The 57,313-nt window shown below is 59.2% G+C and carries 49 protein-coding genes, 1 tRNA gene and 1 riboswitch (2 of these 51 only partly in view); of the genes, 22 read left to right on the forward strand and 28 right to left on the reverse strand.

The genetic code is table 11. From position 1 onward, the window contains the following. A protein-coding gene (locus NW816_RS03225; RefSeq protein ID WP_414408223.1) for a folate/biopterin family MFS transporter crosses the window boundary here: on the reverse strand, positions 1–1,002 show its 5' portion. Its footprint begins 426 nt before the window's first position; only the first 1,002 of its 1,428 coding nucleotides appear in the window; it begins with the start codon at positions 1,000–1,002; its stop codon lies beyond the left edge, outside the window. Between the two features lie 458 nt (positions 1,003–1,460). Here NW816_RS03225 and NW816_RS03230 point away from each other — a divergent pair, with 458 nt between their 5' ends. Next, positions 1,461–2,372, forward strand: coding sequence for an alpha/beta fold hydrolase (locus NW816_RS03230; protein ID WP_414408224.1), 912 nt, complete (start codon positions 1,461–1,463; stop codon positions 2,370–2,372). Here the strand turns inward: NW816_RS03230 and NW816_RS03235 are convergent. Next, complete coding sequence (locus tag NW816_RS03235) at positions 2,369–2,824, reverse strand: HHL1-like protein (protein WP_414381947.1); 456 nt, start codon at positions 2,822–2,824, stop codon at positions 2,369–2,371. The genes NW816_RS03230 and NW816_RS03235 overlap by 4 nt on opposite strands. A gap of 144 nt (positions 2,825–2,968) precedes the next feature. Here NW816_RS03235 and NW816_RS03240 point away from each other — a divergent pair. Beyond that, positions 2,969–3,042, forward strand: a tRNA-Pro gene (locus tag NW816_RS03240). A gap of 42 nt (positions 3,043–3,084) precedes the next feature. On the opposite strand, the gene NW816_RS03245 is transcribed toward NW816_RS03240, so the two are convergent. From NW816_RS03245 to NW816_RS03265, 5 genes are all read right to left on the reverse strand, one after another. Continuing rightward, positions 3,085–5,676, reverse strand: a complete 2,592-nt coding sequence (locus NW816_RS03245) for a DUF3536 domain-containing protein (RefSeq protein ID WP_414408225.1) — start codon at positions 5,674–5,676, stop codon at positions 3,085–3,087. Positions 5,677–5,972: 296 nt separating this feature from the next. Further along, positions 5,973–7,019 (reverse strand): phospho-N-acetylmuramoyl-pentapeptide-transferase, encoded by a 1,047-nt coding sequence (gene mraY, locus NW816_RS03250; RefSeq protein ID WP_414408261.1) that lies wholly within the window; start codon positions 7,017–7,019, stop codon positions 5,973–5,975. 343 nt (positions 7,020–7,362) lie between these two features. After that, positions 7,363–9,738: a phosphoketolase gene (locus tag NW816_RS03255; protein ID WP_414408226.1), complete on the reverse strand. Its 2,376-nt coding sequence runs from the start codon at positions 9,736–9,738 to the stop codon at positions 7,363–7,365. A 111-nt stretch (positions 9,739–9,849) separates the two neighbouring features. Further along, the gene (locus NW816_RS03260) at positions 9,850–10,965 is read right to left on the reverse strand and encodes a pentapeptide repeat-containing protein (RefSeq protein ID WP_414408227.1); all 1,116 of its coding nucleotides are present in this window, start codon (positions 10,963–10,965) and stop codon (positions 9,850–9,852) included. A 22-nt stretch (positions 10,966–10,987) separates the two neighbouring features. Continuing rightward, on the reverse strand, positions 10,988–11,362 hold the full coding sequence (locus NW816_RS03265) for a DUF1257 domain-containing protein (RefSeq protein WP_414357757.1): 375 nt from the start codon (positions 11,360–11,362) through the stop codon (positions 10,988–10,990). Between the two features lie 1,309 nt (positions 11,363–12,671). Between NW816_RS03265 and NW816_RS03270 the strand changes: the two genes are divergently transcribed. Next, positions 12,672–13,628, forward strand: coding sequence for a sigma-70 family RNA polymerase sigma factor (locus tag NW816_RS03270; RefSeq protein WP_414375392.1), 957 nt, complete (start codon positions 12,672–12,674; stop codon positions 13,626–13,628). A 22-nt stretch (positions 13,629–13,650) separates the two neighbouring features. On the opposite strand, the gene gcvT is transcribed toward NW816_RS03270, so the two are convergent. Further along, positions 13,651–14,799 carry a glycine cleavage system aminomethyltransferase GcvT gene (gene gcvT, locus NW816_RS03275; RefSeq protein WP_414408262.1) on the reverse strand — a complete coding sequence of 383 codons (1,149 nt, stop codon included), beginning with the start codon at positions 14,797–14,799 and terminating at the stop codon, positions 13,651–13,653. A 259-nt stretch (positions 14,800–15,058) separates the two neighbouring features. After that, the gene (locus tag NW816_RS03280; protein ID WP_414356521.1) at positions 15,059–15,496 is read right to left on the reverse strand and encodes a hypothetical protein; all 438 of its coding nucleotides are present in this window, start codon (positions 15,494–15,496) and stop codon (positions 15,059–15,061) included. A gap of 210 nt (positions 15,497–15,706) precedes the next feature. Here NW816_RS03280 and NW816_RS03285 point away from each other — a divergent pair, with 210 nt between their 5' ends. After that, positions 15,707–16,234, forward strand: coding sequence for an adenine phosphoribosyltransferase (locus tag NW816_RS03285; RefSeq protein WP_011434353.1), 528 nt, complete (start codon positions 15,707–15,709; stop codon positions 16,232–16,234). Positions 16,235–16,239: 5 nt separating this feature from the next. Here the strand turns inward: NW816_RS03285 and NW816_RS03290 are convergent, their stop codons facing one another. From NW816_RS03290 to glyA, 3 genes are all read right to left on the reverse strand, one after another. Further along, positions 16,240–16,806, reverse strand: a complete 567-nt coding sequence (locus NW816_RS03290; RefSeq protein ID WP_148202776.1) for a hypothetical protein — start codon at positions 16,804–16,806, stop codon at positions 16,240–16,242. 98 nt (positions 16,807–16,904) lie between these two features. After that, positions 16,905–18,023, reverse strand: a complete 1,119-nt coding sequence (locus NW816_RS03295) for a glycosyltransferase family 4 protein (protein ID WP_414356525.1) — start codon at positions 18,021–18,023, stop codon at positions 16,905–16,907. Between the two features lie 48 nt (positions 18,024–18,071). After that, complete coding sequence (glyA, locus tag NW816_RS03300; protein WP_414408263.1) at positions 18,072–19,397, reverse strand: serine hydroxymethyltransferase; 1,326 nt, start codon at positions 19,395–19,397, stop codon at positions 18,072–18,074. 261 nt (positions 19,398–19,658) lie between these two features. On the opposite strand from glyA, the gene psaM reads away from it, so the two are divergent. The 3 genes from psaM to purL all read left to right on the forward strand — a co-directional run bounded on the left by psaM (position 19,659) and on the right by purL (position 24,829). Beyond that, the gene (gene psaM / locus NW816_RS03305) at positions 19,659–19,751 is read left to right on the forward strand and encodes a photosystem I reaction center subunit XII (RefSeq protein ID WP_011434349.1); all 93 of its coding nucleotides are present in this window, start codon (positions 19,659–19,661) and stop codon (positions 19,749–19,751) included. Between the two features lie 206 nt (positions 19,752–19,957). Then, positions 19,958–22,471 carry an ATP-dependent DNA helicase RecG gene (recG, locus tag NW816_RS03310; RefSeq protein ID WP_414408264.1) on the forward strand — a complete coding sequence of 838 codons (2,514 nt, stop codon included), beginning with the start codon at positions 19,958–19,960 and terminating at the stop codon, positions 22,469–22,471. A 21-nt stretch (positions 22,472–22,492) separates the two neighbouring features. Then, positions 22,493–24,829 carry a phosphoribosylformylglycinamidine synthase subunit PurL gene (gene purL, locus NW816_RS03315; RefSeq protein ID WP_414408228.1) on the forward strand — a complete coding sequence of 779 codons (2,337 nt, stop codon included), beginning with the start codon at positions 22,493–22,495 and terminating at the stop codon, positions 24,827–24,829. 135 nt (positions 24,830–24,964) lie between these two features. Here the strand turns inward: purL and trxB are convergent, their stop codons facing one another. Together trxB and NW816_RS03325 are read right to left on the reverse strand one after the other, a co-directional pair. Then, positions 24,965–26,380, reverse strand: coding sequence for a thioredoxin-disulfide reductase (gene trxB, locus NW816_RS03320; protein ID WP_414408229.1), 1,416 nt, complete (start codon positions 26,378–26,380; stop codon positions 24,965–24,967). Between the two features lie 120 nt (positions 26,381–26,500). Next, positions 26,501–26,680: a hypothetical protein gene (locus NW816_RS03325; protein WP_414356529.1), complete on the reverse strand. Its 180-nt coding sequence runs from the start codon at positions 26,678–26,680 to the stop codon at positions 26,501–26,503. A 186-nt stretch (positions 26,681–26,866) separates the two neighbouring features. Here NW816_RS03325 and glnA point away from each other — a divergent pair, with 186 nt between their 5' ends. Continuing rightward, a complete protein-coding gene (gene glnA / locus NW816_RS03330) occupies positions 26,867–28,291 on the forward strand; it encodes a type I glutamate--ammonia ligase (protein ID WP_414408230.1) in 1,425 nt (474 codons plus the stop codon). Between the two features lie 248 nt (positions 28,292–28,539). Here glnA and NW816_RS03335 read toward each other — a convergent pair whose 3' ends face one another. Then, positions 28,540–28,992, reverse strand: coding sequence for a DUF4278 domain-containing protein (locus NW816_RS03335; protein WP_414356533.1), 453 nt, complete (start codon positions 28,990–28,992; stop codon positions 28,540–28,542). 80 nt (positions 28,993–29,072) lie between these two features. Continuing rightward, a riboswitch (Glutamine riboswitch) is annotated at positions 29,073–29,168 on the reverse strand. 265 nt (positions 29,169–29,433) lie between these two features. Here NW816_RS03335 and NW816_RS03340 point away from each other — a divergent pair. The 4 genes from NW816_RS03340 (at position 29,434) to cysW (ending at position 34,254) form a co-directional block, all read left to right on the forward strand. After that, positions 29,434–31,335: a cation:proton antiporter gene (locus NW816_RS03340; RefSeq protein WP_414408231.1), complete on the forward strand. Its 1,902-nt coding sequence runs from the start codon at positions 29,434–29,436 to the stop codon at positions 31,333–31,335. A gap of 221 nt (positions 31,336–31,556) precedes the next feature. Beyond that, complete coding sequence (locus NW816_RS03345; protein WP_414408232.1) at positions 31,557–32,612, forward strand: sulfate/molybdate ABC transporter ATP-binding protein; 1,056 nt, start codon at positions 31,557–31,559, stop codon at positions 32,610–32,612. A 6-nt stretch (positions 32,613–32,618) separates the two neighbouring features. Then, positions 32,619–33,431 (forward strand): sulfate ABC transporter permease subunit CysT, encoded by an 813-nt coding sequence (gene cysT, locus NW816_RS03350; protein ID WP_414408233.1) that lies wholly within the window; start codon positions 32,619–32,621, stop codon positions 33,429–33,431. Then, entirely contained in the window at positions 33,421–34,254 is an 834-nt protein-coding gene (gene cysW / locus NW816_RS03355) for a sulfate ABC transporter permease subunit CysW (RefSeq protein ID WP_414350068.1), read from the forward strand. Before cysT ends, cysW begins: the two co-directional genes overlap by 11 nt. Positions 34,255–34,270: 16 nt before the next feature. On the opposite strand, the gene msrA is transcribed toward cysW, so the two are convergent. Both msrA and NW816_RS03365 read right to left on the reverse strand, forming a co-directional pair. After that, positions 34,271–34,939 (reverse strand): peptide-methionine (S)-S-oxide reductase MsrA, encoded by a 669-nt coding sequence (gene msrA, locus NW816_RS03360; protein ID WP_414343958.1) that lies wholly within the window; start codon positions 34,937–34,939, stop codon positions 34,271–34,273. A gap of 81 nt (positions 34,940–35,020) precedes the next feature. Further along, the gene (locus NW816_RS03365; RefSeq protein ID WP_414408234.1) at positions 35,021–35,953 is read right to left on the reverse strand and encodes an ABC transporter permease; all 933 of its coding nucleotides are present in this window, start codon (positions 35,951–35,953) and stop codon (positions 35,021–35,023) included. Between the two features lie 279 nt (positions 35,954–36,232). Between NW816_RS03365 and NW816_RS03370 the strand changes: the two genes are divergently transcribed. The 3 genes from NW816_RS03370 to NW816_RS03380 all read left to right on the forward strand — a co-directional run bounded on the left by NW816_RS03370 (position 36,233) and on the right by NW816_RS03380 (position 37,666). Continuing rightward, positions 36,233–36,787 (forward strand): sigma-70 family RNA polymerase sigma factor, encoded by a 555-nt coding sequence (locus NW816_RS03370; protein ID WP_414408235.1) that lies wholly within the window; start codon positions 36,233–36,235, stop codon positions 36,785–36,787. After that, complete coding sequence (locus tag NW816_RS03375; RefSeq protein WP_414343942.1) at positions 36,784–37,134, forward strand: hypothetical protein; 351 nt, start codon at positions 36,784–36,786, stop codon at positions 37,132–37,134. The genes NW816_RS03370 and NW816_RS03375 overlap by 4 nt, the downstream gene beginning before the upstream one ends. Before the next feature lie 109 nt (positions 37,135–37,243). Further along, positions 37,244–37,666: a Spy/CpxP family protein refolding chaperone gene (locus NW816_RS03380; RefSeq protein ID WP_414343944.1), complete on the forward strand. Its 423-nt coding sequence runs from the start codon at positions 37,244–37,246 to the stop codon at positions 37,664–37,666. Between the two features lie 157 nt (positions 37,667–37,823). Here NW816_RS03380 and xth read toward each other — a convergent pair whose 3' ends face one another. The 3 genes from xth to sfsA all read right to left on the reverse strand — a co-directional run bounded on the left by xth (position 37,824) and on the right by sfsA (position 40,698). Then, positions 37,824–38,609, reverse strand: coding sequence for an exodeoxyribonuclease III (gene xth / locus NW816_RS03385; RefSeq protein ID WP_414408236.1), 786 nt, complete (start codon positions 38,607–38,609; stop codon positions 37,824–37,826). Between the two features lie 12 nt (positions 38,610–38,621). Further along, positions 38,622–39,881 carry a GTP cyclohydrolase II gene (locus NW816_RS03390; RefSeq protein WP_414408237.1) on the reverse strand — a complete coding sequence of 420 codons (1,260 nt, stop codon included), beginning with the start codon at positions 39,879–39,881 and terminating at the stop codon, positions 38,622–38,624. 97 nt (positions 39,882–39,978) lie between these two features. Further along, positions 39,979–40,698, reverse strand: a complete 720-nt coding sequence (sfsA, locus tag NW816_RS03395; protein WP_414332164.1) for a DNA/RNA nuclease SfsA — start codon at positions 40,696–40,698, stop codon at positions 39,979–39,981. Between the two features lie 302 nt (positions 40,699–41,000). Here sfsA and NW816_RS03400 point away from each other — a divergent pair, with 302 nt between their 5' ends. Continuing rightward, the gene (locus NW816_RS03400) at positions 41,001–41,603 is read left to right on the forward strand and encodes an NYN domain-containing protein (protein ID WP_414351935.1); all 603 of its coding nucleotides are present in this window, start codon (positions 41,001–41,003) and stop codon (positions 41,601–41,603) included. A 59-nt stretch (positions 41,604–41,662) separates the two neighbouring features. Here the strand turns inward: NW816_RS03400 and cbiE are convergent, their stop codons facing one another. The 3 genes from cbiE to NW816_RS03415 form a co-directional block, all read right to left on the reverse strand. Next, entirely contained in the window at positions 41,663–42,922 is a 1,260-nt protein-coding gene (gene cbiE, locus NW816_RS03405; RefSeq protein ID WP_414408238.1) for a precorrin-6y C5,15-methyltransferase (decarboxylating) subunit CbiE, read from the reverse strand. Between the two features lie 10 nt (positions 42,923–42,932). Further along, positions 42,933–43,286 (reverse strand): hypothetical protein, encoded by a 354-nt coding sequence (locus tag NW816_RS03410; RefSeq protein ID WP_414408239.1) that lies wholly within the window; start codon positions 43,284–43,286, stop codon positions 42,933–42,935. A gap of 143 nt (positions 43,287–43,429) precedes the next feature. Next, positions 43,430–44,083: a cobalt-precorrin-8X methylmutase gene (locus tag NW816_RS03415; protein WP_414375151.1), complete on the reverse strand. Its 654-nt coding sequence runs from the start codon at positions 44,081–44,083 to the stop codon at positions 43,430–43,432. Between the two features lie 101 nt (positions 44,084–44,184). Between NW816_RS03415 and NW816_RS03420 the strand changes: the two genes are divergently transcribed. After that, positions 44,185–45,303, forward strand: coding sequence for an alpha/beta fold hydrolase (locus tag NW816_RS03420; protein ID WP_414408240.1), 1,119 nt, complete (start codon positions 44,185–44,187; stop codon positions 45,301–45,303). A 138-nt stretch (positions 45,304–45,441) separates the two neighbouring features. On the opposite strand, the gene NW816_RS03425 is transcribed toward NW816_RS03420, so the two are convergent. Together NW816_RS03425 and NW816_RS03430 are read right to left on the reverse strand one after the other, a co-directional pair. Beyond that, on the reverse strand, positions 45,442–46,089 hold the full coding sequence (locus NW816_RS03425; protein WP_011431889.1) for a flavin prenyltransferase UbiX: 648 nt from the start codon (positions 46,087–46,089) through the stop codon (positions 45,442–45,444). A gap of 166 nt (positions 46,090–46,255) precedes the next feature. Then, a complete protein-coding gene (locus NW816_RS03430) occupies positions 46,256–46,786 on the reverse strand; it encodes a hypothetical protein (protein WP_238376845.1) in 531 nt (176 codons plus the stop codon). 532 nt (positions 46,787–47,318) lie between these two features. Here NW816_RS03430 and NW816_RS03435 point away from each other — a divergent pair. The 3 genes from NW816_RS03435 to NW816_RS03445 all read left to right on the forward strand — a co-directional run bounded on the left by NW816_RS03435 (position 47,319) and on the right by NW816_RS03445 (position 51,239). Next, a complete protein-coding gene (locus NW816_RS03435; RefSeq protein ID WP_414356569.1) occupies positions 47,319–47,573 on the forward strand; it encodes a DUF751 family protein in 255 nt (84 codons plus the stop codon). 250 nt (positions 47,574–47,823) lie between these two features. Then, positions 47,824–49,359, forward strand: a complete 1,536-nt coding sequence (locus NW816_RS03440) for a site-2 protease family protein (protein WP_414408241.1) — start codon at positions 47,824–47,826, stop codon at positions 49,357–49,359. Between the two features lie 44 nt (positions 49,360–49,403). Next, positions 49,404–51,239 (forward strand): aspartate kinase, encoded by a 1,836-nt coding sequence (locus NW816_RS03445; protein WP_414408242.1) that lies wholly within the window; start codon positions 49,404–49,406, stop codon positions 51,237–51,239. A gap of 6 nt (positions 51,240–51,245) precedes the next feature. Here the strand turns inward: NW816_RS03445 and psbA are convergent, their stop codons facing one another. Next, a complete protein-coding gene (gene psbA / locus NW816_RS03450; RefSeq protein WP_414329388.1) occupies positions 51,246–52,301 on the reverse strand; it encodes a photosystem II q(b) protein in 1,056 nt (351 codons plus the stop codon). Positions 52,302–52,642: 341 nt separating this feature from the next. Next, the gene (carB, locus tag NW816_RS03455) at positions 52,643–55,858 is read right to left on the reverse strand and encodes a carbamoyl-phosphate synthase large subunit (protein WP_414408243.1); all 3,216 of its coding nucleotides are present in this window, start codon (positions 55,856–55,858) and stop codon (positions 52,643–52,645) included. A gap of 279 nt (positions 55,859–56,137) precedes the next feature. Here carB and NW816_RS03460 point away from each other — a divergent pair, with 279 nt between their 5' ends. Both NW816_RS03460 and NW816_RS03465 read left to right on the forward strand, forming a co-directional pair. Then, complete coding sequence (locus NW816_RS03460; RefSeq protein ID WP_071818136.1) at positions 56,138–56,371, forward strand: FitA-like ribbon-helix-helix domain-containing protein; 234 nt, start codon at positions 56,138–56,140, stop codon at positions 56,369–56,371. Then, the gene (locus tag NW816_RS03465) at positions 56,355–56,780 is read left to right on the forward strand and encodes a type II toxin-antitoxin system VapC family toxin (RefSeq protein ID WP_414348624.1); all 426 of its coding nucleotides are present in this window, start codon (positions 56,355–56,357) and stop codon (positions 56,778–56,780) included. Before NW816_RS03460 ends, NW816_RS03465 begins: the two co-directional genes overlap by 17 nt. Here the strand turns inward: NW816_RS03465 and NW816_RS03470 are convergent. Next, positions 56,775–57,313: the 3' portion of a Na(+)/H(+) antiporter subunit B gene (locus tag NW816_RS03470; protein WP_414408244.1), read on the reverse strand. 142 nt of this gene lie beyond the right edge of the window; 539 of the gene's 681 nt are visible here — the last part of the coding sequence; its start codon lies off the right edge, out of view; its stop codon occupies positions 56,775–56,777. The two genes, NW816_RS03465 and NW816_RS03470, sit on opposite strands and share 6 nt — an antisense overlap.

Genomic DNA, 57,313 nt, shown 5'->3' on the forward strand with positions numbered 1-57,313 from the left:
AAACCAATGATCGTCGATGCCCCAATCCCGGTTGAGGTGATAGACCAAGATAAGGCTGGTCAGGCCCAACGCCGCCGAGATCACCGTCATCCAGCCGAACAGGGGCCGCAGTGGGAGCCGCCGCAGGTACACTTGGAAGATCCCTACCCCCAGCAAACTGGCGATGCTGGTAACCAAGCGCACCTGACCCAAAAATTCCGGCCCAAAGCCGAGATCGTTGGTGACAAAGTAAAAAAGAGCCGCATCGGCGCTGGGAGTGGCCTGCCAAACGAACACAAACAGCACCGGCAGCAAAATGCTGGGTTGCCGCAGCGCCCGCCACACCTGCCCCACCTGTTGTTGCAAGGGATCCCAGCCCTGAGACAACACCACCGGTTGATCGGCAATAACCCAAGCTGCCAGAGCGATGAACAACGGCAACAAGGCTGTCAGGCCAAACACCACCTGCGGCGGATAATGGGCCAAGAGCGCTCCTCCCAAATAGGCGGTGAGCAGGGATCCCAAGGCCGTTGCCCCCCAAGTCAAAGATTGCAGCGTGCCCGTCCCCGCCCAGTCACTGCCGTGTACCCGCTCCACCACCAGCGAATCCACGATCACATCCCCCACCGCCACCGCCAGGGATCCCAAAACCATCCACAGGGTGGCCAGACCAGCTGTCGGTGCCCACAGGGCCATCCCCAGCCAAGCCCCACACCCCAGAAGCCCTGACAACAAGAGGTAGGGACGACGCCGATAGCCCGCCACCGGTACGGTATCCGACAGCAGGCCGTAGAGGGGCTTGAGGATCCAGGGGCTCATGGCAACGCCCATCAACGCCGCCACCTGAGACGGGCTGAGGCCCAAGCTATCCTTCAGGTAAAAGCTGGTGGCCAGCCGTGCCAGCCCCACCGCCCCCTGCACAAAGTACACCAAGAGGATTCCGAACAATTCCGGCGTCCAGTGGATATCCCGCAGCGGGGTCAGGGTGGATTGGTGCAGCCGTTGCAGCAGAGGATGAATCATGAGCGGTCGCAGTGTAGCGAGATGTTAGTTGGTGCGGTGTTGCCTTGGCAACAGCAAAACCATAAGAATCTTAACAGTCTCTTCACCTTAACCTGTCCAACTGGCTTCCGGCTCCGACCTCCTTGGACGGGTTGCGCTTCCCAGCGCTCTTTCTGCTCAACCCAGCCGAGCTACAAAATCTACAAAATAATGAGGTCGAAATGAATAATGAGGTCGAAATGAGGTCGAAAGCTGACCCCGGGTGCTATGCCATCCAGCCAAGGGCGGGGATCCCAAGAAGTCCAGCATGCTTTCGTCCCATGTTGACCGGCCCAACCCCACCTCGGCGGCACCTGAACCCGCAACTGCAGCAGCAGGCAGGGCAGTAGAGACGGGAGACAAAGGCATTCCGAAGCTATGATGAACAGGGATGGCTCTGAGTTTCTACCTACATCTTTAACTGGGTCTGTTTTCAGGCTGTGCTGACTGCTTCTTCTGCCGGTTCTGCGGTTGATGCCATTGCTCCTTTTGCTCCCCAAGTCTGGAGCTGGCGCGGACATGCCATTCGCTATGTGGTGCAGGGATCCGGATCCCCGCTGGTCTTGGTGCATGGATTTGGGGCTTCCATCGGCCATTGGCGGCACAACATCCCCGTGATAGCTGGGGCAGGATACCGGGTCTATGCCCTGGATTTGCTGGGGTTTGGCGGCTCGGCCAAGCCTGCTCTCCCCTACACCTTGGATCTCTGGGCGGAGTTGCTGGTGGATTTTTGGCAGCAGCACATTCAGCAGCCTGCTGTGTTTATCGGCAATTCCATTGGTGCCTTGCTCAGCTTGATCATGGCCGCCCGGCATCCCCAGTTAACGGCAGGAGCAGTGTTGCTCAACTGCGCCGGGGGGTTGAACCATCGCTCCCATGAGCTCAGCCCGATTTTCCGCCTTTTCATGAGTGTTTTCACCGCTCTGGCGGCTTCTCCGGTGACGGGGCCGTTTTTGTTCGATCGGGTGCGGCAGCGGCAGCGTATTCGCGCAACTCTGGAGCAGGTGTACCGCAACCCCGCCGCCATTACGGATGAGCTGGTGGAGATTCTCTATGCCCCTTCCTGTGATGTGGGCGCTCAGCAGGTGTTTGCCTCGATTCTCACCGCTCCCCCTGGCCCAACTCCTGAAGCCCTATTGCCTCAGGTGCGCTGCCCGCTGTTGGTGCTCTGGGGAGAGGGGGATCCCTGGACACCCATTCAACGGGGCCGCGGCTTTCAAAACCATGTGCAAGGGATCGACTACCAGTTTCTCCCCATCCCCGATACAGGCCATTGCCCCCACGACGAGCGCCCAGAGGTGGTCAACCCTCTGATTTTGGGCTGGCTGCCCAGGGCCTTTGCGGCGGTCTAAGCTTTTTTGGAGGTTCCTTTGCCGGAGAGGCCCAACCAACCTCGGATTTTGGCCATCCAGACTTGAAGGGGTGAAGGCTGGGGACGGATCGCCACCTGGATCGGCTCGTCTTGGAAGTCCTTGTCCTTGAGGCGAAACCCAAACTCCAGGTCATCTTTCACCTTGCCGAGACGGGGAAACAGCCTGACGGCTGCTTTTTTGAGTTCTTCCTCGTTTTGGAAAATGGCCTGGTGAATGGCGCTGGAACGCCCCACTGCTAGGGATCCCACCGGCAGCCAAGGGTTGGGCTGGCCAGGCGCGGGCTGGCGACGGCGGGCAAAGATGTTGAACTCCGGCATCCCCTTGGCTTTCAGCTCGTCGTACCGTTTGGCGGCTTCCTTGCGCTTGGCAGTGTTGGAGCTGGCCGGTTTTTTCTCAGGCTTGGATTTGCGGAAACCCTTAGACTGACTCATACTTGGGCTGACGAGAGGGGGGATTTTTTGCAGCTTAGCGCAGATCGGATCCCCTTCTCTGCCGGGGATCCCTTGTCATCATTGTTCGTAGCCGGCGTGCTATACTTGTTGAGCTTCGGCGGGCGGTTAGAGGGGCCCGTCAGTCGGGATGTAGCGCAGCTTGGTAGCGCACTTCGTTCGGGACGAAGGGGTCGCAGGTTCGAATCCTGTCATCCCGATGGCTTTAAAGTTCACTGAGCTCTCAACTTAATCTTGGGGGTTTAATTTTGGGGGTGTAGGTGACGCAGCCAGGCATTGACGTTGACCCGAATTCGCTGCCCAATCTGTAAGAGGCGGTGCAGGTTTTCGGCGGAAATGTCTCGGCAATCTTCTTGGGGCCAAGCCGGGCAACGCGGGCCAACTTGACGCTCCAGCGCCGTCAGGTAGAGCTCTTGTAGGCGATCCAGGTTGATGGGCAGGCGCAGGTCTGCGGCCAATTGCAGCCATTCTTCCAGGTTGTAGAGCTGTTCGCTGAAGGTCTCCGGCTCAAAAGCATGGGCAAGGTGCCACATCCCTCGCTGCAGGAGCCGATCCAGAACACGGGCTGCCTCTTCCCGCCGCAACTGGCATCCCAACTGCTCGGCCTCACGCACGATTGCCCGCAATTCCAGCAGATGATCCCGCTTGCCCTCTTCCATTTCCATCGCCCGCAAACTGGTCAACAGGCGTTGGTTGAGGGTGATCTGAGCGGCGGCCAACAACTCTTCCGGGATCGGCAGGCCGTCGGCCCGAAAGGCCATCAAGACCCCGTAATTGTCCAGGTAGGTTTGGCGGTAGAGCTGGGCCAGGCGGTCTAGGGTATCTTGGGTGAGCCAGCGCATCATCTGCTGCCGATCTTCGTCGTCGAGGGCGTTCAGGTCGAAGGTTTCCGGCCCAAACAGATCTTGCAGGATCAGGATCATCTGGATCCGACTGTGGGATCCGGCCAGCAGCCGCGCTTTTATCTGCTCGTAGATGCGCCGCCCGGCAAACGGCTTGACGCCACATTGAAAGTCCCAGCCGCCGAGATGGAGCATGGCGTAGATCAGGTCGTGCTCTTCGCGGGTGGTGGGAAAGGAGAGCTTCACCCGCCCGATGGCCAGCGTCGATCCTCCTATCGTCAGGCGATCTTGATCCACTTGATCCAGCACATATCCCTGGGAACGGGGGATCCCGTTAAACAGGGAAAACATGGCGTGCTGAGCCACCAGCCGTTGCGGGCTGATCAAGCTGGGGCGCACCAAGGCGCAATAGACCCCCTTGCCGTCTCTGTAGAGGTCGAGGTTGCTGGGGGCCTTGCTCAGGCGCTGCAAAAACTCCTCTTCTAGGTTGACATCCGCCACTGCTGCTGCCAACTGGATAGCCCGTGCCGCGTAACGCAGGATCTGCACCCCTTCAGGACGGGATAGCTCCTCGAAAAACCAGCCACAACTGGTGAACATCAACTGGCTGTAGCGCTGCATCTCCAACAGGCGCAGCACTTGCACCCGATCTTCGGCGGTGAGGCGGTGGCTCTGGTGCTCCTGCAAAAAGGCATCGCAGCGCTCCCGATCCAAAATCACCTCGATGTAACGATCCCGCGCCAGCCAGGGATCCCGCAGGTAGGCTCTGGCCTCCGTCTCGTAGATCTCGGCCAGCTGATCCCGCAGCCAGTTGAGGGCCTCCCGCAGCGGTTGCCGCCAGCGTTGGTGCCACCCTCCCACCGCTCCGCAGCCACAGTCTCGCGACCACCGTCCTACCCCGTGGGCGCAGCTCCAGGCGGTGACCGGTTTCAGTTGCACCTCCCAAGTGGGGGGATGTTGGCTGAGAAAATGGCTGTAGTTGCCCACCTGCCAGCCCCGGCGGGGAAATTCCTCGCAAAAGGCATAGGCCAGCGTGCGTTCTACACCCCGCTTGTGGTGGCCAAAAGTCTCGCCATCGGTGGCACAGTTGATCAGATAGGCTTCCCCCTCTTTGTCCGGGCGCAGAGCGGAACGGATCCGCTCCGCCAGAGAGTGAGTGCTGTAGACGATATCCCCAAAGCCCAAGTCACGGGAAATGGGGCCATCGAAAAAGAAAATATCCAAGTACCCCTCCCGATCGGGGGTAAAGCAGCGGTAGGGCCGACGGGGATCGATCTGGCCTTGGCTAACGTCGATCCACTCCGTTTGTCCCAAGGGGCGAATGCGCTGCGCTTGGCTGGGGGCCAAAATGACGAAGCGGATCCCACATTCGACCAAGGCCGTGACCGTTGCTGCATCGATAGCGGTTTCGGCCAGCCACATGCCCTGGGGATGGCGCCCGAAGCGGTGTTGGAAATCGGCAATTCCCCAGCGGATCTGGGTGTACTTGTCTCGCTCGGTGGCCAGGGGCAGGATGACGTGGTTGTAGACTTGGGCGATGGCATTGCCATGACCCTCCAGCCGCTCAGCGCTGAGACGGTCGCCGGCCAAAATGCGTTGGTAAACTTCAATGTCATGCTCCTCTAGCCAAGAGAGGAGAGTAGGGCCGAAGTTAAAGCTCAAGAATTCATAGTTGTTGACAATGCGCACCACCCGTCCCTGGTCGTCCAGAACGCGGGCAAAGGCGTTGGGGCGGTAACATTCCGCCCAAATGCGTTCGTTCCAGTCGTGAAAGGGGCTGGCGCTCGGCTGTCGCTGAATGCGGTTGAGGCAGGGATCCTCCCGAGGCGGCTGATAAAAATGGCCGTGCAACACCACGTACGGCCGCGCAGAGGAAAGCTCAGCAGCACCTGCCGGAGAAGGAGCCGCTTGCATCGGCGGGTCGGAGACCGAATCGCTGTGCCCTGACTGTGCCGCTGGCCTATCGGAATTTTTGGAGCCACTCGGCATCATGAGATTACACTCCTTATTAGAGGCCTCCAACTGGGTTACAGGGGAAGGCAATGTTAACTTAAGTTCATATCCATACGTTACAGCGATCCCCGATCTGCAACGGTGAATGTAAAAGATTCAGTTGGAAATTTGACAGGGAACAAACATCGGTCAGTAATCTTTGCGTTTTCCTCACAACAGAAGGGATCCCGGGACTTAGCGGGTGGGGGCCGATCTGCCGGTGGCCATTTCCCACGCCGAACAACCCGTTTGAGGTCAGGCCCCCATTGGAATCCCGGTGGATCCCCAGCTCGAACTCACATTCCGGTCCAGTGCCACCAGGCCCAGCCCAGCCCCACCAGCAGCGCCGTTACCCCGTAGAAGGATCCCACCACCTGCACCTCCGACCAGCCCCCCAGCTCCAGATGGTGGTGCAAGGGCGACATGCGCAACAGCCGTCTGCCTGTGCCGGTTTTGCGTTTGGTGTATTTGAAATAGCCCACCTGCAGCATCACCGACAGCGCCTCTGCCACCAGCACTCCCCCCATTAGGGCCAAGGCCCAGAGCTGATCCCCCAGCAGCGCCAACCCGGCCAGAGCGCCCCCCAACCCCAGGGATCCGGTATCGCCCATGAACAGCCGCGCCCGGTGGTGGTTGTGAACCAGGAACCCCAAGCAGGCACCGCTCAGGGTGAAAGCCAACACCGATAGCTCTGGATCCCTGTGAAGGAGCCCCAGCCCAATCAGCAGGATGGCCACCACCCCTGCCGCCAAGCCGTCCATACCATCGGTGAGGTTTACGGCATTATTGGTGCCCACCAACACAAACAGGGCCAAGGGCCAGAACAGCCAGCCCAGAGAGAGGGTGCCTATCCCCGGCAAGGTCAGACTGGTCGGGATCCCCTGCCAGGCCAGGTAGACACAAAACCCAAGGGCAACTCCCACCTGGAGCAACAGCTTGTGTTGGGGAGACAACCCCTTGTTGGATTGCTGTCGGATCACCAGCCAATCGTCCAGCCAGCCGACAAAGCTGTAGGCCAGCGTGAGCAGCGCGACGGCCAGCCAATGGGGATCCCAGCCGTTCGCGTAAGCGGGCCGTAGGCCTTTCCAGATCCCGGCCACCAGTAGCCCCACGGGCAAAAAGCTGATCCCGCCCATGGTGGGTGTGCCTGCTTTTTTCTGGTGGGATTGGGGCCCCTCCTGGCGGATCACTTGCCCCGCCTTCCAGCGCCGCAACCCAGGGATGAGCAGGGATCCCAGCAGGGCCGAACCCAACGCGCTCAATCCAAAAGGAACGACCACCTGGGGGCGGATCCCGATCACAAGGGTCGAGAGGGCCAAACCCAGCCCCAGCGAGAGCGCCATCCCTCCCCACTCCGTCTCTTCCACCTCCAGATCGGGAAGTGTATCCGCATCCACTCTTTCTGAACCCCTCACACTCTCAACCTCTAGACTTCAGAAAACTCCGGCAGGCAGAGCCCAAGAAAACTCTATCCTGCCAGAGCTCAGAGGCGAAAGCTATGGTGATTTCAGGTTAGGGTGAGATGCCTAGGCTACGGAGAAAAGCCCCATAGCTCTATGCATTATTGCTCCGCAACGCTGACGCGACGACGCGACTGCGGGACGACGCGATGACGGAACCAACGTTTTCGGTGGGGGTGCGGTGTCCCAGTTTGAATTGAAATGGCCATAGTTGGTGGGGATCCCTTCAGTAGGGCCACTTCCAGTTGCGCACCTCCGGCAGATCTTCTCCATGCTCGCGGATGTAGTGTTTGTGCTCCACCAGCTTGTCTTGGATGATCTGCTTGATGTGGGCCCGCTCGTACTTGAAGCGCTCCACCCGATCCAACACATCATCGGCCAAGCTGAAGCGATCCACCTCGTTGAGGACACACATGTCGAAGGGGGTGGTGGTGGTGCCCTCCTCCTTGTAGCCGCGCACGTGCAAGTTGTGGTGGTTGGGGCGACGGTAGGTGAGGCGGTGAATCAGCCAGGGATAGCCGTGGAAGGCAAACACGATGGGCTTGTCCGGCGTGAAGATGCTGGCGTAATCCACATCGCTGATGCCGTGGGGGTGTTCGCTGGGCGGCTGCAGCTTCATCAAGTTCACCACATTCACCACCCGGATCTTGATCTCCGGCAGGTGCTGCCGTAGGAAGTCCACCGCCGCCAGGGTTTCCATCGTCGGCACATCGCCGCAGCAGGCCATCACCACATCCGGCTCTGAACCCTGATCGTTGCTGGCCCATTCCCAGATGCCCAAGCCCTGGGTGCAGTGCTTGATGGCCGCATCCATATCCAGGTACTGCAGGGCCGGCTGTTTGCCTGCCACGATCACGTTCACGTAGTGGCGACTGCGCAGACAGTGGTCGGCCACCGAGAGCAAAGTATTGGTATCCGGGGGCAGGTAGACGCGGATGATTTCGGCCTTTTTGTTGACCACGTGATCCAAAAAGCCGGGATCCTGGTGGCTGAAGCCGTTGTGATCCTGCCGCCACACATGGGAAGTCAGCAGGTAGTTGAGGGAAGGAATGGGCCGCCGCCAAGGAATGTGCCGGGTGGTTTTCAACCATTTGGCGTGTTGGTTGAACATCGAGTCCACCAGGTGGATGAAGGCTTCGTAACAGGAAAAGAACCCGTGTCGCCCGGTCAACAGGTAGCCTTCTAGCCAGCCCTGACAGACGTGCTCGCTGAGGATCTCCATCACCCGTCCATCTGGGGAGAGGTGCTCGTCGCAATCGTAGATGGGAGCTACCCAGGTGCGGTCGCTGGCCTCAAACACAGCATCCAAGCGGTTGGAAGCGGTTTCATCGGGGCCAAAGAGGCGGAAGTTGTGGGGGTTGAGCTTCATCACATCCCGCAGAAATTGCCCCAGAACTCGGGTGGCTTCGGCTTCGGTGGTGCCGGGGCGGGGGACAGGCACGGCGTAGCGACGGAAATCCGGCATTTTCAGCTCCCGCGTCAGCAGGCCGCCGTTGGCGTGGGGCAAAGCCCCCATGCGTTTTTCCCCTTTGGGGGCCAGCTCTTGCAGCTCCGGCAGCAGACGGCCATTTTCATCGAAGAGTTCTTCCGGCTTGTAGCTGCGCATCCAGTCCTCCAGAGCCTTGAGGTGCTCCGGTTTTTTGGCCAGATCCGCCAGGGGCACTTGGTGGGAGCGCCAGAAATCTTCCACCTTTTTGCCGTCCACCTCTTTGGGGCCGGTCCAGCCTTTGGGGGTGCGCAGGATGATCATCGGCCATTGGGGACGAGTGGGATCCCCTTTGCTGCGGGCATGCTGCTGGATTTCTTGGATCTCGTGGATCACCGTGTCCAAAGTGGCGGCCATCAACTGGTGCATCTCTGCCGGCTCGCAGCCTTCTACGAAGTAGGGTTTGTAGCCGTAGCCCACAAACAGATTTTGCAGCTCGTCACGGCTGAGGCGGGCCAAAACGGTGGGATTGGCGATCTTGTAGCCGTTCAGGTGCAGAATCGGCAGCACTGCTCCGTCGTGGATGGGGTTGAGGAACTTGTTGGAATGCCAGGAAGCGGCCAAGGGGCCGGTTTCCGCTTCTCCATCCCCCACCACACAGGCCACCAGCAGATCGGGGTTATCAAAGGCAGCCCCAAAGGCGTGGGCCAGGGCATAGCCCAGTTCTCCCCCCTCGTGGATGGAGCCAGGGGTTTCCGGAGCCACGTGGCTGGGCACGCCGCCGGGGAAGGAGAATTGCTTGAAGAGCTTGCGCATGCCTTCGGCGTCTTGGCCGATGTTGGGATACACCTCGCTGTAGGTGCCTTCCAAGTAGGTGTTGGCCACCAGAGCAGGGCCACCGTGGCCGGGGCCGGTGATGTAGAGGATGTTGAGGTTTTCCCGTTTGATGATGCGGTTGAGATGCACGTAGATGAAGTTCAACCCGGGTGTGGTGCCCCAGTGCCCCAGCAGGCGTGGCTTCACATGTTCCAGTTTTAGGGGTTCTCGCAGCAGCGGGTTGTCCATCAAATAGATTTGCCCGACCGACAGATAGTTGGCGGCCCGCCAGTAGGCATCCATTTTGCGAAGCTCGTCGGCGGTGAGCGGTTTTGTCGAGAGCTGTTCTGCCAGAACCATAGCTGTACCCCATAGGTATCTCTACTCCTATGGTGATCCGGGTTTGCCCAATTGCCGGGGGATCTTGGGATTCCTTTGGATTTGGCTCATTGGGTGAGCGGTAGGCACCTGTTACCACCACCAGGGCTTGATCGGGGTGCCGTCGGGAAAGATCAGGCCGGCAATCCGGGATCCGCTGTGCTTTAACCCTTCGATCTGAGCTCCTTCCAGGTTGGCTTGGGTTAGGTTGGCCCCGCTGACATCGGCCCGCCGCAGGTTAGCCCCCTGAAACTGGGCCTGACGCAGCTCGGCGCCGCTGAGATTGGCCCCTTCCAGGTCGGCATTTTGCAAGTTGGCCCCCCGCAAGTCCGCCCGCTGTAGGTTGGCTCCCCCCAAGTCCGCTCCCTCCAGGTTGGATCCGCGCAGATCGGCCCGGTTCAGATCCGCTCCCCTCAGCCGGATCTGACAGAGCACCAGTTCTCGCAGATCGGCTTTGCTCAGGTCTTGGCCGGAGAAATCTTGCCCCTGTCCCCCCCAGTTTTGCAACTGCCAAATGTGGCGCACCCGTTCTTCCAGGTGGGTCTCTTCCGAAAGCTGGGATCCCCGCAGGCTGGTGCCGCTGACCTTGGCCCCTCTGAGGTCGGATCCCCGCAGGTCGGCTCCCTGTAAGTCGGCTCCGCTCAGCTTGGCCCCTTGCAAATCCGCTTGGCGCAAATCCGTTTGCCGCAGCCGGGCGCCGTTGAAGTTGCAAAAGCGCAAGTTGGCCCGCCTCAGGTTGGCCTCCCACAGGTTGATCCCCCCCAGCCGTGCTTCTTGAAGGTCGGCTCCCTCCAGGTCTGCATAGGCAAAATCCCGCTCCCCCCGCCGATAGGCCACGATCACCCCTTGCGCTCCCCCCACCGGGCGAAAAGGGCTGTAGGTGCGACAGGCCCGTTCTGCCTCCGGCTGGCCAAGCTGAGACAACAGCCGCCAAGCTGCCAAGCGGACTGCCCAAGAGCTATTGCCGGCGAGGGCTTCAATGAGTTCGGCCAGGCCCGCCGACCCGTACTGCAGCAACTGGGGCAGGGTGGCCAAGCGCACGGCTTCATCGCTGTGGGTGAGTCGTCTCCGCGCCCCCTCGATACCTCCCAACACCAAGGCGTGGGCAGGGGCGCTCCCGGTTGCCATTTGCCCCCCCAACACCAGATCCCAAGGTTGGGGCCGGGATCCCTGGCCAGTTCTGACAGCCGGCTGAGGCTTACCTACCATGGGCGGATGCCGATGGGCCTAGCTATACCCAACGCCCCACCACCACGCGGATGGTGCCATCCTCCAGCACTTCTTCGGCCTCGATGGCATAGCCCTGCTCACGGGCTGAGCGCAGCAAACTTTTGTGGGCATAGCGCTGCAAGATCGGCTCCAGAAAGGTCTTGGGATCGATGCCCGCCCCCCACAGATCGGCCACCAGCTCGTAGTGATCCCCGTTGCGGCGAAACCCGATGTCGAAGCCATTTTTCTGACGGATCACCAAGTCGGCACGGGTGCGGTTCCAGAGATAGCCCCGCAGGCTGGTATCCCGCTGCACGGCGTAGCCCAATTCCTTCAGGGTCTCTTCCAGGAGATCGGCGTCTTTGATTTGCACTTGCAGGGTGGTGAAGTGAGACATGGCAGATCCAATCCTTTGACGGATGGAGATTGGGATCCTCACTATAAAGCCCCCTTGCAGTTATGGAAGAAATTTGACATAACCCCCTGCCTAAAGGCGGGAGATTCTGGTTCCTGGTTCTGCGGCAGCACTTACCGCCTTGGGTTGCCCCTCCAAAGCAGCGGTGCTCATCTCCCCAGGCGTTCCCCCAAGCGCTCCGCGCCGCTGATGCGAATGCGGGGCGGTTCCCTCTCGCGCCAGCGGGACAGAGTCCTTATGCCCCTAGGCACCGTTGCAAACAACAACCACAAAACCTATCGAGGCTGTATCCGGTCGTGAGACTGTTGGGCTTTTAAAGCGGCTGACTACCCTGCTGTCGCAGGCAGCGTAGCACAAAGCCGCCCTAGTCGCGTCAGCGGGGCCGTAGGCCTTAGGGCGGGGCTTTAAACCCAGTTTTTTGGTCAACCATCCCGCAGCGGGTCGCGCGAGCGGAACGGAGTTCCCATTTTTTCCCTTAAGAGTGCAGCACACCTGGGCCTGGATGGCGGCTGGACTGCTCAGAGCAGGGTTGACCTGACCTGCCTTGTTATGTGGGTGCGCGCTGCGGCGTTGGCGATGGCGGTGCAGAGCACCGATGCCGGGGATCCGCGCCTAGCGTGTTCGGTGATACAGAAATCTTAGATCTGCATCTAGTGTCCAAAGTCGAGTATTGGCGATAACTTCCACTAGGTTTAGAGGCAGAAGCAAAAACCCGTCCCACAGGGATCCGTCCTCATCTGTTTCCGGCTGAGGTTGTCGGCGATGACGTGCCAAATTCACCTCAAGGCATTCCAAAAACCTGCTGATGAACCTTTCTATTCCCTGCCGAGCAAGCCCTTCCGATAGTTCTGCAAACAGAAATATCCATTTCTAGTTCTAACAAAATGAGTGAAAAAATTTGCTTTCTTAGCTTATGAGCAATCTGATTTGGCATCAAAAACTTGTTGATTGTTTAGAACAATCTTTCGTAACTTTCCTAAGCCTTAAATCCAGGCTTATGAAATGGTTAATTTCTCGGCCACCCTTTTAGTAGAGTTTTTAATCAACAAAATGGGCAGCTAGACGCTCCTAATAGAGTCTAGTGAGCCAGACTCAATAAATTTAGTGAGTCAAGCACTCGATTCTGGCTCAAGTTTTTAGAGTTAAAGCCTTTACGAAAGGGCTTTTGTGCTGGTATGAATAAGGTGCTGTTTGCAGAAAGGTCAGCTTCACACACAGGAAGACGGCTTGATGCAACAACAGGAGAAGTGGCGATTCTGACAGGACATGAATTTATGGTGTGGGGTTTGATATGTCGGAAAGTCTTGACTTGCAAGATGCGGTGGGGCGTTTCTTGAAGACGATTGGGCGCTACTCGTTGCTCACCGCTGAAGAAGAACTCCGTTTGGCTCACCAGGTGCAGCGGATGGTGGCGCTCCTAGAACAGCGGCAGCCCCACGAGTCGGTGGAAGATTGGAGCCGGCGGTTGGGGATCCCTTTAGCAGAGCTGCAGCAGATCCTGCGGCAGGGGGAAGCAGCCAAGAAACGAATGGTGGAGTGTAACCTCCGCTTGGTGGTGTCGATTGCCAAGCGCTATCGCAATCGAGGCTTGCCGTTTCTGGATCTGATTCAGGAAGGCACCATCGGCCTCACCCGCGCCGTGGAAAAGTTCGATCCCACCCGTGGCTACAAGTTCTCCACCTATGCCACTTGGTGGATCCGGCAAAGCGTGAACCGGGGCATCCAAAACAAGGGGCGGATGATCCGTCTGCCGGCCCACATGTACGAAAAGGTCTCCCAGGTGAAGCGGCGCTACCGCGAGTTATCTGCCGAAAGGGGATCCCGCCCCCAGGCAGAAGAAGTTTTTGATTCTCTGGATATCGGCGATAACTACCGTGAGCTGATCACCCGCCACATGGCAGAGATGCGGTCTTTGAATGTGGGGGTAGGGGATGAAGATGGCACCGAACTGCAGCACTTTATCCCAGATGAAGACAACGACCCTGTCGAACACCTAACCCAGGTTGCCCATCGAGAGGAAGTCCGCGCTCTGGTGGGCCAACTGAGCGAACGAGAGCGACAGGTCATTGTGGCTCGCTATGGGCTGGATGGATCCAGAGGTCTAACGCTGCGGGAAATTGGGGAGCACATCGGTCTTTCGCGGGAGCGAGTACGACAGATTGAACGGCGGGCCTTGCGGAAGTTGCGGCGGCTGCAGCAGGAATACTCCACTCCCAAGACCGGCAAACGGCTCAACCCCCTGGGTTAACCGGAGCCTGCGCCTGTTCCCGTCAGCGGTGCGGAGCACGATAGAAAGGTTTTTTCACTACTTCCGCAGGCCGGCGTTGCCCCCGAATCTCAATTTCCAGGCGGGATCCCACCTTGGCCCAAGCCGGGGGGACATAGCCTAAGCCAATGCCATAGCCCAAACTGGGAGAATGGGTGCCGCTGGTTACCCGTCCGATCGGCTCAGGGGAGTTGGGAGCGTAGATGGCATAGCCGCTGCGGGGGATGGCCCGTCCGCGATAGGGGTGCGGAACACTTTCCAACATGCGGAACCCCACCAGTTGGCGAGGGATCCCTTGCTCCCGTTGGCTTTCGATGGCGGGCTTGCCGATATAGTCTTCTGGGTTGTTCACCAACCAGCCCAAGCCGGCTTCCAAGGGAGTGGTGCTCTCGTCCATGTCCTGCCCGTAGAGATGGAGCGCGGCCTCCAGACGTAGGGTATCGCGGCAGCCCAGCCCACAGGGTTGCACGCCGGCCTGAATCAGTTGCTCCCAAAGGCGGATGCCATCTTCGGGGCTGAGCATAACTTCAAAGCCATCTTCTCCGGTGTAGCCGGTGCGGGCCACAAAGATAGTCTCTCCCGAGGTTCCCGCTGCTGTGGCAAACCGACCGTGCTGAAACCGGCGCAAAGCCTTCAGGGATCCCTCTAAAAAGGGCTGGAGAACCTCCTCGGCTGCCGGCCCCTGCACCGCCAACAGAACCTGAGCATCGGAGTGATCCTGCAGGTTAACTCCGGGGATCCCTTGGAAGTGGTGGTTGAGCCAATCCCAATCTTTCTGCCGGGTGGCTGCATTGACGATCACGCTCCAGTGCTCCAGCTCACCCTCCGGTGGATGCCGGTAGAAGATGACATCATCCAAAATGCCCCCCAGTGGATTGAGCAGGACGGTGTACCGACCAGATCCCACAGGAACGGCGCTCAGATCGCTGGGAACCAGACGGCTGAGGTGGGATCCCAGCTCCGGCCCCCAGAGGGTGAACTTGCCCATGTGGGAAATGTCGAATATCCCCACCCTCTCCCGCACTGCCCGATGTTCTGCTATCACTCCCCGATACTGCAGCGGCATTTCCCAGCCGGCAAAAGGGACAAATCGCGCCCCCAAAGCTTGATGAAGGGGGAACAAGGGGGTGCGCTGCAGCGGGGTTGAACTCATCAGGGATCCCTTTGGCGTCCAGCGTAACGACCAGAATAAACTCACCGTCGCGCATTTTGGGGATCCTGTCCATCGACGACGGTGGGAGCTGGTACCCTGGGTCTTCTCCACACCCTGAGCTGCGTTGGCAACCTGTAGGGATCCCTGCGGTTCTACCCAGATCCGTCGCAGTGCTTCGCGTGATGTCTTCACGGCATCGGGTCAAGACTCGGTGAAGGGGGAATCTCCTGCTACTTGCCTTGCGTTAGCGGGAGGAGCGTCAATCAATCACCACATTCTTCGGGCCGGCGTTGACCTCTGGGCGACCCTGGTTGAAGTTGGCCAGGAAGGTATCTGGATCTTTGAGGCTGAAGACCAGCTTTTTGCAGGGCAGTTGCAGCCCTACCGGCCCCAGCAAGGGAATAAAGAGAGGCTTCTCCTGCACCAGTGGAATGGCGATCACCCCTTGGGCACTGGTTACCGGGCCAACGATCCCCTGAAAATCGGTGCGCACGCCCAGTCCGTAGTACCAAGGCCAGGGGAAGCGCTCCCCTTGTCCCAACTCGCTCAGGGAGAACGTCTCGTTGAACAGGCTGCCCGCCCGCACAATGAGCTTGTCTTGCAGCAGATCGACATAGGCCGACTCGCTACTCACCCCAAACAGAGCCAGCGGCAAACTTGCCAGGGGATTGGAGTCGATGGCCATGTAGTAGCGCATGAGAGATCTCCGATTTTACAGATGGGCGACTAGGTGAGCCGCGGCCCCCAGCCTTGCCAATTATAGAAAATCTTCCCCGTTGCCAGACTGACCAAAAGGGATCCCATCTGCCCATTAGCTAACCGAGTATGATGGGTTGCTTGGAGCGTCCTTTGAGGACTCCGTCCCGCTAACGCGAACAGCAAGCCACTGGCCAGCGAGGAAAACAGGATGGATCTGCGAGCCCTCATTCGCTTGGTGCCCGATTTTCCCAGACCCGGCATCCTCTTTCGGGATATGACCCCCCTGCTGCAGGATCCGGCAGGCTTCCGGGCGGCTATTGAACAGTTGGCCGCCGGCACCACCGGCATGGGATCCCTAGATTATGTGGTCGGCATCGAGTCGCGGGGGTTCATTTTGGGGGCTGCTTTGGCACAACACCTGGGCTTGGGATTTGTCCCGGTTCGCAAGCCGGGCAAGCTGCCGCCGCCGGTGCTCAGCCAGACCTACAGCCTGGAATACGGCCAAGACCAGCTCCAACTCCACGCCCACGCCCTGCGCCCCGGAGAGCGGGTGTTGATCGTGGATGATGTCATTGCCACCGGGGGCACAGCCGCCGCCACCGCCCAATTGGTGGCCCAGAGCGGTGCTGAAGTGGGGGGATTTGCCTTCTTAATCGAGCTGGCCTTTTTGTCCGGCTGCAAGGCTCTTCCCCCTGGGATCCCTGCCCATGTGGTGATGGTAGAGGAAGGCAACTGAGTTCCTCAAGTAAGGTGCACCGACTGTTGGACGAGGATCCCTGGTGTTTTGGGCAAAGGTTGGCTCAAGCGGCTGATCTGAGCCTGCGCCTGCAGTTGTTCGTCAATCCAGTCCGCCAGTTCCCGCATGTAAAGCGCCACATGGATCGCCTGGTCGCGCTGTGCTGGCTCCACACCTTTTTCCGCCAGGCGGGCCAGAATTACGGGATCGCTCAGCTCCTCCAGGGCGGCAAAGTCTTCCGGTTGGTCGAACCCCAGCTCTGCCATTTTCTCGAACACATACCCCAGCCGCAGGCCGGTGGCCTCGCACTGCCCCTCCAGTTGCCAGGGATCCCTCAAGGCCAGGGCAACAGTTCGGTAGGCGGTTTGGGCGATGGAGCGCCAGGTGCCTCGGTGGATGCGCAGGCTGAGTTGCTGCCGATCCCAGCCCAGGGCTTCTCGCACCAACAGGCCGCAATTGCAGCGGGTGCTGTCCCGCCAGCAGTACTCCCAGTCCCAGAAGCCCCAGTGTTGGGATTGGATACGATCCGCGGTGCGGCGCAGGAGAGCTGCCAACTCAGGTGTGGGGCGCATGAGGCAACACAGAGCTAAACAAAAAACAACAAAACAAAAAACAACAAATATAGAGCGCCTCCAGTCTAGGCAGGCGAGCGATGGAGAACAAGCCCGGCTCAATCTTCTTGACATTCCTGGTCGTGATGGCGCGAAGCAACATATCCCTGTTCGGGCCTGTCCTCCGAGGGCAAAGCTCGTCGCCGTTGGCGATGCCGTTGCCAAGCCCCCCAGGCCACCCCCCCCAGCACCAGCGAGGCTCCCCCCAGGTAGGTGCCTCCTGCCGGCAAGCCCGCCAAAGCCAAAGCCAGGGATCCCCCCCAAAGGGTCATGGCATAGATCAGCAGCACCGAATGCCGCTGGGATAGGCCAGCTTTGAGCAGACGGTGGTGCAGGTGGCCTTTGTCGGGATGGAAAGGCGACTTCCCCCTGGCCAGCCGTTTGAGGATCACGGTGGACATATCCAGGATCGGCACCGCCAGGATAAAGAAAGGCAGGGCTACTGCCAGCGTGGTCACCCCCTTGGCCACCCCGATCACCCCAATCCCAGCCAGGGTAAAGCCCAAAAAATAGGCCCCTCCATCCCCCATGAAGATCTGCGCCGGGTTGAAGTTGTAGCGCAAAAACCCCAGGCAAGCCCCCGCCAAGGCCGCCGCCAGCATGGCCGCCGCCGGTCGATCCAGCAGCAGGGTTACGATCAGCATCACCACCGCCGCGATTCCCGACACCCCTGCCGCCAGCCCATCCAGCCCATCCATAAAGTTGATGGCGTTGGCCATCCCCACCAGCCAGAGCAAGGTAATCAGCAGGCTCAACCACACCGGAAAGGGCCAGATCCCTCTCCCGGGCAGGTTGACGAACTCAATGCGCACCCCCACCCCCCAGGCGGCAGCAGCCACGCCGAATTGCATCAACAAGCGGGAAAAGGGCGACAGGTGAAACAGGTCGTCCGCCAAGCCGATTGAGAAAAACAAAACCCCGCCAATTGTCACCCCCCAAATCTCGTACTCCTGCTCGGTGCGCAAGCCCCCAAAAGCTCCGGCTCCCCAGAGCAACAGCAGGGCCACCAAGTTCCCAAAAAAGATGGAAACCCCCCCCAGGCGTACCATCGGCTGCCGGTGGATCTTGCGCTCATCGGGAAAATCCAACTGGCCACTGCGGATCCCGACTGCCTTCACCATTGGGGTTGCCCACAGAACCACACAGGCAGCAGCAAGGAACGCGACCAAGTAGGGCATGGCAAGCCGCAGAGATGTATCGAGGACTCTGTCCCGCTACGCAGACGGTTAGCCCAGATGGGGGTAGAGGGGGAAACGGCGACAGAGCCGGGCCACCCGCTGGCGACACTCTTCCAACACAGCAGGCTCCTCAGGCTGAAACAGACAATCGGCGATGATCTCCCCAATTTCTTCAAATTCTACCGGCCCCAGGCCGCGGGTGGTCAAGGCCGGGGATCCCAGGCGCAGTCCGCTGGCCACGAAAGGCGGCTGTGGGTCGAAGGGAATGGTGTTTTTGTTGGCGGTGATATGGATCTCGTCCATTAGCCGATCCGCCCGTTTGCCTGTCATCACCGGATCCGCCGCCCCCACTTTTTCCAGCACCGCCGAAACCGAGCGCAGATCCAGCAGCATCAGGTGGTTGTCTGTGCCCCCGGAAACTAGCCGGATGCCCCGCCGCTGCAGGGATCCCGCCAGGGCTTGGGCATTGGCGATAACTTGGGCCGAGTACTGGGCAAAGCTGGGCTGCAGGGCTTCTCCAAAGGCCACCGCCTTGCCAGCAATAACATGCTCCAGCGGCCCCCCCTGGCTGCCGGGGAACACTGCCTTATCCAGCTTTTTGCCCAATTCTGGGTCGCGGGTGAGAATGAGTCCCCCGCGCGGCCCTCGCAGCGTCTTGTGGGTAGTGGTGGTCACCACATCGCAGAGGGGCACGGGGTTGGGGTGATGTCCAGTGGCCACCAAGCCGGCAATGTGGGCAATGTCGGCCAGAAGATAGGCCCCCACCTCGTCGGCAATGGCGCGGAAAGCGGCAAAGTCAATTGTCCGCGGATAAGCAGAGTAGCCGCAGATGATCAGCTTGGGCCGGTGCTGCAGGGCCAGATCCCGCACTTGGTCAAAATCAATCCGCTCCGTCTGCGGATGCACCCCGTAGTGCACCACGCGGAACCACTTGCCGGAGACGTTTACCGGGGAGCCGTGGGTAAGGTGGCCGCCGTGGGCAAGATCCATGCCCATAATTGTGTCTCCTGGCTGCAGCAGGGCCAGGAAAACAGCGAAATTGGCCTGCGCCCCCGAGTGGGGCTGCACATTGGCGTGGGCTGCCCCGAAGAGTTGCTTAGCCCGGTCAATGGCCAGTTGTTCAATCTCGTCAATAAACTCGCAGCCGCCGTAGTAGCGCTTGCCCGGCAGCCCTTCTGCATACTTGTTGGTGAGCACCGAGCCCTGGGCTACCAAGACGGCAGGAGAGGTGAAGTTCTCGCTGGCAATCATCTCCAGGTGATCCCGCTGCCGGTTGAGCTCTTCCTGGATCAGGCGGTAAACAACGGGATCCGTTTCCGCCAGGATGGCCAAGCTATCCCGTGAGGTGGTCAGACTTTGTGGAGCAGCTACCATGATGACGCCAAGACCGAACTTCGCAGGAGGAATGGGCAAGAACTGCTTCGCCGTCGCGACGGCGTTGCGGAGCAACATCGTAGCATGACCCGCGAACCAGCAGCGCAGGCCCCGGCTTTTATACTTGGGGTCAACCGAGATGGACAGGGGCTGCTTTGTAAAGAATGTTGAGCTTTTCTTCTCGGTGTCAAGGCTACCCCTCAAGCTACGGTAGAGTGAGGGGGCTGACTTTTGTGCAATTCCACTGTTAGGGAGTTGGTTATGACGGACGCACAAGTTTTCACCATCCTGGCGATTGCCTTGGTGCCGGCAGTGATGGCTCTGCTTTTGGGATCCGCCCTGGCCCGCAGCTAAAGCTCCTGCATCTCCCAAAAAGTGCCTCTGGATCCCTTCGGCCTGCCCCGTCACGACAGTGTTGCGGAGTAATAAGGCAGGCTTTTTTCTTTATCAAGGAATGGAAAGTGTGGCTTGCGCTGCTGCACTCCTTCGGTTGTCCTGCCGTTGTTGGCTAAAGTTGGATTGATAAGGAGCACTCCCGGCAGCCAAGCAACTTGAGCCAGGTGGATCTACAGCGGCTTCAGCGCGCCCTTTCCCTAGAAGCAGAGGTGGGGTTTACCGACCTGCGGGGGCGAGAGCAGACCTTCTCCCAATTTTTGGGGAGCGTGTTCGGACAGGATCCCCCCTCTGACTGGGTGCTGAATGGAGATGACCGGCGGCGATGGAAAGAACTGGGATCCCGCTATACCCTGTATTCCGAGCTGGAGCTGCCCGAACGCCAGCACCTGGTGGCCGAAACCCGCCGCTGGCTGGAGCGAGTCCGACGTCAGCAAGAGCTGTCCCGACCGAGTTCCCACCAACCTGGCTCGTTTGCAGCCTCGTTGCCACAGCGCTCTGGTTTCCCTGCCGTAGGCGTAGCAACAACCCCCCCAGAGGCAGGGCGGAGCACGATTTCCCCATCTCTCCCCGCCGGCCTCAGCCTGGAGCAGCCGCTGCAGTTTCTCAAAGGCATTGGTCCCAAGTCAGCGGAGAAACTGGCACAACTGGGCCTACACAGCGTGCGGGATGCCCTCTACTACTTCCCCCGCGACTACCTGGACTATTCCCGGCGGGTGCTCATCCGCCAAGCCAAGGTGGGGGAGACCGTTACCCTTGTAGGGACGGTGAAAAGTTGCAGTTGCTTTACCAGCCCTAAGAATCCCTCGCTGACCATCTTCAACCTAAAGATTGCCGACAAAAGTGGTGTAATTACCCTCAGCCGCTTCTACAGCGGGCGGCAGTTTGCCCAGCGCAGTTGGCAAGCTTCCCTGGAGCGGCAATACCCCAAGGGGGCCCTGGTGGCTGCCAGCGGCCTGGTCAAAAAGGGCCGGTTGGGCCTAACGCTGGATAACCCGCAACTGGAGGTGCTGGGGGGAGAGGGCGAGGAGCTGGACAGGCTGGGCAAGATCTTGCCAGTTTACCCTCTCTCAGAAGGGATCCCCGCCGATCTGGTGCGCAAGGCGGTGCAACTGGCTTTGCCGGCGGCGGCCTTGGTGGAGGATCCCTTGCCGGCGGATCTCAAGCGGCAGTTGCAGCTTTTGGACTTGCCTGTTGCCCTGCAGCAGATCCACTTTCCTGAGACCCGAGAGCTGCTGGCCCAGGCCCGGCGGCGGCTGGTGTTCGATGAGTTTTTCTACCTACAACTAAGCCTATTGCAGCGGCGACACCGCTATCGTGCCCAAGCTCAGGCCATACCTCGTTACCAGCCGGCTAGAGGGGAGCTGTTGGATCGCTTCTACCAAATCCTGCCCTTTCAGCTTACCGCTGCCCAGCAGCGGGCCATCGACGAGATCCTAGCGGATCTGCGGGATCCCTTGCCCATGAACCGCCTCTTGCAGGGAGATGTGGGATCCGGCAAAACCGTGGTGGCGGTGGCAGCTGTGCTGGCAGCCATTCAATCCGGTTGGCAGGCGGCCCTCATGGCTCCCACCGAGGTTTTGGCCGAGCAACACTACCGCAAGTTGGTGGAATGGCTCAGCCAGCTGCAGGTGCCCGTTGAACTGTTGACTGGATCCACGCCCCCTGCTAAGCGCCGGGAGATCCTGCGGCAGTTGCAGACCGGGGAATTGCCCTTGGTGGTGGGCACCCATGCTCTCATCCAGCCGGCAGTGCAGTTTCGCAACCTGGGCTTGGTGGTCATCGACGAGCAGCACCGCTTTGGCGTGGAGCAGCGGGCTGCCCTACAACAAAAAGGTGACCACCCCGATGTCCTGACCATGACGGCTACACCCATCCCCCGCACCCTCACCCTGGCCCTGCATGGGGATCTGGATGTTACCCAAATTGACGAGCTGCCGCCGGGGCGCAAGCCCGTGCACACCCTGGTGGCCCGGCCAGGGGATCGCCTGCAGGTGATGCGGCTTATCGAGCGGGAAATTGCCCAAGGGCGGCAGGCCTACGTGGTGCTGCCGTTGATTGAAGAGTCGGAGAAGCTGGATCTCAAATCTGCCATCGAGGAACACCAGCGTCTGCAGGAAAAGGTCTTCCCCCAATTTCGGGTGGGCCTGCTGCACGGGCGCTTGACCAGTAGCGAGAAGGAAGCTGTCATTGCGGCCTTTCGCCGGCGGGAGCTGGATATTCTGGTCTCTACCACGGTGGTGGAGGTGGGGGTAGATGTGCCCAATGCCTCGGTGATGCTGGTGGAGCATGCGGAGCGCTTTGGGCTCTCCCAACTGCACCAACTGCGGGGGCGGGTAGGGCGGGGATCTGACCAGGCCTACTGCATCCTGATGACAGGATCCAAAAGCGAGGAGGCCCTGCGGCGGCTCAAGGTGCTGGAGCAGTCCCACGACGGGTTTTTCATTGCCGAGATGGATCTGCGCTTCCGCGGCCCAGGGGAGGTGATGGGCACCCGCCAGTCGGGGCTACCCGATTTTGCCCTGGCCAGTCTCATGGAGGATCAAGAGGTGCTGCAGCTGGCCCGCCAGGCGGCAGAGCAGCTTATTGTCCAAGACCCTGACCTGAAGCGCTGGCCCCCCTTAAGCCGCATACTGGAAGAGCGTCAGGCCCGTCTCTTGGGCCCTGGGTTGTTGACCTAAGCTAGGGGCAATTGGAGCACTATGCCCTATACTCTCGAAGACTTAAAAGCCCACGGCCTTTCCCCGGCGGAATATCAACAGATCCAGCAGCAGCTGGGCCGGGATCCCAACCCCAACGAGCTGGCCATGTTTGGGGTGATGTGGTCAGAGCACTGCTGCTACAAAAACTCCCGCCCTCTGCTGAAAAACTTTCCCACCACGGGCGAGCGGGTAGTGGTGGGGCCGGGGGAAAATGCCGGCGTAGTGGATCTGGGGGAGGGGGATTGGCTGGCGTTTAAGATCGAGTCCCACAACCATCCTTCGGCAGTGGAGCCCTTCCAGGGGGCAGCTACCGGCGTGGGAGGGATCCTGCGGGATATCTTTACCCTGGGCGCCCGTCCCATTGCCCTGCTTAACTCGCTGCGCTTTGGGCCGCTAACAGATCCCCGCAACCGCCGCCTCATGGCCAGGGTGGTGGAGGGCATTGCCCACTACGGCAACTGTGTTGGGGTGCCCACCGTAGGCGGCGAGGTGGCCGTGGATCCCTGCTACACGGGCAATCCTCTGGTCAACGTCATGGCCCTGGGGCTGCTGGAGACGCCGGCAGTGGTGAAATCGGCAGCGCGGGGGGTGGAGAACCCGGTCTTGTACGTGGGCGCCACCACCGGGCGGGATGGGATCCGCGGCGCCAGCTTTGCCAGCGCCGAGCTCAAGGAGGATGCGCAGCAGGATCGGCCGGCAGTGCAGGTGGGGGATCCCTTCCTGGGCAAGTGCCTCATCGAGGCCTGTCTGGAGGCCTTTGCCACAGGAGCTGTGGTGGCTGCCCAGGATATGGGGGCAGCCGGGATCACCTGCTCCACCGCGGAGATGGCCGCCAAGGGAGGGGTGGGGATCCGCTTTGACCTCGACCGAGTGCCGGCGCGGGAAAGCGGCATGGCTGCCTGGGAATACCTGCTCTCGGAATCCCAGGAGCGGATGCTGCTGGTGGTGCAAAAAGGCCGCGAGGCGGAGGTGATGGAGATCTTCCACCGCTGGGGTTTGCAAGCTAGTGTGGCCGGGGAAGTCATTGCCGAGCCGCTGGTGGAGATCTGGCACCAGGGATCCTGCGTGGTGCAGGTGCCGGCGCGGGCTTTGGCCGAAGACACCCCCGTCTATGTCCGTCCGGTGTTGCCAGAGCCGCCAGCCTACGTGCAGGCAGCGTGGCAATGGGATCCCGCCACTCTACCCCCTTGTGATTGCCAGGGGATCCACCTCGCTCAGGCAACGCTGGCATGGAAAGAGGTGCTGCTGCAGCTTTTGGCCAGCCCCACTCTGGCCAGCAAAGCCTGGATCTATCGCCAATACGACCACCAGGTGCAAAACAACACCGTCCTTTGGCCGGGCCAGGGAGATGCGGCGGTTATCCGCATCCGTTCCCAAAAGTTTGGCGTGGGCGAGGTGCCGCCCCTGCGAGCTTCCCGCAAGGCCATCGCTGCCACCCTGGATGGCAATGGCCGCTGGGTGTATTTGGATCCCTACGAGGGGGCCAAGGCAGCCGTGGCGGAAGCTGCCCGCAACCTCACCTGTGTGGGGGCCGATCCCCTAGCTGTTACCGATAACCTTAACTTTGGCAATCCCGAAAACCCGGTGGTGTACTGGCAGCTGGCCCTGGCCTGTCGGGGGATTGGAGATGCCTGCCGTGCCCTCGGTACGCCGGTAACGGGGGGAAACGTTTCTCTCTACAACGAGACCCTCACCCCCCAGGGATCGCAGGCTATCTACCCTACCCCTGTCATTGGCATGGTGGGTCTTATTCCCGACTTGAAATGCATCTGTGGCCAGGGGTGGCAGCAAGAAGGGGATCTCATTTACCTCCTGGGATCCCAGGCCCTCACCAGCTTGGGGGGCAGCGAGTATTTGGCGGTCATCCACCAGCAAGTTACGGGCCGGCCCGCGCCAGTGGATCTGGAATTGGAAAAGCGGGTGCAAGCTGCCTGTTGCCATGGAATCCGCCAGGGCTGGGTGCGCTCTGCCCACGACTGCAGCGAGGGGGGATTGGCTGTGGCTTTGGCAGAAGCCTGCTTGAGCGGAGGCCGCGGCGCAACCCTCTCCCTGGCTCCTGGATCCTTGCGCTGGGATCAGGCCCTGTTTGGCGAGGGATCCAGCCGCATCCTGGTTTCTGTGGATCCGGCCCAGCGCTCTGCTTGGGAAGCCTACTTAGAAGCGCAGCTTGCCGGCCAGTGGCAGCTTTTGGGAGAGGTGGGATCCCCTGAGGATCCCTTGGTGTTGACCACTGCGGAAGGGGATCCCGTGTTGTCGGTGTCTTTGGCGGCAATGCAGGCCGCCTATCACGGCGCCTTTGCAGACCATCCAGACCCCAGTTATTTCCAATCCAAATGAAACTGCTTCGTTGGATTATCCCTAGCCCTCCTCTCGTTCTGGGAAAGGGATCGGCGGCGAGGGAATAGCTCAAACCAAGGCATAACCCACGACCACCCCTTAAAGCCAGGGGTTGAAGAGGACGGGGAAAATGTCCTAACACAAATTTGCCTGGATCACCTCTCGATATTGGGATTTGGGCTTAACGCCGACCAACTGGGCCACCAGGGCCTTGTCTTTGAAAAACTGCACCGTTGGGGTGCCCGTCACCCCCCCTGCCTCTGCAATCTCCGGATCTTTCTCGATGTCGATCTCCACCACGTGCAGCTTGTCCGAGAACTCGTCGATGATTTTGTTCAAGATCGGCTTGAGGGCATGACAGGGGCCACAGGTGGGGGCAGTGTACTTGACCATGAGCAGGCGGTCGCTTTCGTGATAAAGCCGCCGCAGAGCATAGCTCCCTTCATGGCAAGTTTTGCTGAAGTCTAAGTCATCCTGTCCATTCTCCTCAAAGCTGGCCTCCTCAACAGCAGGATCCCCAGCAGACTCTGCCTCAGAAGCAGCGGCAGGGCTGGGTTCAGGAGGACTCTGGGCAAGGACATGGTACTCTTGGGCCAAGCCGTGTTCGGAGAGCCAACGCTCCGCCAACATCGCTGCCATACAGCCGGTACCGGCGGCGGTGATGGCCTGACGAAACTCGTGATCCTGCACATCTCCAGCGGCAAAGACCCCTTCCACACTAGTGGCCACGGAGCCCGGTCGGGTGACGATGTAGCCGATTTCATCCAGTTCCAGTTGCCCTTTAAATAGGTCTGTGTTGGGCTTATGGCCAATGGCATAAAATAGGCCACCTACCGGCATCTCGCGGATTTCGCCGGTTTGGTTGTGGCGCACTTTCACCCCGGTCAGACGCAGACCATCCCCCACCACTTCCACCGCTTCGCTGTGCCAGTGCACGGTAATCTTGGGATTGTTGAGGACACGATCTTGCATGGCTTTGCTGGCCCGCATTTTGTCACTCCGCACCAGCATATGCACATGGGATCCAAACTTGGTCAGGTAGGTGGCTTCCTCACAAGCAGTATCGCCGCCGCCAATGACCACCAGTTCCACCCCTCTGAACATAGGCATAGCCCCATCGCAGATCGCACAGGCCGACATGCCCCGGTTCCAATAGGTCTCCTCTCCGGGCAGGTGTAGGCGCTTGGCTGTGGCCCCGGTGGCGATGATCAGGCTGTGGGTGCGCAATTCCCGCTCGTCAGAACGGACGACAAAAGGCCGCTGGCTTAAATCGACGAAGGTGACATCTTCAGTGTAGAGTTCCGCCCCCCACCGCTGCGCTTGGGCTCGCATGTTCTTCATCAGTTGGGGGCCGGTGATGCCTTCGGGAAAGCCCGGAAAGTTTTCCACCTCGGTGGTGGTCATCAGTTGCCCGCCAGGGATCCCGCCCGCCTGGAACCCCTCGAACACGACCGGCTTCAGGTTGGCACGCCCAGCGTAAATGGCTGCTGTAAACCCGGCAGGGCCGGAGCCGATGATCACCACATTCTCAATCCGATTTTGCTCTGCCATCCGATGTCTCTCCTTCTGCAACAGGACTAAAAGTCAAACTCATAACGACTACGCTTTAGCTTAACACCCTTTGGCAAACCGGGCGAGCTGGGGGCCTGCTGATCCTAATTTTCGCTCGCCTCAGGCAACCGGGGCAGGGTTTTGCCCGCCCCATCCGGTTATTTCTGCCCAGAGGTTGGCAGGGTGGCGGCCATTGCTCAAGTTCTGGATCCCCAACACCCCATCTGGATTGACCAAAACCAACAGGGAAAGGGGAGCGACTCCGATGAGCGAAAAAGCGGTGTCCGAGATAGCCAGCAAGTGGGTCAGAAGGCCAGGCTCGAAGCAATTTTGTATCAGAAACTACAAAATGCCCGTGTTGGCCTTTCTAGGATGAGTGAGCGTTTTTGGCCTGTCTGGGTCGAAGCGTGGGGATCACCTGCTGGGATCCCATTTATTCAGCCACAGTTCCCCCAGTCTTAACCGCAACCCAATCAGGAGAGAGTAATGGCATCCACGCCCCAAGAAGTGCTTCAGATGATCCAGGACAACAACGTCCAGATGGTGGATCTCAAGTTTGTGGATATCTTTGGCACCTGGCAGCATGTTTCCTTCCACACCTCGATGATTAAAGAAGAAACCTTCACCGAGGGGCTCCCCTTTGACGGATCCAGCATCCGGGGCTGGAAAGCGATCAACGAGTCTGACATGTACATGGTGCCGGATCCCAAGACGGCTTGGATTGATCCCTTTCTGGAGGTGCCCACCCTCAGCATAACTTGCAGCATTGTTGAGCCGCGCACCGGCCAGCCTTATAGCCGTTGTCCCCGCAGCCTTGCCGCCCGTGCCGTTGCCTATCTGCAATCGACGGGCATTGCCGATACCGCCTACTTCGGGCCGGAGGCAGAGTTTTTCATCTTTGAGGATGTTCGTTTCGACCAAACCCAAAACTCGGCCTACTACTTCGTGGATTCCATCGAAGGTCGCTGGAACTCGGGCCGCGAGGAGAAAGGCGGCAACCTGGGCTACAAGCCTCGCTACAAAGAGGGCTATTTCCCGGCCCCGCCCACCGATGCCCATCAAAACATCCGTACCGAGATGCTGCTGACCATGGGCAAGCTGGGGGTGCCTATCGAGAAGCATCACCACGAGGTGGCTACCGGCGGGCAAGGGGAGCTGGGCTATCGCTTCGCCGATCTGATCACGGCTGCCGACTACATGATGGTTTACAAATACGTGATCCGGAATGTGGCCCGCAAGCACGGCAAAACCGTCACCTTCATGCCCAAGCCCCTGTTTAACGACAACGGCACCGGCATGCACACCCACCAGTCCCTCTGGAAGGATGGCCAGCCTTTGTTCTATAGCGAAGGCACCTATGCCAACCTGAGCGAGACGGCTCTCTACTACATCGGTGGTCTGCTCAAGCATGCCCCGGCGATCCTGGCCTTCACCAACCCCACCACCAACTCCTACAAGCGCTTGGTGCCCGGTTTTGAGGCGCCGGTGAACCTGGCTTACTCCCAGGGCAACCGTTCCGCCGCCATTCGCATTCCCGTGACCGGCAACAATCCCAAAGCCAAGCGTCTGGAGTTCCGCTGCCCGGATGCCACCTGCAATCCCTACATCGCCTTCTCGGCCATGTTGATGGCAGGTCTGGACGGGATCAAGAATAAGATCCACCCCGGCGAGCCTCTGGACAAAGATATCTACGATCTGGAGCCGGAAGAGCTGGCCAAGATCCCTTCCACGCCTGGATCCCTGCTGGATGCCCTGGAAAACCTGCAGAAGGATCATGCCTTCTTGCTAGAGGGCGGTGTCTTTACTGAGGATCTGATCCAGACCTATATCGAGTACAAGATCGACAACGAGATCAACCCCATCAATCTGCGGCCTCACCCCTACGAGTTCGCCCTTTACTTCGACGCCTAAGCGGTGTGGCCGATTCTGCAGCGGGATCCCTGATGGGATCCCGTTTTTTTCCGAGGAAATAGCACCCCTCAATTGTGGATCCCTTGGGCAACTTAGCTACTTTTGGTCAACAGCACCTCGTGCCAGCGTTGAAGCGTCCTGTGCCGTCCATCGACCTGAGGAAGCTCAACCCAGAAACCAAAAGGGGATCCCCAGCCGGGATCCCTTCTCGCTGAGCTCAGGCCAGAGCATCAACAGTTACAGACAGATTAGCTCATGCTAACACGGCTACGGTCGTAGTTGAGCCGGAAGGTGGGATGCACTTTTCCTTGGATGCGGTTCCAGAAGTTGCGCACGTTGACATGCAGGCCAATCTGCTCTGTACCGCGGATCAGCATGGATTGCTGACGAATCCGAATCAAACGTTGATGGCTCATCATCAAGCGGCGAGACAGGTCGTCCAAGAGGTGAGAACGGCCAGCAGCAGCCACCGGGGCAGATGCCTCTGCCGTCTGAACGGGTTGAGCCGATCCTTCGACCGCCTTGGGATGATAAGCCACACCTCGATAGAGCAGGTCAAGGTTGGTGGGCAAAACCACCGGCTTGGTCAGATGGCGGAACCGCCAGTCCAGCCCCCGGTAACGACCCCCCACTTTGCCGGGAGAAACCGCCGCTGTTGCAGAAGAGGGGGTGTAATCGACGCCACGGTAAAAGAGTTCCATGATCTTCGCCTCCAAATGAGTTGAGTTTTCATCCGTTCGCCTTCTCCCAAGAGAAGCCCCACGGTTACCAGAAGAGTTGAGGCGCGTTCCTTCGGGATCTCTCCCTACTTCCGTCCTCTGGCTGCGATGTCGCTCTACCCATGATGAGCCGCCCAGCACGCGAGAGGATGAACGATTTCTATCTACATTCTGTATTATAAGCTACGGTTTTGGGGTGTTGTCAGCAACTTTTAACAAAAATTTCCACTGAGTTTCCGTCCAGCTTCCTCTGAATCCAGGCTGGATCTGAATCCGGGCTGGGCCAGCCGGGATCCTCGGGGGCAGCAGGGTGCAGAGCTTGAAGCCGAGTTCTTCGCTCTGTCCGAGATGCCAGAGGAAGCATTATCGTGGAAGAATCCTCAGGATTGGCTACAAAAGTTCACATTCCTCGGTGAGTGCCCTGTGCAGGAAGACTTTCGTCTGATTTTGGACATTGTGACGGTATTGGCGGCAGCGGCAGCGGGTGGATTTTTGGCCTCACTGCTGAGGCAGCCGGTGTTGCTGGGCTACTTATTAGCCGGGATCTTAGTGGGGCCCACCGGGCTGGGGTGGATCAAAGAGTTGGTTCAGGTGGAAACCCTGGCTCAATTTGGGGTGACCTTTTTGCTGTTCACCTTGGGGGTGGAGTTTTCCCTGAAAGAATTGCGCAAAGTGCGGGGGATCGCCATTGGCGGCGGCATTTTGCAAATCAGCCTGACGATTTTGATCACGGCGGTGCTGGCAGTGGTCAGCGGCTGGTTGACGCCGGTGCAAGGGATCTTTTTAGGGGCCGTACTCTCCTTGTCTTCCACGGCGGTGGTGCTCAAAAGCCTCACCGAGACCAACCAGATGGACACTCCCCAAGCCCAAGCCATGTTGGGGATCCTGATTGTGCAGGACTTGGCGGTGGGGCTGATGCTGGCGGTGTTGCCGGCTTTGGATTGTCCCTTGCCGGAGCTGGCGGGATCCCTGGCCAGGGCCTTGGCAGAAATCGGCTTGGTGGGGCTGGGGGCGGTGGTAGGCGGGATTTGGCTGGTTCCCGGTTTCCTGCGTCTGCTGGCTCAGCAGGAGAGCAAAGAGGTGTTTCTGCTGGGGGTGATCAGCCTCTGCGTGGGGATTGCCCTGTTGACGGAGCGGCTGGGCATTTCCAGCGAGATTGGGGCTTTCATTGCCGGTCTGATGATCTCGGAGGTGGAGTACGCCGACCAAACCCTGGACTATGTGGAGCCTTTGCGGGATGTGTTTGCCGCTCTCTTTTTTGCGGCCATCGGCATGCTCATCGATCCCAGCTTTATCCTCGGCCATCTGTTGCTGATCCTGGGGCTGGTGGGGCTGGTGATGGTGGGCAAGTTTTGCATCGTGGCTCCCTTGGCGCGGCTGTTTGGCTACGCTCTGCCGGCAGCGGTGGTGGTGGGGCTGGGCTTATCGCAAATCGGCGAATTTTCCTTTGTGCTGGCCAGCGAGGGGCAGGCGTTGGGGTTGGTGTCGCGACAGATCTATTTGTTGATTGTCAGCACTACAGCCGTTACCCTTCTGCTCACCCCCTTTCTGCTGAGGGGCGCTCCTCGACTGTTTTCCGGGCTACACGGGATCCCCTTCTTGGCCCGCTGGTTGGAATCGGGCGAGCGGCCCCGCGCTTTGGCCCCCGATGCTCCTCAACAGGGGCACGTGGTGGTGTGCGGCTATGGGCAGGTGGGGCAAGACATTGTGCGCATTCTCGAAGCCCGTCGTCACCCCCTCTTGGTCATTGATCAATCAGAACGGGTGATCCAACACCTGCGTTCCCGTGGGATCCCTTACTTGTATGGGAATGCCGCCAGCGCCTTGGTGCTGGAGAAAGCTTGCCTGCCCCAGGCCCGCGCCCTGGTTATTGCTCTGCCGGATCGCATGAGCATCCGCCTCTGCCTGAAACGAGCTCTGGAGTTGGCGCCGCAATTGGATGTGGTGGTGCGAGCTACCGACAAGGAAGACATCGAACAGCTCTATCAGTTGGGGGCCAGAGAAGTTGTCCATCCCGAATTCGAGGCCAGCTTGGGTCTGTGCAGCCATGTGTTGCTGGAATTGGGAGAACCCCCAGACATCATTCAGCAGGAGATCCTGGCCATTCGCAGCAGCCACTACCGCGATCTGCGCCCTCTCCACCCCAGTTGCCTGATCCCTGCCCCCCTCAGTTGGCTAACGCAGCAGGCCCAACCCCTATCCCCAGAAAGCCCTGCCAACAGTAGCCATGACAGCAGCCCGGCAGAATCTTCCTCGGCGTGGTGGGAACGCTGGCAGCGGCCCGTTCAGCCGGAATGGGCAGGGATCCCTGGCTCTGCCGATTGACGCACCACCCCTGCTACACGCGAAGCACTCCAACGGATTTGGGTAGGGAGTCTCCCTTGTTTTGGATCCCCGTTCAAGTTATCCTGGGAGCTGTATCAACGGTTTGTTGACAGGTTTACCGTAGATTAGCCGCGAGTTTAACTGCCCTCACCCTCTCAAGAAGACTCAGCCGGCAACCGATCCAGCAACTTCTCAGGCAAACCACTAGCTAGGCAGAACCTATGGGTATCACCATCGAAGGGGTATCGAAGCGTTTTGGGCAGTTTCAGGCCCTTCACCCCACCGATCTCACCATTCCCACGGGATCCCTGGTTGCCCTCTTGGGGCCATCGGGTTCTGGCAAATCCACCCTGCTGCGCCTGATTGCCGGCCTAGAAAAGCCGGATACGGGGCGGATTTTCCTCACCGGGCGGGATGCTACCCATGCCAGCGTCCAGGAGCGCAACATTGGTTTTGTTTTTCAGCACTACGCCCTGTTCAAGCACATGACGGTGCGGCAGAACATCGCCTTTGGCTTGGAGATCCGCAAGGCTTCACGGGCCGAGATTCGGGCACGGGTGGATGAGCTGCTGGAGCTGGTGCAGCTATCGGGGTTCGGGGATCGCTACCCCTCTCAACTCTCGGGGGGGCAGCGGCAGCGGGTGGCCCTAGCCCGCGCTTTGGCGGTGGAGCCGCAGGTGTTGCTGTTGGATGAGCCCTTTGGGGCCCTGGATGCCAAAGTCCGCAAAGAGCTGCGCAAGTGGTTGCGGCGCCTGCACGATGAGGTGCATGTGACAACGGTATTTGTAACCCATGATCAAGAGGAAGCCATGGAGGTGGCGGATCAGATCGTGGTGATGAACCAGGGGCGGATCGAACAGGTGGGATCCCCGGCAGAAATCTATGACCATCCAGCTACACCCTTTGTGATGAGCTTTGTCGGCCCGGTCAACGAGCTTTCTCCCCGCTCCCAACTCTCTTGCCAGCTTCCCGAGGTGCAGGCCGGCCCGCATCAGCTTTTTTTGCGCCCCCACGATGTGCAGATTGAGGTCAACCCCGGCAGCAGTGGTGTTTCTGCCCGCGTTAAGGAGATCATCCACCTGGGTCGGGAGATTCAGGCGGAGCTGATTCTTAGCGATGGCGGATCCCTGTGGGCCCATCTCAGCCGCGAGCAATATGCCAACCAACCCCTGCAGGTGGGGCAGCAGGTCTATGTGCGCCCCAAGGTGGTGAAAGCCTTTCCCGTCAAAAAAAACGACAAAAAAACCGAAATGACCGCAATGCCGGTGGGAGCTTGAGAAGCGTTGCTGCAGGCTTTGTCTCAACTGTCTTGGCCGTGGCGGCTGACCCTGGGCTATCTCTTCTTGATGTTGGTTCTGCCGCTGGCTGCCTTGATCGCCAAGTCCAGCACTGTGGGCTGGGCAGAGTTTTGGCGGATCGCGACGGATCCCGTGGCTCTCTCCGCCTATGAAGTTACTTTTGTAACCGCGTTGCTGGCGGCCCTGATCAACGGCGTGATGGGCACTTTGACCGCTTGGGTGTTGGTGCGCTACGCCTTCCCCGGCAAAAAGCTCCTAGAGGGGTTGATCGATCTGCCCTTTGCTCTGCCGACTGCGGTAGCCGGCCTCACCTTGGCGACGGTTTACAGCAGCAACGGCTGGGTGGGATCCCTTTTGGCCCCCTTGGGGATCCGCATCTCCTTTACCCGCTTGGGGGTGGGGGTGGCGATGCTGTTTATTTCTTTTCCTTTTGTGGTGCGGACGGTGCAGCCGGTGTTGCAGGAGCTGGAGAAAGATGTGGAAGAGGCAGCCTGGAGTTTGGGGGCTTCCCGCTTTCAGACCTTCCGGCGCGTGGTGCTGCCCCAGATCCTGCCGGCGGTGCTCACCGGGGTAGCCCTAGGGTTTTCCCGCGCCGTGGGGGAATACGGCTCTGTGGTGATCATCGCTTCCAGCATTCCCTTTCGGGACTTGATTGCGGCGGTGCTGGTGATTCAGCGGCTGGAACAACACGACTATGCTGGGGCAACCGTGATCGGAACGGTGATGTTGGGGATCTCTTTCCTGTCGCTGGTGGTAATTAACCTTCTGCAAGCCTGGGGAAGTCGCCATGAAACCTGACGAGGTAGCAGGTGTCAAACCGAAGCCCTCAACATGGCTGTCGGGCCTGTTGATCGGGATCGTCGGGCTTTACATCGCGCTGCTGCTCGGGATCCCGGTGGTGAACATCTTCTATCAGGCGTTTCGAGAAGGGATCCCAGCCTTTCTCCATCGCCTGACAGAGCGGGAGTTGCTCAGTGCCCTGCGATTGACGGTGCTAACCGCCCTGGTCGTTGTGCCCCTCAATACCTTTTTCGGCCTCTGTGCTGCCTTGGCCATTGCTCATCGGCGTTTTCCGGGGCGGGCGCTGCTGCTGAGCCTGATCGATCTGCCCTTTTCCATTTCCCCGGTGGTGGCTGGCCTAATGCTGGTGCTCATCTTCGGGCGTCAGGGTTGGCTGGGATCCTGGAACTTGCGGGTTATCTTTGCATTTCCGGGCATTGTGTTGGCAACGGCTTTCATCACCCTTCCTTTTGTGGCGCGGGAAGTGTTGCCGGTGTTGGAGGAGGCAGGCACCGACCAGGAAGAAGCCGCCAAAACGCTGGGGGCGACCCCCTGGCAGATCTTCTGGAGAATCACCCTGCCCAACATCCGCTGGGGCCTTCTGTACGGCGTCATCTTGACCAATGCCCGCGCCATGGGGGAGTTCGGCGCTGTGGCTGTGGTTTCCGGCAACATCATTGGCCGCACCCAGACCTTGCCCCTGTTCGTGGAAGATGCCTACCGCAGTTATGCCACCGGCTCAGCCTATGCGGCGGCGGTGGTGCTCTCCTTGCTGGCGGTGGTAACCCTAGTGGCTAGGGAGTTCCTTGAGCGGGGATCCCATTCCCGCCGGATCTTTTGATCCGTCAGGGTGTGGATCAGACGGGCTCGGTGAGGATCTCTGGCAGACAAACCTTAGTGCCCCCCAGGCCGCAGTAGCCGCGCGGATTCTTGGCCAGATATTGCTGGTGGTAGTCTTCGGCGTAGTAAAACTCAGGCGCGTCTAAGATCTCGGTGGTGATCTGGCCGTAGCCGTGGGCGGTCAGGGCCTGCTGATAGAGATCGCGGGTTTTTTCCGCCAGCTCCCGCTGCGCCGGAGAATACACATAGATGCCGGAGCGGTATTGGGTGCCCACATCATTGCCTTGGCGCATCCCCTGGGTAGGGTCGTGATTTTCCCAAAACACCTTCAGCAGTTGGGCATAGCTGACCTGAGCTGGGTCGTAAACCACCCGCACCACCTCGTTGTGGCCAGTCAGGCCAGTACAGACCTCTTCATAGGTGGGGTTGGGGGTAAACCCGCCAGCGTAGCCCACCGCTGTGCTGAACACCCCTGGCACCTGCCAAAACTTGCGCTCTGCCCCCCAGAAGCAGCCCATGCCGAACATGGCCAGCTCCATGCCCTCGGGAAAAGGCGGCTGCAGCGGATTGCCGTTGACAAAATGCCGATTCACGATCACCATCGGCTCGGCCCGGCCCGGCAAGGCTTCTTCCGGTTTGGGCAGGGACAGTTTCTTGCCAAGTTTGCCAAAGCCAAAGAGCACCATAGGGACAGCCCGATACATTCGTTAACAGTTACCAGCCTAGCTCAGTTGGCTCCTCATGTGTTGGAAAAATCCTTGATCGGGTCAGCTCACCGATTCAAAAGCCCCCAGCCGCTTGGCCACTAGCAGATAGACGGTCATGATCCCCATCGGCACAACCGTGAAGGCTGCCGCCAAGGGAATGTTGCCAGAGGTGCCCTGAAAGGCGAGAACTGCCTGCCCGATGAAATAGCTGGAATTGCCCAGAGAATAAGGCACCACAAAATCTCCCAATGTTAAGGAAAAGGTAAAGACCGACCCGGCCAGGATCCCTGGCAACGCGAGGGGGAGAATAACATGGCGGAATGTTTGCCAACCCTGAGCTCCCAAATCTGCAGAAGCCTCAATTAAGCTATCAGGCACTCGCTCCAAAGCCGCCTGGATCGGCAGAATCATATAGGGCAGCCAAACATAGAGAAACACCAAGAAAATACCCAAGTTGGATACAGCCAGCGATGGCCCACCGATCCCGGGCAACTGCAAAATCTTTTCCACCCAGCCCTGTAGGCCCACATGGGTGAGTAGATAGGTAAGGATCCCTTCTTTAGCCAGGATCAACTTCCAGGCATAAACCCGAATCAAATAACTAGACCAAAGCGGTAGGAGCACCAACAAATACAAAAAGCCCTTCCAGCGAGGAGAGGCCAGTCTGACCATGGTATAAGCCAGAGGAAAAGCCAACACAATGGCAGCCAAAGTGACTGCCAAAGCCATAGTCAAGCTGCGGACAAAGATATCCACATTGGCCGGAGTGAGCAGCTCTCGATAGGTGGCCAAAGTAAACTTTCTCAGGATCAGGCCGGTAAAGGGATCCAGATGATAAAAACTTTGCAGCAGCAGCGCCAGCAGCGGCCCCAAGTAAAAGACCAGCAACCAAATGAGAGGTGGCCCCAACAGAATGGCAAGGGTGAGCGTCGGGTGACGATAGAGGAATCCAAACAGATCGGGTTTATCGGTTATTTGAGTTGTTTTGGTCATGGCCAGGCAGCTATGAAGATTAGCTTTTCATTCCCTTTTTTGGTGTTATTGGAATTGTAGGTCGATGATCCGATAGAATCCAATAGAGTTGGGATTGAGAAAGTGCGAATAGGCAAGAGGAATACCTGCTGGCGAGCATCCTTCGAGGGAAAACGGCAATCAGAAGATGCCGGTATCTTGGCGGGAAGTGGAGGGCCATCGTAGACAGGGATCCTTTGAACCTTTTGGGGGCATTGGGAGTCAGACAAAGCAAGGTTGAGAACAAGGGAGCGTCCTCTCGTGCAGGCGGCAAAGGATACATCCGATTGGGAGCTGATCCAGCGCTGCCTCAACGGCGACAGCCAGAGCTTTCGCCAACTCTACCGCAAATACCAGCAGTCGGTACGGAATATCCTCTATCCCTTGTGTGGAGCCGATCTTTTGGATGACCTGGTTCAGGAAGTGTTTATTCGCGCCTGGAAAGGGTTACCTCGGTTTCGCGGCTCGGCCCAGTTTTCCACTTGGCTGTATCGCATCTGTTGGAATGTGGCCTCAGATCAGCGGCGGCGCTGCGCCCGGCAACACTCCCAAACCCAAAACCTGGCCCTCGGATCGGATATCGCTCACCCTGGCCCCGACCTGATGCACTTGCACTACCAACAGGCTCTACAGCAAAGCATGGCTCAGCTTAGCCCTGAACACAGAATGGTTCTGATTCTGCACGACTTGGAAGACCTGCCCCAGAAAGAGATTGCCGAGATTTTAAGGATCCCGGTGGGAACGGTGAAGTCCCGGCTGTTTCACGCCCGTGCCACCATCCGTCAACACCTACTTCAGGAGGGCATTACCCCATGAGTGAGCACCCCAACCCCCTAGCAGACGAGCGGCTGCGCCACTTTTTGCGTCAATATCGCCCCCTCCCTCCCCCTGCGGCCTCTGGGCTGGAGGAGCAGATCCTTCAAGTTGTGGCGACTCATCCACTTCATGGCCGGCTCAAGCACCCTTGGCGTTGGGTTGGCATCTCCCTTTTGGCGGGCGCTTTGCTGGGCTGGATTGGCTATCAGCGCTGGCAGGTACAGGTGGTGGCCCAGGAGACCGAAGCCCTAGAAAGTTTTTTGGTGAGCACTTGGGGAAGCTTGCTGAGCCCAGAGGGAACAGAAACCGAAACTTGGTGGATAGAACGCGATCCAGAGGGATCCTAAATCCATCAGCCTCACGAATATCCCCCTTCATTGACCATTACACCGCTGAGACTTCTGAGACCTTGGTCAGATTCTTGGTCAGATTCTTAGAAAAAGCCTGCAAAGAACCATGAGAAATGCTTGGATTTGGATCCCCATTTTGCCACTCTACCTGGGATCCCTGGGTGAACCGGTGATGGGCCAACCCCGCCCCCTGCGAATGATGGATTTGCGCCGCCCCTTTGCTCGCAATTTGCGGGAGCTGAACCTCTCCGACGAGCAGTTGCGGCAATTGCAGCAGATCCGCCACCGCAAACAGGAAGAGTTGTTGGAGCGCATTTTGGAGTTGAGGGCAGCCCGCGGTCGATTGCGGGAGTTGCTGGTCGGCGATGCCCCTGAGTCAGAAGTGGCAGCTCAATTTCAGCGGGTACAACAGCTAAGCCAAGAAGTAAATGCCAAACGTTTTGAGGCAGTTCTGGAAATGCGACAGGTCCTCAGCTCAGAACAGCGGCAACACCTGCTGAAAATTCTCGAAGAGGCTGCTCCATTTTAATTGGATGGCTGGTTGGTATGAGCTGTTATGGTCATTTAAACAGGAATGAAACATTTCCGCCTGGCTCCCCTCTTCCTCTGAGAGAAGGGGTGAAGGCAGTGGCAGGGAGCGTTTGGGGAGTGTCTCAACCTAGCTTGAAATGACTATAACAAGGCGCTTAAATATCCAGGGCAACAATGACAGGGGCATGATCGCTGGGTTTTTCGGCCCGCCGTGGCTCAACATCGATCCAGCAAGCGGTGGCTTTCTCCTGTAGCTCACGAGACAGATAATGATGATCAATGCGCCAGCCGCGATTCCTTTGAAACCCCCCCGAGCGATAGTCCCACCAGCTAAAATGGCCGGGATCTGGGGTGAACCTGCGAAACGCATCTTCAAACCCTAAAGCCAGGATCTCCCGCAGGGCTTGTCGCTCCGGTTCGGAAGCCATGATTTCTCCCGCTTTTTGGGGATCATAAATATCCCGATCTTCCAGGGCAATGTTAAAGTCCCCGCAGAGCAGGATGGGATCCCCTTGGCTCAGGGCAACGGCGAGGTAATCCTTCAGTGTGGCTAGCCAGCGCAATTTATAGGCGTATTTTTCCGATCCCACCTCAGAACCGTTGGGCACATAAAGGTTGAGAATACGGATCCCGCGGTAGATGGCGCTCATCAGCCGCTTTTGCTCGTCCAAATCTGCCGCCGAAGGCAGCAGCGCACCAAACCCCCGTTCTACTTTTTCCGGGGGATCCCGGCTGATCAGAGCCACACCGTTGTACGACTTTTGCCCGTAGACCTCCACATGAAAGCCCCGCTCCTGAAAGGCCGCCCGGGGAAAGTCTTCATCCACCACCTTAGTCTCCTGCAGGCAGAGCACATCCAGGGATCCCTGGCTGTCCAGCCAAGCCAAAACCTGAGGCAGCCGGGTGCGAATGGAGTTGACATTCCAGGTAGCCACTTGCATGAGGGATCCCGCTCACTCCACCAAGGCTCTTCCTCGGATTTGGGCCAGCCGCTCCGCATCCAGCACCTCCCCCTCGGTGTAGTAGCCGGCAGCTTTTTTGGCCTCGATCTCCACACGGGCATCTGCCGGGATCAGCTCTTCTGGGATGGGCACCCGCTGCAGAACCTCAATGCCGGAGTTGGTGATGGCTCGATACTTGAGGTCGCTCATGGAAATCAGGCGATCGATTCGGGTTATGCCCAGCCAATGGAGCACATCCGGCATCAACTCCTGAAACCGGATGTCTTGCACCCCTGCCACACACTCGGTACGGGCGAAGTAGGCATCAGCCCGATCCCCTCCTTCCTGGCGCTTGCGGGCGTTGTAGACCAAAAATTTGGTCACCTCCCCCAAGGCGCGGCCTTCTTTGCGCAGGTACACGATCACCCCAGCTCCACCGGCCTGGGCCGTCTTAACGCATTCCTCAATGCCATGCACCAGGTAGGGGCGGCAGGTGCAAATATCCGAGCCAAACACATCGGAACCATTGCATTCGTCGTGAACCCGCACCGCCAGGGGCAAAGCCGGGTCGGTGATGGCGGCCACTTGCCCGATGATGTACACCGTCTGGCCACCGATGGGCGGCAAAAACACCGATAGGTCTGGGCGAGTCACCAATTCTGGAAACATGCCTCCCGTCTGCTCGAAGAGGGTGCGGCGCAGCAGGCTTTCGCTCACCTGCAATCGTTTGGCGATCCCCGGCAGGTACCAGACCGGCTCGATTGCGGCTTTGGTGACCACCAGGCTGCCGTTGTCTTTGAGGATCCGGCCATCCACCCGCAACCGCCCTTTGTTGACCGCCTCCTGCAGTTCTGGCATGTGGATGTGGGCCTGAGTAATGGCAATAGTAGGGCGAATATCGTAGCCCTGGGCATAGAGGGGAGCAAAGACTTCCCCCACAACTGCTCCCCAGGGATCCAAAGACACAATCCGGTCTGGATCTCCCCAGCTTGGGTGAGGGCCAATCGACACCACCGGGGCAGTATTGGTTAAATCGGCGCGGTGATCCGCCTGCAGAGAGCCACTGGCTACAGCCAATGCCCGGTAAACAGCGTAGGCTCCCGCATGGGTGCCGATGACATTGCGATGGGCAAGATTGGTTAGGCTACCCACCACCGGCCCCCGCCGCAGCGGATCCAAGGCTCCCCAGCGGATCGGCTGGGCTTGCGTCCCATGAGGGGAGGGATGGGAAGTCAGGACAATGTGATGAGGACGGGAGGAAGGTTTGCTCATGGTCCTCAAGTGCTTGGAAAACTAAGAATCTGGAGAAAGCAGTATTATAGGCCATCCCCAGCCGTTTCCAGAGAGCCTGACCCTTCTTTTGGGGTGCCTAGACAACGATTTTGGCCAAACCCAAGGGGCGGATCCCTGCCGGCGAAACCTCGACCCGATAGGGCAACATCTCTACCCCGACCTGCAGGGCCTCACGAAACAGACGGGCATAGCGGGGATCCCGTTCTTCGCCGGGGGCAAACTCGGTGCAATCGGCGCGATTGATCCAGTACATCAGCAGGGCACGCTGACCCTGTTGGCGCACCGCGATCAAATCTTCCAGGTGTTTTTGGCCGCGAGTGGTCACCGTATCGGGAAACAGCGCGCGGGATCCCACAGCCCAGGTGGTATTCTTCACCTCCAAATAGGCCGAGCCAGAGTCTCCTGTCAGCAGAAAGTCGATTTTGCTCCTGCCGCAGGTCACCTCCCGTTGCCGGCGAGAAAACCCTGCCAATTGAGGAAACCACCCTCGCTCCAGCCCCCAGTCCACCAGGCGATTGGGCAAGCTGGTGTTGATCCCCACCCATACCCCATCCACCTGGATCATTTCCCAGGTGTAGGCCAGTTTCCGTTTTGGCTCCGGGTGATGGGAGAGGTACACAGGTGCCCCCACCTGACAGACCCCACTCATCGGCCCCGTGTTGGGGCAATGAGCGATTATCTGTTGCCCGTTTTCCAGCTCCACATCGGCCAAAAACCGCTTGTAGCGGCTGCGCAGCACCCCTCTGTGCAAGGGGCTCGAAAAGCGGTAAGGTACCGGCCCATCCCCGCACTCCATCCCCAAAGCCTCTCCTTTCGTAGGTATTTTTCTTTAGGATTTTGGAAATCTTCTCCGGGGATCGTCTCTCCTGCGCTAGGGTGAATCATGTGTCCCAGGGCTTGGGGCAGCCTTTTACGGCTTTTTCCGACTTCATGGGAATTCTGCAGATCACTCTGGGAAGCAGTAAGATCCCTATCGCACAAGAGAGGCGTCTGCATTAGCTGTAGTCAGTGCTGCCGGAAAGAGCTGTATTGGCGATTAAACCCATTTAACACCTCTTTTTTCTGCCCTTTTGTCAAAACTTGGAGAAGAAAACCCGAATGCTGCGTCTTGATCCTGATCCCGGCTTTCAGCCTGCGGATCCCTTGCAGGACAACCGTGGGCGTGTGGCCATATTCATCGACGGATCCAATCTGTTCTATGCCGCTCTGCAACTGGGCATTGAGATCGACTACACCCGCCTGCTGAAGACGCTGAGTGGTCGGTCGCCCCTTTTGCGCTCTTTTTTCTACACCGGCGTCGATCGCAACAACGAAAAGCAGCAGGGGTTTTTGCTCTGGATGCGCCGCAATGGCTACCGCGTGGTTACCAAAGAGCTAACCCAGTTGCCCGATGGATCCAAGAGAGCCAACCTGGATGTGGAAATTGCCGTGGATATGCTGTCGCTGGTGCGCTGGTATGAGACGGCTGTGCTGGTGAGCGGTGATGGGGACTTGGCCTACGCGGTCAATGCCGTCAGCTACCAAGGGGCGCGAGTGGAGGTGGTTAGCCTGCGTTCCATGACCAGCGATCAACTGATCAACTTGGCGGATCGCTACATCGACCTGGAATCCATCAAAGACCAAATCAAGAAGACCAACCGTCCCTCCTCTCCCTACCTGTACCGACCGGGGTTCACCGCCGATGAGGAGGACGAGGGGTGACTTCATCCCTCACCCCTAGCTCCTCTCCCCAAAAGAGAGGGGCGATCAGTTCAGTAAGTTCACTGTGATTCCGAGTTTGAAGGGATCCCCTGCAGCAGGTAAACCGGGTTCAGGGGGGCAAAGCGGGTACCCTCGGCCAGGACGGCAGAGCGAGAGATCTGAACGTGATCCACTCGGACTTGCCAGCCGCGCGAACGCAGCCATTGCAGGGCCTCGCTGCAGGTTTCTAGGGTAGCGAAGTTGGCCACCAAGATCCCTCCAGGCCGCAGGCGGGCTTCCACCACCGGCAGCAGATTGCGGATCCCTTTGCCGCCACCGCCCAGCACCACCCGATCCGGATCTGGCAGGTCGGCCAACACTTGGGGGGCTGCCCCCGGGATCACCTGCAGGTTCTCCAGTCCAAAGCGTTGCCGGTTGCGCCGAATCAGGCAGATGCCGGCGGCATTCCGCTCAACGGCGTACACCTGAAGTTGGGGGGAAAGACGGGCTATTTCGATGGCCACCGAGCCGGTGCCGGCACCGATGTCCCACACCACGCCCTCCTGGGGGAGCTGCAGGGATCCCAAGGTGAGCAGGCGGATGGGCTGCTTGGTGATCAAGCCGGGCTGGTCGGGAAAGGTGTAGAACTGGTCGTCCGGGATCCCTACCAAAGGCCAGCGATGGGGATCTGGCTCCGGTTCTACCCGTCGCAGCACCACCACGTTGGGGTTGGAGAAGGATGAATTCTGACCTTCCTGGAGGGGCACGATCTGCTCTTGAGGGGATCCCAGTTGGCTACATACCCAGGCTTGGTAGCGCACCGGCAGCCGCAGGTCGGAGATGAAGCGGGCCAAGACCGTCGGCGTGTGCTCCGGATCGGTCAGGGCCACGATGAGGGGGGATCCCTGTTTGAGAGCGTCCTGTAGCCGTTCCACCCCTCGGCCATGCAGGCTGAGAATGGTTGCCTCCTGCCAGGGAATCTGCAAGTGGTTCAGGGCCAACTGTACTGAGCTGACTTGGGGGTAAAAAGCCAGTTGCTCCGCCGGGAAATATTCCGTCAGCAGGCGCCCAATCCCGAAGAAAAACGGATCCCCACTGGCCAACAAGACCAGGGATCCCTGAGCCATCTCCTGCTGCAAAAGTGGGATCCAACTTTCCACTGGCCCGGTGAGCGGGATCTTGCGGGCCGGATGATCGGCAAAGTGCCGGAGCAGATGAGGGGCTCCTGCCAAGACTTTGGCTTGGGAAAGGGGGGGGATCCCCCAGGAAGCCACAGAGCCATCCCCCGCTACTCCTACGACCGCAAGCTGCGGTGACCGGCCAGATGCTGCTGTAGCCATTTATAGCCATTTAACGTTCGACAGGCGGGTGGTACTGGCACATGTGATTGAGAAAATCCAGTCGCAGCTCCGCCACTTCCCGTTGCATTTCTCGCATCTCGCGAATAAAGCTGAGTTGAGCCTCGATTAGGCGGCCATCCCGCTCCCGAAATTGCTCCATCATCATGGCTTGCGCTTCCCTCAGTTCTGCAAACCCGGCCTGCATATCCCGGCGGCACTCCTGTATGGCCACCTCCAGCTCATCTCCCCGATCTTCGTTCTGTCGAATCCGCTCCTGGTTGTGTTGAATGAACGCCCTGATTTCTTGGATCTCGATTTGAAATTGAGCCTCCGCGGCTTGGCGTTCAGCCCTCATCTCGGCCATCTGCGCCTCAAAGCGCTCGGCAGATCGTTGCTGCTGGCTCGCATTTCTTGGATTTGTTCTTGTTGTTGCTGAAGGTTGCGGATCAGCCACTCCTCTTGTTCTGGAGTCATGGAACGGGCCTGAAGACTTACCCCCAATTCTAGTCAGTTGGGGATGAGATCCCGTTGGGCTGCCAAGAGAAGGGCGTTGACAACGGCAGCGGCTACCGGGGATCCGCCTTTGCGGCCCTCCACGCGAATCTGGGGAACATCCGTTTGCGCCAACGCCTGCTTGGCCTCTTCCACCGCCACAAATCCCACCGGCACTCCGATCACCAAGGCCGGCTTGACCCGCTGCGCCCGAATCTCCTCCACCAAAGCCAGCAGTGCAGTGGGGGCATTGCCGATGACAAACAGGGCTTCCGGATGGCGGCGTGCTAAGTTCACCATCCCATTAGCGGCACGGGTTTGGCCGGGCCAACGAGGCTCCTCCACCCAGTCCAAAGCGCAATGGAGCGGGATCCCTTGCGCTCTCAGACCTGACTGGATCCCGGCTGCCACCATCCTGACATCGACAACGACAGGCCGCTTTTGCCGCAGGGCTGCCAGGGCTTGTTCGACGGCGTTGGGGCCGAAGAAAAAGCGATCCCGTAGCTCAAAGTCGGCAGTGGCATGAATGGCGCGGCGCACCACCTCATAAGGGATCCCTTGCCAGGGGTGGGGGCCGATCTCCTGATCGATCTGGCGAAAGCTGGCAGCGGTAATCGGGTCTATCCCGAAGGCTTCATCCATTGGGTCTGGGGTTATGGACACAGTCATGCTGGCATGTCCTGGAAGATATAGAAGAACCGGTGGCAAAGTACGTCCTATTAAATGATGAGCCGAGGAAACCACTAAGATTGGTCTAGCCTAAATTGGAGATGAGCCTATTGTTATCACCCACTTCTCCCTTGCACGGACTCGACTCCCATCCTTCCCCTTCTGCTCCCGTCGGCGCCAATTCCGTTGGCGCTCCCGGTTTCTCCTCTGTTGATGCGCCCCCCCCTTCCCCAACGGGCAGCGACAGGGATCCCTTGTCGGCTTTGCCTCGCTACGGCTACCCCCAAACCTGGCATTGGCGGGGCTGGCCCATCCATTTCACTTACACTCCCAGTCGTGCCCAAACCCCTGCCGGTGTAGTCAACTTAACGGCAGCTCCGGCCCTTTTAATCCACGGATTTGGGGCTTCGGTGGGCCATTGGCGCCACAACATCGTCCCTCTGGGATCCCAGCGCTCCGTCTATGCCCTCGACTTGCTGGGATTTGGCAAGAGTGCCAAGCCGGAGATCGCCTACAGCGTTGATCTGTGGGTGGAGCAGGTGTACGAGTTTTGGCAAACTCACATCCAGCAGCCCAGCATCCTGGTAGGCCATTCCATCGGGGGCTTGGTGGGAGTCATTGCCGCCGCCCGCTATCCCCAGATGGTGAAGGGCCTGTGCTTGATTAGCTGCGCCGATGGGCCCCATCCGGAAGAATTGCCCTCTCCCTGGGATGCTCTGGTGCGAGCCCTCTGCGAAGGGATTCTGTCGTTGCTGGGGTGCCCCCTCACTTATCCCCACCTCTTCAACTGGCTGCGACAAACCGAGGTGCTACGAGCTTGGATCAAGAATGTCTACAAGCGGGATGAGCAGGTGGATGACGAGCTGGTGCAGATCTTCCAGAGGCCGGCCTTTGAGCCGGGGGCAGCCCACGTGTTTTTGGACGGTCTGAGGGCCATTCTCTGCCGCCGCTTCGACAGCCCCAAACGCCTGCTGCCCACCCTAAAAACGCCCATCTTGTTGCTCTGGGGCCAAGAAGATCCGGCAGTGCCCAGTTTTTTGGCAGACCAATTTAAGCGCTGGCAACCTGCCCTCGCCTTGGTGAAGCTGCCGGGAGTAGGCCACTGTGCCCACGACGAGTTGCCCCACTGGGTCAACACCCTCATCGGCGAATGGGCGGCCAGTCTGGAGACCTGCCCTGACTTGCCCACCCACCTTCGGCGGGATCCCCTAGTCAGCTAGTTCAGCAAGTTACCAACGACCAACTTCCCTCCTCCTTGGGAGAGGGGCTGGGAGTGAGGGGCATCAACATGGGACACTCCCCAGACTGAAGTACTCCCAAGCCAGATCCAAGCTTCCCACCGGGAAAAGGGATCCCGCTCAGAGATCAGGGGGCAGCTTGAGGATCTGATGCTGGCGCATCCCCTGCCAGCGGCGAATGAGATCGCCATCAATACCGAACTGATCCAACGCCTTCACCACCACAAAATCCACCAAGTCTAAGATGGTGCGCGGCTGGTGGTACCAAGCTGGAATGGCCGGAACAATGCGCGCCCCCGCTTCTGCCAGAGTGGTCAAGTTGCGCAGGTGGATCAGGCTAAAGGGGGTTTCCCGCGGCACCACCACCAAGCGTCGTCCCTCCTTGAGCTGCACATCAGCAGCCCGCTCCAGCAGATCCGAGCTCAAGCCGGCAGCCAACTTGGCAACTGTACCCATGCTGCACGGGATCACCAACATCCCCTGCGTGCGATAGGAGCCACTGGCAATGGTTGCCCCCACATCCTGCCAGCGATGACAAACTAGGGATCCACCGCTGCTCTCGGCTTGCTGTCGCCAAAAGTGGGCCTGCTTGCGGGGGTCTGTCGGCAGCAGCACCCCTTGTTCTCCCTGCCACACCTGATAGGCCGCTTTGGAGGCCACCACTTCGACGCGGTAGTCCAGGCTGAGCAGAACATGCAGAGCGCGCACAGCATAGAGCATCCCTGAAGCGCCTGATACGCCAAGGATGATGGGCAGAGAGGATGTCAAGGGCCGCTGGGGAACGTCTTCTGCTCAAGTCTAGCGAGGGGAGCTGTCCCTCGCCTGCTCAGGAGATCCCTAACCCACCGCTCCAAAAGACTTGCACAACGCGGGATAAAAATGCTCCTGGCACAGGTTGAAGGCAGCGCTCAAGCCCCAGTCTGACTCTTCTCTGTTAGGTCTGCAGATTTTGCCGCCCGTTGCGGATCACCCGCAAGGACTCCACCAACCGCAACTCCAAGTCTTGCAACACCTGATCCACGTAACGGTGGGCCTCCCGCTGCAGGCGCTCCGATTCCTGCAGTGTCTGTCGCCGCACCTCCTCACTATGTTGATAGGCTTGTTGCAATAACTGCTCCGCCTGAGCTTGGGCCTGTCGCAGAATCGCCGATTCGTTGAGGAGCTGCTCAGCCCTACGTTGGGCCGCGGCCACAATTTCTTGGGCGTAGCGATTGGCCTCTGCCAAGATCCGATCCCGCTGGCGCAGCAGTTCCTCCGCTTCCTCCAGGGCTGTCGGCAGGTTCAGGCGGATAAAGTCTAACTGCTCCAGAATCTTTTCCTCTTCAATAAGGGTGCGAGACCAAAACAGGCGAGGGCTACTGAGAATGGCTGCCTCCAATTGATCCAGGGCCTCCTGGACGCGCATCAGAGCCAGGGTCTGATCCCCAAAGGGTACGCCGGCACGATTGGAAGGATCAGAGGGCAATTCTCGCATCAGTCTATGAAGAGGGGAGGCTGCACTGAGCAAAAGAGCAGATCAGGCAGGATAACGCCTACCATATCAGGTTCTCGGTTTCCTGAATCTGCGCAGTCTCCCCTTCGCTCCAACCACTCTTCGTGAAGTAGATGTTCTTTTTGATATGAGGGGACGATGGACTTTCTCCCTCGCGGAGGCTGTGAGCCAAGCGGCAGAGAGGCTGCTTACCGGTCGGTTGGTGCCACAGCGGCTGGGGAGCCGAGGTTGCTCGGCTGCCAAAAGAGCGCCAATGGAGGAGATTTATAGTCATTTTGAATAGGAATAAAACATTTCCGTTGCCTTGCTCTCCAACCCCCCTCTCCCAGAGAGATGAGCTGGGGGTCGCGGCAGCGGCGCGGAGCGTTTGGGGAGTGTCTCAATCTAGTTTGAGATGACTACACTTTTTGAGTTGCCGCCAGTTCCCTGAAGATGGCCAGCCTCCAGATGGTTGACAGCTACCTATGGCACACTGAGGAGAAAGGAGTTAGAGCCCGAGCTGCTCATGCCACAGCCGCAGCCCCCCCGCAGACTGGAAGACCAATTTGTGGAGAATGTCTCCCGTTACCCCACCTACTTTATTACCGTTTTGCTGGGGGGGATCTGGGCCGGCCTCCAGCCTTTTGTTAGCCTGTATCGCAAAAGTCCAACAGCGGCGGCCATGGTGACGCTGGGATCCCTGCTGTTGCTGCTGTTTGTTTATTTCACCCTGCGAGGCATGACAGGGAATACCTTTTTGCCAGAATGGCTGCTGGGTTAGCCGTACAGTGGACGCCGGAAGCAGAGGCACGCCTCAAGGAGATTCCTTTTTTCGCCCCGCCGCCCGCAAGAAAAGCGAAAAGCTCGCCCGGAAATTGGGGATCCAGCAGATACGGTGGACACCTCTGAGCAGGCCACGCAACAATTGGGCTCTTGAGGGATCCCGGCTGCAAGTCGTAGCGAGGGGATTGGATTTGCCGCTAGCTTGGTAGAGGTGTTCTCCTCCGTTCCCTCGTTTATTTTTGCAACTCATGGCAGATTGGATCCTGTTGGCGCTGGTGGGTTCTGCAACCTACCTGCTGCTGCAAAAAAGTGTGGCCCGCCTCTCAAAGGTGCCGTGGCGGATCCTGTGGCTGGTGATGATGCTGCCCCCTTTGGTCTGGGTGCTGGGGCGTCAGGTGTTCCAGTACGAGGTGCCCCCCTTGCTGATGCTGCTGCTGTTTCTCACCTCTTACTTTACCAGCATGACCTTGGTGAGACGAGGGGGCATTCGACCCCCAACCGTAGACCCTCGGCCCGAAGTGGAAAACGCATCCCCAGAAGCGGATCCCTCGCCGGCTGCAGAACCTGAGCCGGAGGAAGAGGAAGAAGACAGCGCCGCAGATCCGGTCTCGGTGGCTCTTGCCCACACCCCCATCTCCGAAGTGCCGCGGGAAAAGCTGAGCCACTGCTTCCCCTGGAGCGTCTTTTATTTGCAAAACGTGGAGTACCGTCCCCAGGCGATCATCTGCCGGGGCAACTTGCGGGCGGATCCCAGTGAAGCCTATGAGCGGGTGCAGCAGAATGTGGAAACCACCTTCGGCAAACGCTTTTTGGTGGTGCTGCAGGAGGGGTTTGCCGGCAAGCCCTTTTTTGCCCTGGTGCCCAACCCGGCGGCGCGGCGCTCCCCGGCGGACAGTCGAGAGTTCCCGCTGCTGGCTCTGGGGTTATTGCTGTTCACCTTCTGGACCACCCTCAGTGCTGGGGCCCAAGCGGCTGGGGTCAGCCCTGACCGGCTACTGCATTTGCCCTCTCTGATGCAAGGGTTGCCTTATGCTCTAGGGATCCTTGCCATTTTGGGATCCCATGAGTGGACTCGCTACTGGGTGGCCCGCCGCCACCACATCCAAACCTCGCTGCCCTATTTCATTCCGGTGCCTTTTGTTCTGGGAACCTTTGGGGCGTTTATCCAGTTGAAAGAGCCGGTGCCCAACCGCAAGGTGTTGTTTGATATCGCCGTCGCCGGGCCGCTGGCAGGGAGCCTTGTTGCTTTGGGCATGTTGTTGCTGGGGCTGGTGTTTTCGGCGCCTGTAGATCCTCCCGCGGTGCCCGAGGGGCAGCCAACCCCGATTAGTTTTCATCGCCTTGACCCGCGCCTGTCGGTGCTGCTGGCAATTCTGGCCCGCATGGTGCTGGGGGATCAGTTGCAGCCGGGGCAGGTGATCGATCTGCACCCGCTGGCCTTTGCCGGCTGGCTGGGGCTGGTGGTGATCGCGTTTAACCTGATGCCGGTGGGCCAACTGGATGGGGGGCACATTGTCCACGCGGTGTATGGACAGCAGATGGGAGCGAATGTAGGCCGGGTAGCCCGCTGGTTGGTGCTGCTGCTGGCCTTGACGGTGCAGCCCTGGTTGTTGCTCTGGGCGCTGCTGCTGTTTGTGATTTCCAGTGCCGACGAGCCGGCCCTCAACGATGTGACGGAACTGGACGAGGCCCGAGATCTGCTGGGGCTGGGGATGCTCACGCTGCTGGTGCTGATCCTGCTGCCGGTGCCGCCGTTTTTGCAAAATGGGCTGGGCTTGGCCTAGATCCGGGGTAGGATCCAAACCGCCCCTGACCTCGTTCTTCTCTCATGGAACGCAGCTTAATCGTTCAAAAGTACGGCGGTACCTCTGTCGGCTCTGTCGAGCGTATCCAAGCCGTGGCCCAACGGGTGGCCCACACGGTGGAGCGGGGACATCGGGTGGTGGTGGTGGTCTCGGCGATGGGGGATGAAACCGATCGCCTTGTGGATCTGGGGGAACAGATATTGCAGGGATCCCCGACCACACCGGCCCAGTTGCGGGAATGGGATATGCTCCTTTCCACCGGTGAGCAGGTGAGCATTGCCCTGGTGGCTTTGGCGCTGCAACGCCTGGGGTGTCCTGCCCTTTCCATGACGGCAGCCCAGGTGGGCATTGTCACCACTCGGGATTACAGCCGGGCCCGCATTTTGCACATCCACACCGACCGCCTGTGGCAGCATCTGGAGCGGGGAGAGGTGGTGGTGGTGGCCGGGTTCCAGGGGATTACCAGCCTGGCGGAGCTGGAGATCACCACCCTAGGTCGGGGGGGATCCGACACCACGGCAGTGGCCTTGGCAGTGGCCTTGGGAGCAGAGCTGTGCGAGATCTACACCGATGTGCCGGGGATCTTCACCACGGATCCGCGTAAGGTGCCTGAGGCCAGGCTGCTGCCGGAGATCACCAGTGATGAAATGCTGGAGCTGGCCAGCCTGGGGGCGCAGGTGCTGCATCCCCGCTCGGTGGAGATTGCCCGCAACTACGGTGTGAAGCTGCGGGTGCGCTCCAGCTTGGAGCCGTTGCAGGCGGGATCCGAGGGCACCTTGATCGTCTCTCCTCCTGCTCGCTCTCGCTCCCCTGACAGCAGCATTGAGCTGGGCCTGGCGGTGGATACGGTGGAACTGGATCGGGATCAGGCTAAGTTGGTGTTGGTGGGGGTGCCCGACCGGCCTGGCATTGCCGCCCAACTCTTTCAGGGGATCGCGGCAGCAGGGGTGAATGTGGATTTGATTTTGCAGTCCCTCCAGTTCACAGCCTCTTGCGCCAGCGGGACGGAGCCCTTGCCCCAGCCCACCAATGACATTGCCTTCACGGTCAGCCGGTCGCAGGTGGCCGAGGCTGCAGCCGTTGCCCGGCGGATTGGCCAAGAGCTGAAGTGTGCAGCGGTGATTGTGGATGAGGCGGTGGCCAAAGTCAGCATTGCCGGGGTGGGGATGATGGGCCGACCCGGAATTGCGGCGCAAATGTTCCAGGTGCTGGCCGAGGCCGGGATCAACTTGCAGATGATCTCCATGTCAGAGATCAAGGTGAGCTGTGTGGTGGCTGCGGAGCGGGCCGGGGATGCCGCCTTGGCTCTGGGAGAATCGTTCCAGGTGATCCCTCACTTGCATCGGGCGAAGGTGCCGCCTGCCCCTCAAGACAGCCACCCGGTACGCGGTGTTGCCTTGGATTTGAAGCAATCGCGGCTGGGCATTCGCAAAGTGCCGGATCGTCCGGGAACTGCCGCCCATTTGTTTGGGCGCTTGGCGGCTGCTGGGATCATCGTGGACACCATCATCCAAAGCCAGCGGGGCTACCACAATGGGATCCCCAGCACCGACATTGCCTTCACCGTGCCTCAGGATCAAGCGATGGCTGCTGAGGCGGTCTGTCGGCAGGTGGCCGAAGAACTCCAGGCGGCAGGCGTTGACGCAGATCACGACATTGCCAAGGTCAGCATTGTCGGCGCTGAGATGGAAACCTATCCCGGCGTCGCTGCCCGTCTGTTTGCAGCTCTGGCCGAGGCGGGAATCAACATCGAGATGATCGCCACCTCGGAGATCAAGGTGAGCTGTGTAGTGCGCCGGGATCGAGGGATCCCGGCCTTGCAAGCTATTCACCGCGCTTTCCGGCTGGACTGCCCCTAGCCTGCCTTAGGGTTGAGCCGCCAGCAGCAAGGGAAAATGATGGGCGTTGGGGGCGTGCATCACCTGGATCCCCAGATTGGCGCGGTTGAGGAGATCGGCGTAGGTGGGGATGAAGCGGCCCTGGCTGTCCAGGATGGACTGGTTGAAGTTCAAGCCGTTCAAGTTAAAGGCCATTATGCCGATACCTATTGCCGCCGCCCAAATCCCCACTGTGGGCAGGGCCGCCATCCAGAAGTGGACGGAACGGCTGTTTCTCAGGCCCAGGCCGGGGAACCCCAGCCGCCCCAAGAACGCGTAGTGCCCGGCCAGGAAGTTGTAGGTGACTTCCTCCTGCCCGAAGCGGTAGCCGGCATTTTGTGACTCTTCTTCCGAGGTCTCGCGGATTAGGCTGGAGATCACCAGGGAGCCGTGCAGGGAGGCCAGCAGAGCGCCGCCAAAGACGCCGGCCACCCCCAGCCAGCTAGCAGGGTGCATGAGGATATTGTGCTCCGCCTGGAAAGCCAGCATGAAGTAGAAGGTGCCGGCGATCCCCAGGGGCAAGCCTTCCGAGAAACTGCCCTGGCCGATGGGGTAAACCAAGAGCACCGCCGTAGCCGCCGCCGCCGGAGCGGAAAACGCCACCGCAATCCAGGGACGCATGCCCAAGCGATAGCTCAGCTCCCACTGCCGGCCCAGGTAGCACCACACCCCGATCAGGAAATGGAGCACGATCAGTTGGTAGGGGCCGCCGTTGTAGAGCCATTCATCCAAAGAGGCGGCTTCCCAAATGGGATAAAAGTGCAAGCCGATGGCCGCCGACGTGGGCACCACCGCCGCCGAGATGAGATTGTTCCCCCCTATCAAAGAGCCGATCACCGGCTCGCGGATCCCATCCACATCCACCGGCGGAGCAGCAATAAAAGCGATTACAAAACAAAAGGCTGCTGCCAACAAGGTCGGGATCATCAATACGCCAAACCAGCCGATGTAAAGCCGGTTTTCGGTGCTGGTTATCCATTGGCAAAAGCCATTCCAACTCCAGAGCTGCCGCGCAGCCGAGGAGCGGCGAATTACCGTACTCATAGGCCAACTCCTAAAGAGACAAAACCATTCTTTGCTTTGTCGGCTTCCTTGAACGGGGCAAAACTCTTCCCGCGCCGACCGCCAAAAGCGTCTCCTTCTTTCAGGCTAGACAGTTTTAGGGATGCCGACAGGGATCCCTAACTTCCGCAACGGGAATGTGAAAAAAATGGATTTGTCGATACAAATCAGCACCGATATGTTGCAATTTGGAGGTCTTTGAGAGCTTCCCGGCGAAGGTCGGTCACTGGCAGTTGATGGCAGCCAAGCTTGAGCAGACGTTTCTTAAGGATAGGTTTAGGAAAGAGGTGCCGTCCGGGACCTGCTTTTTTTCCTCCAGAATCCTAGACAGAGAAAAAATCCTGCAAGCACTTCACCTGCAGGGATCCCGACTGCAAAGCACGGATGGCAGCCGCAGTGGCTTTGGCTCCTGCCAGGGTTGTCACCAGAGGGATCTTGTAGGCCAGGGCAGTGCGGCGGATCTTTTGGCCATCTTGCTGCGCCTCGACACCGGAAGGGGTGTTGATAATGAGCTGAATCTGGTGATTTTTGATGGCGTCGATGACGTGGGGCCGTCCCTCGTGCAGTTTGAGGACTTTATCCACCGGGATCCCGTGCTCGGCCAAAACCTTTTGGGTTCCTTCGGTGGCCAACAGGCGAAAGCCCAGCCCCACAAACTCGCGGGCTACCGGGATGACCGCCTGTTTATCCCGGTCGCTGACGCTGATGAACACCGTCCCCTGGAGAGGCAGATTCTGCCCCGCCGCCAGTTGGGCTTTGGCGTAAGCGCGGCCAAAGTCCGTGTCAATGCCCATCACCTCGCCGGTGGAGCGCATCTCTGGCCCCAGCAGCGTGTCGGTGCCGGGAAACTTGTGGAAGGGCAAAACCGCTTCTTTGACGGCAATGTGGGAGGGGATCACCTCCTGGGTAAAGCCCAGCTCGGCTAGGGTTTTGCCGCTCATCACTTGAGCGGCGTAGTCTGCCAGCGGATGGCCGATGGCCTTGCTGACAAAGGGGACGGTGCGGGAGGCGCGCGGATTGGCCTCCAGGATATAGACTTGACCTTTTTGGACGGCGTATTGCACGTTGATCAGGCCCACCACCTTCAGAGCTTGGGCCAACTTCACCGTCCACTCGCGGATCACCCGCAGTACCTCGGGGCTGAGGGTGCGGCTGGGCAATACACAGGCCGAATCGCCCGAGTGGATCCCGGCCTGCTCGATGTGCTCCAGAATGCCGCCGATGGTAACAGCGCCGGTGCGGTCGGCAATGGCATCCACATCCACCTCCACCGCCTCTTCCAGGAACTGATCCACCAGCACCGGACGATCCGGATCCACCGCCACCGCCAGTTGCATGTAGCGCTGCAAGTCTTGGTCGGAATAGACGATCTCCATAGCCCGTCCCCCCAAGACGTAGCTGGGCCGCACCACCACCGGATAGCCGATGCGGCGGGCAATTTCCAGGCTTTCTTCCACGCTGCGGGCAATGCCGTTGGCCGGCTGGCGAATATCCAACTCCCGCAAGATGCGCTCGAAGCGCCCCCGATCCTCAGCAATGTCGATGGAGTCGGGGGAAGTTCCCCAGATGGGAGCCTGGGCTGCTGCCAGCCCCTGCGCCAGCTTGAGGGGAGTTTGACCGCCAAATTGCACGATCAGGCCCACCGGCTGCTCAGCATCCACCAAGTTCATCACCTCTTCATGGGTGAGAGGCTCGAAATAGAGGCGATCGGCGGTGTCGTAGTCGGTGGAAACGGTTTCCGGGTTGGAGTTGACCATGATCGCTTCGTAACCCAGGCGGCTGAGGGCAAAGGCAGCATGGCAGCAGCAGTAGTCGAATTCGATCCCCTGGCCGATGCGGTTGGGGCCACCTCCCAAGATCATCACCTTCTCTTTGCGGGCCGGGAAAATCTCCGACTCGCTCTCGTAGGTGGAGTACTGGTAGGGGGTAGCAGCCTCAAATTCGGCAGCGCAGGTATCTACAGTTTTGTAGGTGGGGATCACCCCCAGGCTTTTGCGGCAGGCCCGCACCTGATGTTCCGTGGATCCAGTGAGGTGGGCAATTTGTCGGTCGCTGAAGCCCATTTGCTTGAGGTGTCTCAAGTCGTCAGCGCTCAGGGATCCCAGCTCCCGCCCCTTGAGGGCTTGCTCCACCTCCACCAACTCCTGCAGCTTGTCGATAAACCAGGGATCGATGTGGGTGAGTTGGGCAATCTCCTGGGCAGAAAAGCCCATGAGCAGAGCGGTGCGGATGGTGAGCAGGCGGAAGGGGTTGGGGGTGCGCAGGTTGGCCCGCACTTCCTCGGGCTTGGGGAAAACCTCCGGCCTATCGCTGCCAAAACCGGGACGGTCGATTTCCAAAGAGCGCAGGGCCTTCTGGATGGATTCTTGAAAAGTGCGGCCAATGGCCATCGCCTCCCCCACCGATTTCATCTGGGTGGTGAGAACCGGCTCTGCGCCGGGGAATTTTTCAAAAGCAAAGCGAGGGATCTTGGTGACCACATAGTCGATGGTGGGCTCGAAGCTGGCCGGAGTTTTGCGGGTGATGTCGTTGGGGATCTCCGGCAGCGTGTAGCCCACTGCCAATTTGGCGGCAATTTTGGCGATGGGAAAGCCGGTGGCCTTGCTGGCCAAAGCAGAAGAGCGGGAGACCCGCGGGTTCATCTCGATCACCCGCACCTCGCCGTTGGCAGGGTTGACGGCAAATTGCACGTTGGATCCCCCGGTCTCTACGCCAATTTCGCGCATGATGGCGATGGCATAGTCCCGCAGCCGCTGGTATTCTTTGTCGGTGAGGGTTTGGGCCGGGGCCACGGTGATGGAGTCGCCAGTGTGCACCCCCATCGGGTCGATGTTTTCTATGGAGCAGATGATTACCACGTTATCCGCCAGATCCCGCATCACCTCCAGCTCAAACTCCTTCCAGCCGATGACCGATTCTTCCACCAAGATTTGGGAAACGGGGCTGGCCTCCAAGCCGGCAGCGCAGATCTCTTCAAACTCCTCCTGGTTGTAAGCCACCCCACCACCGGTGCCCCCCAGGGTATAGGCCGGGCGGATGATGAGGGGATAGCCGATCTCCTGGGCAATCTGCTTGGCTTCTTCCAGGGTGTGGGCCAGGCCAGAGCGGGGCACGGCCAAGCCAATCCGCTGCATGGCTTGCTTGAAAAGATCCCGGTCTTCGGCTTTTTCAATGGCCTCCCGCTTGGCCCCAATCAACTCCACCCCGTACTGCTCCAGGATCCCTTGCTGGGCCAGTTGCACCGCCACGTTGAGGGCCGTCTGGCCGCCCATGGTGGGCAGCAAAGCATCAGGGCGCTCCCGCTCGATAATTTTGGCCACAAAGTCCACCGTCACCGGCTCGATGTAGGTGCGCTCCGCCATACTGGGATCCGTCATGATGGTGGCGGGGTTAGAGTTGACCAAAACGACCTCATAGCCCTCTTCCCGCAGGGCTTTGCAGGCTTGGGTGCCCGAGTAGTCGAACTCACAGGCTTGGCCAATGACGATCGGCCCCGCTCCAATGAGCAAGATTTTGTGGATATCGGTGCGGCGCGGCATAGGGATCCCACCAGGTGGCAGAGTCAGCCTTCTATTGTAGAGGTCACCTGCAGGTCAAGTTGCTCATCGGGATCCCTCTTTTTTGAGTGTTGCGCTTTCAAAGGCTATGCACAGCAGGCAGAGCTTGGATCCCTGGCAGGCAGGAGTTCTCTGGGGCAACCCGCAAAAGGGCAGCTTCTTCATCAGTATCAATAGACGGGAAAACTTGAACTTTAGATGATATCAATGCTATCGTCGCAGCAAAGCCGCCCAGGGATCTGCCGATCGAGGAAACGCTCTATGGCCACGTTAATTGTTCGCAATGTTGACGAAGCCATTGTCAAAGCTCTCAAACAAAGGGCTAGTCGTCACGGCGTTAGTGCAGAGGCCGAACACCGCAAAATCCTAGAGCAAGTCTTACTCCAGCCTGCGAAACAGTCCTTTGCCGAAGTGCTCAGATCGATACCTAACGTTGGCAACGATTCAGACTTTGAGCGGGTGCAAGATAACACTGCCCATGACGTATTTGCTTGACACTAACGTCATCAGTGAGCTGCGCAAACACAGTCAAGCCAACTCCGGGGTTCAAGAATTTCTTCAAACTGCCATTGAGCAAGAGGCCCGCATCTACATCAGCGTGATCACGCTGGGCGAACTCCGCCGAGGCGTTGAACTCATGCGCCATCGCGGCGATCATCTGCAAGCCAACCTTCTGGAGAGGTGGCTGCAAACGGTTGTCGATGACTATGCCGATCACATTCTTGATTTCACAATTACCGAAGCCCAGGTATGGGGAAGCCTGTGCGTACCTCACTCTCAAAATGCGATTGACAAACAACTGGCTGCTACAGCCTTGGTTTACGGACTTACCCTGGTTACTCGCAATGTCCGTGATTTTGCCGGGACAGGGGTACCTCTCATTAACCCATTTAGACCCTCATAACAAGCCGCGGTAGCGAATAAAGATCAAAACTGCCGCCCAGGATCCCAGCGCCACTTTGATCGCCACCAGAATATTGAGAATCGGGATCCAGCCGCCGCTAAACAGAGCTCCCAACTCCCCTCTGGGCAATTCCCAGCCGGCCAGAGCCACCACGGCCACCCCGATAAACGTCACCACCGACAGCTTCTCCCACATCGCAGCCCGCCACCGTTTGTAGATGGCCTCCATCCAGGTGGAAGAGGCGGTGATCGCCACCAAGCCAATGGCCGTCCCCCCCGCCACCCCGGCAGCAAAGCCTCCGCCCGGCGTCAGGTGCCCTCGAATGGCCAGCTCCACCGCGATCAAAGCCGAAATGGTGGCTCCCACTCGCGCCAACACAATCGAGGGAATATCGGTAAATTGAGCTACATTGGCTGTCGGCTGCTCATCCGCCAGCAGATATTGGGCGCCCAAAATTGCCGTGGAAAACACCACCACTTCAAAGACCGTATCGTAGAGGCGGTTGCGCAGAATGAGACCCGTCACCGTGTTGG

The organism is Synechococcus sp. W55.1 (genome assembly GCF_047461655.1).
Taxonomy (GTDB): domain Bacteria; phylum Cyanobacteriota; class Cyanobacteriia; order Thermostichales; family Thermostichaceae; genus Thermostichus.

Bases quoted from the DNA above. Each gene is read 5' to 3' on its own strand.
- NW816_RS03390 (WP_414408237.1), bottom strand. From the start codon at position 39,881: ATGAGCAAACCTTCCTCCCGTCCTCATCACATTGTCCTGACTTCCCAT.
- NW816_RS03285 (WP_011434353.1), top strand. From the start codon at position 15,707: ATGGATCTGCGAGCCCTCATTCGCTTGGTGCCCGATTTTCCCAGACCC.
- xth (WP_414408236.1), bottom strand. From the start codon at position 38,609: ATGCAAGTGGCTACCTGGAATGTCAACTCCATTCGCACCCGGCTGCCT.
- NW816_RS03365 (WP_414408234.1), bottom strand. From the start codon at position 35,953: ATGACCAAAACAACTCAAATAACCGATAAACCCGATCTGTTTGGATTC.
- sfsA (WP_414332164.1), bottom strand. From the start codon at position 40,698: ATGGAGTGCGGGGATGGGCCGGTACCTTACCGCTTTTCGAGCCCCTTG.
- psaM (WP_011434349.1), top strand. From the start codon at position 19,659: ATGACGGACGCACAAGTTTTCACCATCCTGGCGATTGCCTTGGTGCCG.
- NW816_RS03435 (WP_414356569.1), top strand. From the start codon at position 47,319: ATGCCACAGCCGCAGCCCCCCCGCAGACTGGAAGACCAATTTGTGGAG.
- NW816_RS03280 (WP_414356521.1), bottom strand. From the start codon at position 15,496: ATGCGCTACTACATGGCCATCGACTCCAATCCCCTGGCAAGTTTGCCG.
- NW816_RS03290 (WP_148202776.1), bottom strand. From the start codon at position 16,806: ATGCGCCCCACACCTGAGTTGGCAGCTCTCCTGCGCCGCACCGCGGAT.
- trxB (WP_414408229.1), bottom strand. From the start codon at position 26,380: ATGGCAGAGCAAAATCGGATTGAGAATGTGGTGATCATCGGCTCCGGC.
- purL (WP_414408228.1), top strand. From the start codon at position 22,493: ATGCCCTATACTCTCGAAGACTTAAAAGCCCACGGCCTTTCCCCGGCG.
- carB (WP_414408243.1), bottom strand. From the start codon at position 55,858: ATGCCGCGCCGCACCGATATCCACAAAATCTTGCTCATTGGAGCGGGG.
- NW816_RS03345 (WP_414408232.1), top strand. From the start codon at position 31,557: ATGGGTATCACCATCGAAGGGGTATCGAAGCGTTTTGGGCAGTTTCAG.
- cysW (WP_414350068.1), top strand. From the start codon at position 33,421: ATGAAACCTGACGAGGTAGCAGGTGTCAAACCGAAGCCCTCAACATGG.
- glnA (WP_414408230.1), top strand. From the start codon at position 26,867: ATGGCATCCACGCCCCAAGAAGTGCTTCAGATGATCCAGGACAACAAC.
- NW816_RS03380 (WP_414343944.1), top strand. From the start codon at position 37,244: ATGAGAAATGCTTGGATTTGGATCCCCATTTTGCCACTCTACCTGGGA.
- NW816_RS03335 (WP_414356533.1), bottom strand. From the start codon at position 28,992: ATGGAACTCTTTTACCGTGGCGTCGATTACACCCCCTCTTCTGCAACA.
- mraY (WP_414408261.1), bottom strand. From the start codon at position 7,019: ATGGCGCTCTCGCTGGGGCTGGGTTTGGCCCTCTCGACCCTTGTGATC.
- msrA (WP_414343958.1), bottom strand. From the start codon at position 34,939: ATGGTGCTCTTTGGCTTTGGCAAACTTGGCAAGAAACTGTCCCTGCCC.
- NW816_RS03465 (WP_414348624.1), top strand. From the start codon at position 56,355: ATGACGTATTTGCTTGACACTAACGTCATCAGTGAGCTGCGCAAACAC.
- NW816_RS03260 (WP_414408227.1), bottom strand. From the start codon at position 10,965: ATGGTAGGTAAGCCTCAGCCGGCTGTCAGAACTGGCCAGGGATCCCGG.
- psbA (WP_414329388.1), bottom strand. From the start codon at position 52,301: ATGAGTACGGTAATTCGCCGCTCCTCGGCTGCGCGGCAGCTCTGGAGT.
- NW816_RS03420 (WP_414408240.1), top strand. From the start codon at position 44,185: ATGAGCCTATTGTTATCACCCACTTCTCCCTTGCACGGACTCGACTCC.
- NW816_RS03255 (WP_414408226.1), bottom strand. From the start codon at position 9,738: ATGGTTCTGGCAGAACAGCTCTCGACAAAACCGCTCACCGCCGACGAG.
- gcvT (WP_414408262.1), bottom strand. From the start codon at position 14,799: ATGAGTTCAACCCCGCTGCAGCGCACCCCCTTGTTCCCCCTTCATCAA.
- NW816_RS03445 (WP_414408242.1), top strand. From the start codon at position 49,404: ATGGAACGCAGCTTAATCGTTCAAAAGTACGGCGGTACCTCTGTCGGC.
- NW816_RS03400 (WP_414351935.1), top strand. From the start codon at position 41,001: ATGCTGCGTCTTGATCCTGATCCCGGCTTTCAGCCTGCGGATCCCTTG.
- NW816_RS03415 (WP_414375151.1), bottom strand. From the start codon at position 44,083: ATGACTGTGTCCATAACCCCAGACCCAATGGATGAAGCCTTCGGGATA.
- NW816_RS03235 (WP_414381947.1), bottom strand. From the start codon at position 2,824: ATGAGTCAGTCTAAGGGTTTCCGCAAATCCAAGCCTGAGAAAAAACCG.
- NW816_RS03410 (WP_414408239.1), bottom strand. From the start codon at position 43,286: ATGGCCGAGATGAGGGCTGAACGCCAAGCCGCGGAGGCTCAATTTCAA.
- NW816_RS03440 (WP_414408241.1), top strand. From the start codon at position 47,824: ATGGCAGATTGGATCCTGTTGGCGCTGGTGGGTTCTGCAACCTACCTG.
- NW816_RS03245 (WP_414408225.1), bottom strand. From the start codon at position 5,676: ATGATGCCGAGTGGCTCCAAAAATTCCGATAGGCCAGCGGCACAGTCA.
- NW816_RS03270 (WP_414375392.1), top strand. From the start codon at position 12,672: ATGTCGGAAAGTCTTGACTTGCAAGATGCGGTGGGGCGTTTCTTGAAG.
- NW816_RS03295 (WP_414356525.1), bottom strand. From the start codon at position 18,023: ATGCCCTACTTGGTCGCGTTCCTTGCTGCTGCCTGTGTGGTTCTGTGG.
- glyA (WP_414408263.1), bottom strand. From the start codon at position 19,397: ATGGTAGCTGCTCCACAAAGTCTGACCACCTCACGGGATAGCTTGGCC.
- NW816_RS03460 (WP_071818136.1), top strand. From the start codon at position 56,138: ATGGCCACGTTAATTGTTCGCAATGTTGACGAAGCCATTGTCAAAGCT.
- NW816_RS03265 (WP_414357757.1), bottom strand. From the start codon at position 11,362: ATGTCTCACTTCACCACCCTGCAAGTGCAAATCAAAGACGCCGATCTC.
- cbiE (WP_414408238.1), bottom strand. From the start codon at position 42,922: ATGGCTACAGCAGCATCTGGCCGGTCACCGCAGCTTGCGGTCGTAGGA.
- NW816_RS03375 (WP_414343942.1), top strand. From the start codon at position 36,784: ATGAGTGAGCACCCCAACCCCCTAGCAGACGAGCGGCTGCGCCACTTT.